This window comes from Arsukibacterium sp. (assembly GCF_036735525.1).
Classification (GTDB): domain Bacteria; phylum Pseudomonadota; class Gammaproteobacteria; order Enterobacterales; family Alteromonadaceae; genus Alishewanella.
The window spans coordinates 1-57671 of the sequence record NZ_DAINOE010000006.1 but is presented as its reverse complement, the minus strand read 5'-3'; the positions used below and the strand labels follow the sequence as shown (position 1 = coordinate 57671).

Below are 57671 nucleotides of genomic sequence, written 5' to 3'. Positions count from 1 at the left end.
AAAACTGGTCAGCGGCATTTGTACTTCGTAGCCCACTCCGGCCACTTCCAGCAGTAAATCCGGCGCTTGCTTTTCCAGCAAAACCCCGCGTAATCGTCCAATCATAGCGTCTGCTTATATAAGAGGGTTGGCATCAGCGTAAGCGGCCACGCACGGTTTTGCGTGCCTGACCGACCAGGCTGATTAAACTTTGTTGAGTATGCCCATGACACAGAGCGACTGCAAGCGCATCGGCCGCATCAGCCTGGGGGGTGGCGGGTAGTTTCAGCAGGGTACGTACCATATGCTGCACCTGTGCTTTGTCTGCCGCACCACTGCCTACCACGGCTTGTTTTACTTGCCGGGCTGAATATTCAAACACTTCAAGCCCGGCATGTTTAGCCGCAACTATAGCAGCACCTCTGGCCTGACCCAGTTTTAATGCAGAATCGGCGTTGCGTGCCATAAAGACCTGCTCGATGGCAAATATCGTTGGCTGGGTTTGGCTGATAATTTCTGTCACACCATTAAAGATATCCAGTAAACGCTCAGGCAGTAAATCTGTGGTACTAAGGCGGATACAGCCACTGGCCACATACTGAAAGCTCATGCCTACCTGTCGCACCACACCATATCCGGTTAACCGGCTACCGGGGTCAATCCCCAGAATAACATTCACAGTTAAGCGTGCTCAGCCATCAGCTCATCACTGATCTCGGCATTGTGATAAACATTTTGCACGTCGTCAGAATCTTCCAACTGATCCAGTAGCTTAAAAAACGCCGTTACATGATCGGCATCCACGACGGCCCGTGTTGATGGGACTAAAGTCACTTCACTGCTATCCGGCGTGAAACCTGCGCCGGTAAGGGCATCTTTTATGTCGTTAATGCTATCAGCGCTGGTCAGCACTTCAATACTGCCATCCTGCTCAATGACAATATCTTCGGCCCCGGCCTCCAGGGCGGCTTCCATTAAGGCGTCTTCATCCACTCCTGGTGCATACATCATTACACCACGGCGGCTGAACAGATAAGCCACAGAGCCAGAAGTGCCCAGACTACCGCCATGCTTAGTGAATGCATGGCGCACATCTGCCACGGTGCGTTTGTGGTTATCAGTCATGGTCTCCACTATCACGGCTACGCCATTAGGGCCATACCCTTCATAGACCAACTCTTCGTAGTTTTCGCCCTCATTAGCACCGGCACCACGCTTAATAGCACGGTCTATGGTATCGCGCGTCATATTTTCGGACAGCGCTTTATCTACCGCTAACCGTAAACGTGGATTAATGCTGACATCCGGATTCTGACGGGCGGCAACCGTCAGCTCACGGATAATTTTGGTGAAGATTTTACTTTTTTTCGCATCCTGACGGGCTTTGCGATGCTTCATGTTCGCCCATTTACTATGGCCGGCCATCAGTGACTCCTTTGTTGTGGCAGCCAGCAGCTGCCACAGTATTGCTTATTGTACTTTCGCGTTAACACTAATACCCAGCTCCGCCAGTTGTGCCGGATTAGCTTCTCCCGGTGCATCAGTCAACGGACAAGCGGCTGTAGCGGTTTTAGGGAATGCCATCACATCACGGATTGAGGTAGCACCGGTCATTAACATCACTAACCGATCCAGGCCAAAGGCCAAACCGGCATGCGGTGGAGCACCATATTTTAATGCTTCAAGCAAAAATCCAAACTTTTCAGCAGCTTCTTCATCACTGATACCCAGAAGCGTAAACACCTTAGCCTGCAGCTGACTATTGTGAATACGCACCGATCCACCGCCTAACTCAGTACCATTTAATACCATGTCATAGGCATTTGATAATAAAGTACCCAGTTCAAGTTCATTATTTGCCGTAGCTAAGAAGGTCTCTGGATCTAACGGTGAAGTAAAAGGGTGATGCACAGCGGCATAACTGCCATCGTCGGTTTCTTCAAACATCGGGAAGTCAACTACCCACAGCGGTTTCCAACCAGCTTGAGTGATCGCTAAATCCTCGCCCAGTTTTAAGCGCAGAGCACCCATGGCTTCGCACACGACTTTATAGCTGTCAGCACCAAAAAAGATCAAATCGCCGTTACTGGCTTCAGTACGGGCAATAATGGCCGTAATGATATCTGGCGTTAAAAACTTGGCTACTGGTGATTGCACACCCTCAGCACCGGCAGTCACATCATTTACTTTCATCCAGGCTAAGCCTTTAGCGCCATAAATGCCAACAAAGCTGGTGTAAGTGTCAATATCTTTACGTGATACTTTGTCCGCTGCACCCGGTACTTTCAGCGCCACTACGCGACCTTTAGCATCGTTGGCCGGGCCGGAGAATACTTTAAATTCAACGTCTTTCAGTAAATCCGCTACATCAACAAACTGCATGGGGTTACGTAAATCCGGCTTGTCTGAGCCATATAAACGCATCGCTTCAAAATATGGCATCCTCGGCATTTGCCCAAGGTCCACACCCAGTAATGTTTTAAACAGCTGTTGCACCATCTGTTCAGTGACTGCCATCACCTGCTCAGCGGTCATAAAAGAGGTTTCAATATCAATCTGGGTAAACTCAGGCTGACGATCGGCCCGCAAGTCTTCATCGCGAAAGCATTTTACAATTTGGTAATAGCGATCCAAGCCCGACATCATCAGCAGTTGTTTAAATAACTGTGGTGATTGCGGCAGTGCAAAAAACTGGCCTTTATGCGTTCGGCTGGGCACCAGATAATCACGGGCGCCTTCCGGGGTCGCCTTGGTCAGAATAGGCGTTTCTATATCTAAAAAGCCGTTTGAGTCCATGAAATTACGGACAAAACTGGTGACTTTCGCCCGAAACTTTAACCGATCACTCATCAGCGGCCGGCGTAAATCAAGGTAGCGGTATTTTAAACGCTGCTCTTCACTGTTTTCATGATTAAAATCCAGTGGCGTCGGGGCAGATTTATTCAGAATGTGTAAGGATGATGCATAAACCTCTACTTCGCCAGTAGCCATGTCTGCATTAACTTGCGACGCTGGCCGTGCCCGCACCTCGCCACTTAGCTGTACACAGTATTCATTACGCAAGGTATAAGCAATATCGAATAATTCTGATAAATCAGGATCACAGACAACTTGCACCAGGCCTTCCCGGTCACGTAAATCAAGAAATATTAACCCGCCGAGATCGCGACGACGATTGACCCAACCACACAACGAGACCTGTTGCCCTACCTGAGCGCTGCTTAATAAACCACAATAATGGCTACGCATTAAACCTTTCCTCTACCTTGCTGCTTAGCAGTACTGAAATAACGGCTGATTATATAGGAAAGAGTACTAAAGTCACTGCCCAGACATTAAAACTGCTGCTGATTAAAGCAGTAATGATTTTTACCTCGCTGTTTCGCCTGATACATCAGCAGATCTGCCTGACGCATCAAGCTGGCGGCATCAGTGCCATCCTGTGGATAAACCGCAATACCCATACTGGCGCCTAATGTCACTGTGCCGACCGACAGCTGAATAGGTTGCTTTAATTGTGTCAGAATTTTTTCTGCTACTATGGCCGCGTCATCCGCATTTAATAGTGAAGTCAGTAATACTACAAACTCATCGCCACCAAAACGTGCAGCGGTATCACTTTTACGAATACAGTGCCTGAGCACCGCTGCCACTCTGAGCAGCAACTCATCACCAGCATCATGTCCGTACTCATCATTAACCTGCTTAAAGCCATCTAAATCAATAAAGACTAACGCCATAATTTCATTGTGCCGGCTATGCTGCAGCAAGGCTTGCTCTAAGCGCTCTCGCAACAAGCTACGATTAGGTAAGGAGGTTAAATCATCATGGGTCGCCATTTGCCGCATTTTATGCTCTGCCGCTCGACGCAACGCCACCTCACGGCGTAGAAACACATTCCAAATCACAAACAGGCTAATTAGCAACAAGGCCACTGCCGATACCTGCCAGATCAATTGCTGTACCCGGGCACTATTCATACCCTGAGTAATTTCAATATTAAACCAGCGTTGGTTAAGTTGCTGCCGCTCTTGCTGGCCTATAGTTTGTAACCCCTTATTTAAAATGGACACCAGCGGCTCATAATCATTACGCACCGCCACTAAAGAAGGGTAATCCGGTAAATCCTCCAGTAATTGAATTCGAAAATTGACCGATGACGCTTGTCGCATTAATCGACTGGCGGATTCCACAGAGTCAATAACATAATCTACTTCTTGGTCTTGCAATAAGCGCAAGCCATCTGATACATCCTTAATCTGAATTAACGGGCTATCGGGCAACAACAAGGGTAAATCATTGGCAAGTTGGTAATCACTTAATATCGCTAATCGCTTCCCTTTAAGCTGAGCAGCACGACTCATGACCTCATTTTGTAAAAGCCCTATGGCTGCCCACTGCACCGTCCAAAAGACTTCGGTGAAGCTTGCAAATTGCAGCCTGTCCTGCAAAGGTGTCACGTTAGCGACCATGTCCAATTTTCGCTCAGCAATATGCTGCCAGATAAGATCCAGGTTATCATAAGGCACTAATTGAAATTTAATCCCCAAACGTTCAGATAAAAGCTGCAGAATGTCACTGGTCAAACCCACCGCATTGCCTTGCTCATCCAAAAACTCCATCGGTGGCCAATTGGTCATTACCCCGACACGAAAGGGTTCGTTATCACGCAGCCAGTGTTGTTGCTCTATGGTCAAATTAATCAGTTTTGTGGCTTGGCTGAAATAACGTTGCTCAGCCTGACTAATCCAATACTCTTCCACCGCAGCCAAAGTTTCAGGCGAAATTTGTTCAAAGCCCTGCGTAATCTTTTCGGCCAGTTCATCATCATCAGGGTGCACTAACACATATAAAGGAGAACGAATACGGCTGCTATTCAGTGCCTGAAAATGATCATAAAGATCTCGTTGTTTAAGCCGCTCCGGCACCACTACTTCAGAACCATAAAAACCGTCTACTTCACCGGCAAACAGCGCTTTTAAAATTTCATCCAAAGTATGAAAACTAACAAAGTTAATGTCAGGATACTGCTGCTCTAATTGCTGACGATAACCGGCAGTAAAATATAAGGCGACTTTCTTACCCTTAAGCTCAGATATGTGTTGCAGCTGTTGTTCTCTTGGGTAATAGAGCACTGAGCTAATGCTGTAAATAGGATAAGCTTGTTTGAAAATAAGATGAGGTTGTGCCGGTACCCCAATGTGAGCATCTAAACGACGCTTGCCCAGATTATCCAGACTATTAATCGAAGTATCAGGTACAAACGCAATTTTCACACCGGTAGTGTCAGACCAAAGCCGCCATAAATCCACCAGCAAGCCTTGCGCTTCTCCCTGCTGTGATACTTGCATATATGGCTGGTTTCCTACCGATAAGCCAAGTAGCAGAGTGCCATCTTCGGTCTCCATACCTAACCATTTCCGCTCTAAAGTATCGATCACTGAGCGCGGGAGTGCCTCAACAGCCTGTTGTAAGGCCACAAAAATGTCCGATGTTTCCTCTACCGCGAAGACCAACTCAATCCGTTGTAATGGCATTTTTTTATAAAGCGGAAATTGCCTCGACAATGCCTGGTAATGCTCATATCGTGGCGGCAACCGGTCCAGCCCGGCAAAAAGTCGTAACTGCCCCTGTAATGCGGCATCGAACATCTGAGTGACTGTTGGGTAAGAACGCAAAACCAGGTGAGGCAGTAACCGTTGCAAAGTATCAACATGACTGGAATCGGCAACTACGCCCACAAGATAGGGTTGCAATGCATCTAAAGTGCCAATATGTGGCATGTCTCGATGTACATAAATATTACTGTAAATAGTAATGTGAGTATCGGCTAGCTGATAACGTTGTTCACGTTCTTCGGTGCGGGCCATGCCACCATGAACATGAACCAGTTGCTGATCCAGCAGTTGCAGCGTGTCTGGCCAGTCTGCGGCATAAAATTGCACTTCTATCTGTTGTAGCTCAGCGATTTCGCGCCAATAGTCTACCAGCAAGCCATCCAGTTGCCCTTGCTCATTAACAAACATATAAGGAAAGGTATCATTACTTAATACCACCCGCAAAGGATTAGGTAATGCGCTACCGGCCCATATCGGCATGGCCAGAAAAATGCCCAGCAGAAAAATGAAAATGCGTTTAATCATCTCTTTATACAAATGTCAGGCCAACCTTAGTTTTACGCTGCGATTGGCAGTTGGTCAAGCGGCTGACCGCATTACTGCGCGATAAAATAAACACCAACCAGATTGTCGGCAACGACCATAGCATGTTCGCCTTGCCAATTTTAAGGTAAACTGCCGCTTTTACGCGGGTGAAGCTGATAGAGATGATGCAAAAAGATGTGATTTACGCCGAGCCACTGGCACATATTGAAGATTTTCGGTTTGACGAACAGGTAGCCGATGTTTTCGCCGATATGATTCAGCGCTCAGTGCCAGGTTATCAAACCATAGTGCAGACTATTGGCAAACTGGCAGCACGCTACCAGCAAGCCGATAGCCATTATTATGATTTAGGCTGCTCTTTAGGCGCAGCGACCCTGGCCATGCGGCGTAATATCAACAGCTCTGGTGCCCGCATTATTGCGGTTGATAATAGCCAGGCCATGGTAGAACGCTGTGAACGGCATTTGCAGGCGTTTCGTTCAGAGGTGCCGGTGGAGGTAAAACTGGCAGATATACGCCAGCTTGAGATCAGCAATGCCGCCATGGTTGTGATTAATTTTACCCTGCAGTTTTTACCCAAAACTGACCGGGATGCGTTAATTGCCAATATTTATCGTGGCATGAAACCGGGTGGCATTTTGGTGCTATCTGAAAAGATTTTAACCTCTGAGCCAGAGACCCATGATTTGCTGATTACCCTGCATCACGACTTTAAGCGTGCCAATGGCTACAGCGAATTGGAAATCAGCCAAAAACGTAGTGCGCTGGAAAAAGTCATGCTGCCAGATACTTTGCAGGAGCAACAACAGCGTTTACAGCAGTCAGGTTTTGTAAAACAGACGGTCTGGTTCCAGTGCTTTAATTTCTGCTCGCTGGTGGCAATAAAGTAACGGCAACAATCAACGCGAGTGCAAATGTTAACATTTGCCTGGAACTGAGTCTTAATGAGAGTAACATGAAACAAGCCCTGCTCGACTTTAATGCCTTTTATAGCCAACTGGCACAAAACCGCCTGCAAAGCTGGCTTGAAACCTTACCCGCGCAACTGGCCAGTTGGTCTCGTGATGCTTTGCATGGCGACTTTGCCGCCTGGCAAAAAGTGCTGAATCATTTGCCGCAGTGCCACAGTAACTATGTCGAATTACGGCAGGCTGTGCAATTCGGACAAGCGCAGGACATTAGCCAGGGTCAGGCTGAGCGGATCCGTTTTTTACTGCAACAACTGAAACCCTGGCGTAAAGGCCCCTTTTCTATTTATGGTATCGACATTGACACCGAATGGCGCTCAGATTGGAAGTGGCAACGTGTACTGCCCCATATCAGCCCACTGCAGCACCGTTATGTACTGGACGTCGGCTGTGGTAGCGGTTATCACCTGTGGCGCATGCGTGGCGAAGGAGCCGATTTTGTGGTGGGCATTGACCCTTCACAATTATTTTATGCGCAATTTCAAGCTATTAAACATTTTAATCCAGACCCAAATGTCAACCTTATTCCATTGGGTATCGATGATTTACCAGCCCTTAAGCAGTTTGATACGGTGTTTTCAATGGGAGTACTTTATCATCGCCGCTCGCCCATAGATTTTTTACAGCAGTTAAAACAACAATTACGCCCTGGTGGTGAATTAGTGTTGGAAACCCTGGTCATAGAGGGTGACGAACACACTGTTCTGGTGCCGGGCGAGCGCTATGCCAAAATGCGTAATGTCTGGTTTATTCCCAGCTGTGCCGCCTTATGTCACTGGTTAACTCGGCTGGGTTTTATTGATGTGAAGGTCGTCGATTTAAATAGCACTTCAATATTGGAGCAACGTGCTACTGACTGGATGGAAAATGAAAGTTTAATTGATTTTCTTGACCCAAATGATCATAGTAAAACTATCGAAGGTTATCCGGCACCGCTCAGGGCGGTACTGCTAGCCAGGTTACCAGATTGAGGTTTCAAGCACGCTTATGCCATACCGCCCTAAATCAACCCTCGAGCAATGGCGTATTCTGCAAGCGGTAGTAGATGCCGGCGGCTATGCCCAGGCAGCTGACATGCTTAATAAAAGTCAGTCATCGTTAAATCATGCAGTAGCTAAGTTACAGTCTCAGCTTGGGGTGGAGCTGTTAGAAGTCATTGGACGCAAGGCACAACTCACCCCCGCCGGCGAAGTCATGTTGCGCCGCTCGCGTATCCTGACCCAGCAAATTGAAGATTTAGAATTGCTAGCTGATAACATTGACCGTGGCTGGGAGCCGGAAATTCGTATAGCGGTTGAGTTAGCCTACCCTAAACATTTTTTATATCAGGCGCTACAGCAATTTTATCCGATTAGCCGTGGCAGCAGGGTGCAGATTATTGATACTGTGCTCACCGGTACTACAGAAATTATTCAGCATAAAAAAGCGGACCTGGTGATTTGTGGTCTTATCCCCAAGGGCTATTTAGCGGAACCTTTGTGCGTAACCCGCTTTGTGCCGGTCGTTGGTAGCCAACACCCATTGGCTCAGCAACAGCCACTGGATGCCAATGTGCTTAGCCAGCATTTGCAAATTGTGATCCGGGATACCGCACAAAAACCTCAGGAAAATATTGGCTGGTTACGGGCAGAGCAACGCTGGACCGTAGATAATTTTTACGAAGCTATTGAAATCTTACAGCTAGGCCTGGGATTTTGCTGGTTACCAGACTTTACGGTGCAACAAGGCTTACAACAAGGTAGCCTGGTACAGTTACCGCTAAGCCAAAGCAGTGAGAAATTGGTACCAATGGCGTTACTTACCCCCCAGGAAGACGCTCTGGGCCCCGGCAGCCGCCAGTTACGGCAGCTGCTGTTGCAGGCGCATAATATAAAAAAGGATTAATATGCAACAGCAAGAGTTAGTTGAGTTAATGCAAGCCGCTGCTGCAGATGCAGTAAGCTACAGTGCCGAGCAGTTTGAACATCAACTCGATTTTAGCCTGGGTAGCCTGGCGCTGGTCGATGATATTCTATCAAAATTACACCAGCAGCAGCTGAGCAACGCCTTTTCTACCGAGATGCTGTTTACGCTGAGTAATATTTTTGGGGCTTATCTGGGGCAGATTTTTATACAACAGATTGGTGGCCACTGGCACAATAACCAGCTGGAACAAGCCGCCCCCTACGTTGCGGTTCAGCTTGCAGACAAGGAATTTCCTTTTGCTTCAGTCTGTTATCATAAACTCACCCAGGATAACAACATCAGTGTGCAACAGTACCTGCAACTAGCAAAAGCAAATGCTATGCAGTAATGCTTTTGTCGGCGCAGTTATACAGGTAAAATGCCGGCCATTCTAGCCAACCCTTAGCCATTCGAGGACAGCCGTGAGCGAGCAAAAAACATCATTAAGTTACAAAGACGCCGGAGTAGATATAGACGCAGGTAATGCCCTGGTCGAACGTATTAAAGGTGCAGTGAAGCGCACCCGCCGTCCTGAAGTTATGGGTGGCCTCGGTGGTTTTGGTGCCTTGTGCCAAATTCCGGCGGGTTATAAAGAGCCGGTGTTGGTGTCAGGTACTGATGGTGTCGGTACTAAGTTACGTTTAGCGATGGACTTGAAACGGCATGATGGCGTCGGTATTGACCTGGTAGCGATGTGTGTCAACGATCTAGTGGTGCAAGGTGCTGAGCCCTTGTTCTTCCTTGATTATTACGCCACCGGCAAATTGGATTTAGATACCGCCTCTGCGGTAGTAGCGGGTATTGCTGAGGGCTGTGTGCAATCAGGTTGTTCGCTGGTTGGCGGTGAAACGGCTGAAATGCCAGGCATGTACCATGGTGATGATTATGATATCGCCGGTTTTTGTGTTGGCGTGGTCGAAAAAGCCGATATTATTGATGGCAGTAAAGTCGCCGCTGGCGATCAACTCATTGCCCTGGCGTCATCTGGCCCGCATTCCAATGGCTTTTCGTTAATTCGCAAAGTACTGGAAGTCAGTAAACAGTCTGCCGACAGCCTGCTTGAAGGTAAATCGCTAGCCGATCATCTGTTAGAACCAACCCGTATTTACGTAAAGAACCTACTTGAGCTTATTAAGCAACAGCCGGTGCATGCCCTGTGTCATATTACAGGTGGTGGCTTTTGGGAAAATATCCCACGGGTATTACCTGCCAAAACAAAAGCGGTCATCGATGGCCACAGTTGGCAGTGGCCAGCGGTTTTTAACTGGTTACAGCAGCAAGGTAATATCAGCCGTCACGAAATGTACCGTACCTTTAACTGTGGCGTTGGCATGATCGTAGTGGTGCCGGCAGCACAGCTGACTGCTGCGCTTAGCATGCTACAGCAAGCGGGTGAAACCGCCTGGCATTTGGGTGAAATCCAAAGTGCTGCTGACGATGAACAACAGGTTATTATTAACGAGTAACGAGGCGGCATGAAATCTATAGTTGTACTGATTTCGGGCAATGGCAGTAATTTACAGGCGATACTTGATGCTTGTGGCAGTGGTTTTATTCCTGGCCAGGTCAGTGCTGTTATCTCCAATAAAGCCAACGTCTACGGTTTAGAGCGGGCCCGGCAAGCTGCCGTGCCCGCTGTAGTGTTAAGCCATAAAGACTTTGCCAGCCGTGACGCTTATGACATGGCGCTAATCCGGCAAATTGAGAAATTCTCACCTGATCTGGTGGTGCTTGCCGGCTTTATGCGGATCTTATCGCCTGGCTTTGTTGCACATTATTCCGGAAAATTATTGAACATTCATCCTTCTTTGCTGCCGAAGTACCAAGGATTACATACTCACCAGCGCGCAATTGACGCCGGTGACAGCGTACATGGCTGCAGCGTACACTTTGTCACTGAGCAATTAGATGGTGGCCCGGTGATACTGCAGGCCAAGGTACCGGTATTTCCCGACGATGATGCCAGCAGTGTGGCTGAACGGGTGCATGAGCAAGAACATCAGATTTACCCTCTAGTGGTACGGTGGTTTTGCCAGCAACGTTTACAGCAGCGTGCAGATCAGGCATGGTTAGATAATCAGTTACTACCACAGCAGGGTTATGCCAATGATGAAGATGCCAATGATGAGCATGAAATGGCGCAGTAAAGCGTCATTTTTTTTCAGTATCTGCCTGTGCAGTGCCGCCTTTCTCAGCAGCACTACCTTGCAGGCAGCAACCGAACCCAGTCTTCAGTTAACCCCCTTTGAAGCTCAATATATTGTTTATCGCGGTGGTAAAAAACACGGTGAAGCCAAACGTTATTTAACAGAGCAAGATGGCGTTTATGAGCTGGGCTATAGCAGTAATATCAGCTGGCTTGTTTTTCGAGACAGGCGCAGTGAGGTATCGCGTTTTTTGCTAGAAAAACAACATGTTAAACCATTATCTTATCTCATGACCCGCAGCGGTACCGGTTCAAGCCGTCATTACGAACTGCATTTAAATCAGCAGCAACAGCAACTCTTTGTCGGCAAAGAGCAACGACTGAAAGCCGACAGTTGGCAGCCACAATGGCTGGATCCGTTAAGCTTTCATCAGCAACTGGCACTGGACGTGAAAGCGGGTAAAACCGAGTTTTCTTACGAAGTGCTTAATCGTAACGGCAACAGTAAAACCTACTATTACCGCGTGGTTACAGAAGAGCCTTTAGCCCTGCCCTATGGCACTATCCGCGCGATTCGCGTTGCCCGGGTGGATGACGATCCGAAAAAGCAAGTACTGGCCTGGCTGGCTCCCGAGCTGGACTTCATGCTGGTTCGCATCTGGCACGGCGAAGATAACGTCGAGCAATTTGATGTACAGTTACATAAACTGACACTCTCTGAGGCTGTGCTTCAAACGTTATCTGCTGAGAGAAACCATTCAGACGATAGGCTCGCCGTAGCGAAATAACTGACTTTCTCCGGGCAACATCCGGTGCCACTGCTCGTTATTAGTTAAGGGTTCAGTGGCAATAATAGTCACCACATCATTAGGTGTGGTTTCCCGGCTAAAATCGATATCCACATCAACATCCGACAAACGCGCCATGCCAAAAGGGGCGCGACGGGTGATCCAATGCAGCTTGGTGGTGCAATAGGTGAGCAGGTACTCACCATCTGTCAGTAGCATATTAAAAACGCCTAGCTGCTGCAGCTTAGGGACCAGCTTTTGAATAAAACGAAAAGCAGCCTTCGGCCCTGGTGAACGCTGACCAAAACGCTGCTCCAGCTCACCCAGTAAATAACAAAAAGCCCGCTCACTATCGGTGGTGCCCACAGGCAAAAAGCGCCCCAGCTTAAGCTGTTTGTAATCGGTTAGCTGGCCATTGTGCGCATAAGTCCAGTAACGGCCCCACAGTTCCCGGGTAAACGGGTGGGTATTTTCCAGGCCAACCCGGCCACGGTTGGCCTGGCGCACATGGGCAATCACCGCGGTACTTTTAATCGGACAATCTGACACCAAGCGGGCTATTTCAGATTGATGGCTTGGCAGCGCATCTTTAAAAGTACAAACCCCTTTTTTTTCATAAAACGCCACTCCCCAGCCATCTTTATGTGGCCCGGTGCGACCGCCCCGCTCTTTTAACCCTTTAAAACTAAAACAAATATCTGTTGGCACATTAGCTGACATACCCAGTAATTCACACATCCGGAATCCTTCATTTTTGGCCGGTGACTCACTAAAACCACGCATTGCTTAGCAAACACTGAGCCAGAGGGCTATCTTTATACGTAAATATAAAGTGTAAATAACTTACATTTGCAGCGTTCCATTACTAACTCTCAAGACTAGTGCCTGCAACTTAAGTTGACAATCAGTTTGTTAGCCTAAGGTGATAAGTACTTGCAACTTTATCTAAAGCACTCTAAGCTTGGAGATTAGTGGTCAGACCTCTATCCAGGAGATTATAATGAATCTGTTTTATTTTTTTGTCGTGCTACTGCTGATGGTAAGTGTTTTATCTTACTATCGTGCCAGCCTAACAATGTTTACCATTGCTATTGCCGCTTTGCTGGTAGTGGGTACCTTAACTGCAACAACCGGTGTAATTAGCTGGGTTATTTTTCTGCTGCTGGCCCTGCCGCTGAATATTGCGGTCATTCGCCAACGTTACCTGACCAAGCCATTACTGGGCATATACCGCAAAATCATGCCGGAAATGTCTACCACCGAAAAAGAAGCTATTGATGCCGGCACTACCTGGTGGGAAGCAGATTTATTCCGCGGTAACCCAGACTGGCATAAAATGCACAATTTCCCTAAGCCGCGGTTAAGTGCAGAAGAGCAAGCCTTTTTAGATGGCCCGGTAGAAGAGCTGTTGGCCATGGTTGACGACTGGCACAGCACCCACGAGCGCTCAGACTTAGCACCAGAAGTGTATGAATATCTGAAAGCTAATGGCTTTTTTGCCATGATCATCAAAAAAGAATTTGGTGGCCTGGAGTTTTCTGCTTTTGCCCAATCTTGTGTGCTGCAAAAGCTGACCAGTAAAAGCATGATGTTATCCAGTATCGTTGGCGTGCCTAACTCTTTAGGCCCGGGCGAATTGTTACAGCACTATGGTACGGAGCAACAACAACAATATTATTTACCCCGTCTGGCCAAAGGTATTGATGTGCCATGTTTTGCCTTAACCAGCCCGGAAGCCGGCTCTGACGCCGGTGCTATTCCAGACTTTGGTATTGTCTGTAAAGGCGATTGGCAAGGTAAAGAAGTCTTAGGCATGCGCCTGACCTGGGACAAACGCTATATTACGCTGGCACCTATTGCTACGGTATTGGGCTTGGCGTTTAAACTGCAGGATCCGGATAAGCTGCTGGGTGATAAAGAAGATTTAGGTATTACTTGTGCGCTGATCCCAGCCAATACGCCTGGCGTGAAAATTGGGCGCCGTCATTTCCCGCTGAATGTGCCATTCCAGAATGGACCAACTCAGGGTAAAGATATTTTTGTACCCCTGGATTATATTATTGGTGGCCCGGCTATGGCGGGTCAGGGCTGGCGTATGTTGATGGAATGCCTGTCAATTGGCCGCGCTATTACTCTGCCATCAAACAGCACAGGTGGTATTAAGGCCGCCGCTATGGCGACCGGCGCTTATTCACGGATTCGTCGCCAATTTAAATTACCAATAGGTAAAATGGAAGGCGTAGAAGAAGCCATGGCACGTATTGGTGGTTATGCCTATATGGCAGATGCTTCTACTACTATGTCAGTAGGTGCCATCGATTTAGGCGAAAAACCGTCTGTTATCTCTGCTATTACCAAATACCATATGACCGAGCGCATGCGCACGGCCATTAATGATGCCATGGACATTCATGGCGGTAAGGGTATTTGTATGGGCCCAAATAACTATCTGGCGCGTGGCTATCAGGGCGCACCTGTGGCCATTACCGTTGAAGGTGCCAATATTCTGACCCGTAATATGATTATCTATGGTCAGGGTGCTATTCGTTGCCATCCCTACGTACTCGCTGAACTGCAGGCAGCACAGTTAACTGATCAAGGAGCGGCTGTTACTGCCTTTGATAAAGCCTTGTTTGGTCATATTGGCTTTGCCATCAGTAATTTCTTCCGTACCTTTTGGTTATCGTTAAGCGGTGGTGTCTTTAGTCACAGCCCTTATCAGGATGAAACAGCTAAATACTACAAGCAAATGAACCGGTTTAGTGCAGCCATGGCATTGATGTCTGATGTGGCTATGGGCACCCTTGGCGGTGATTTAAAACGCCGTGAACGTATCTCTGCCCGACTGGGTGATATCTTAAGCATGCTGTATTTAACTTCAGCAGTGCTCAAACGTTATCAGGATGAAGGCCGTCAGGTGCAGGATTTACCTTTTGTACAATGGTGCTGTGAAGATAACCTGGCCAAAGCGCAATTAGCGCTGGATGAGTTGTTTAATAACTTCCCTAACCGTCTGGTTGGTGTGTTATTAAAGCGCGTGGTATTTCCGTGGGGTCGTACCTTGCGCAAACCTGCCGACATACTGGATCATCAGGTTGCACGCATTATGCAAACGCCCTGTGAAGCCCGTAACCGACTGGCGCATCACCTGTATATGACGGTTGAGCCAGGCAATCAGTTGGGCTTAATGGAGCAGGCGTTGACCGATGTGCTGGCCGCTGAGCCTCTGTTTGATAAAGTGGCAAAGGCTGCCAATAAACGCTTACCTTTCTATCGCTTAGCAGAAGTGGCGGCCTTAGGTTTAGCGTTGGGTGTGATTACCCAAGCCGAAGCCGACAAGCTGATAGTGGCAGAAAAAGGCCGGTTATTCGCGATTAACGTAGATGACTTCGAGCCAAATTATCTGGCGGCAGATAAAACCTTAAGCCAGCAACCTAATGGCGCTGATGCGTTAAAGCAAGAACAAGCGCAAACCAAAGCCGCTTAAGTATTTAGGTCTGTTAAAAAAAAACCTGCCAGCTGGCAGGTTTTTTATTAGGGTAAACTTAACTTATAAGCTTAGTTAAAACTATTTAAAAATTAACCACCAGAGGCTCAGAGCATTGCGCCGTTGCATCTAAACACAGGCGATAGGTTGCGCTGCTGGCTGCGGCATCTTTAAAATGGTCATTATAGCGCCCCGGCCGGCTTAAACTGGCGACCGGTGTATCGTTACGATATAAAGTGAGTGCTTGCTCTGCATCACTACTCCAGCGCAATTGCACCAGGGTAGCACCTGAGCGGCCACGATTAACCCTAATCATTTGCAGCTCAATAACTACCGGTGGGAAAACCGGCGCTAACTGCAACGAAATCACTAAAGGATCGTGATCAGAAGAGCGGAACGGATCGGCATTATAAAAGCTTGCCGGTTTTGGCAGATTGCCAGCACCCGGTAAATTGCCCTCAGTGTAGTTAAAGGCAGGGATTTCATCAGCATTGATGTGCCAGGCTTTAGCTTCGACAAACTGAGCAAGCATTGAAGGAGACGCTATAGCATGATCTAAACTGCCCGCCTCGCCCATAAAGGTGTAGCTATAATGATTACTGCTGCCACCATTAGTTGCCGTTGCCAGGTTAACATAACCCGCCTCAGCTAAAATGCGCATCGGATCTTCCATGGCATAGGCATTAAAATCACCCAGCACCAGATAATCCGTGTCGGCCACAGCGGTCGGATCTGTATCTAACCAACGCGTTAGCGCCGAGGCTGCGCGGCTGCGCCATTGATTCCAACAGCCCTGACCATCACCCTGATCGGCATCCGGGATGTTACCGCTTGGACAAGAGGCCTTAGCTCTTAAGTGCACCCCTACTGCAGTGAAAATGGCATTTTGCGCAGTACGGAAGCTTTGCGCTAATGCCGGACGCTGGCGTGAAGTATCAAAATCAGGGTCAACACTATCGTCTAATACCGCATACACCCCTTCCGGCGATACCTGGTTAGCACGATAAATAAAAGCGGGTTTTATGGCATCAGTGCCGATAAAGCCGGTACGGATAAAAGCCCAGTCAGCGTCTGTTGATTGCTGATTTAACCGATCCACCAATAAGGTTAAGGTGGCATCATCAGCATCATTCTCAATTTCTATTAACGCATATACCGCAGCATCAATGGCCAGAATAGCTGAGGTGATTTTAGCCAGTTGCCGTTCCAGCTCAGAGCTACTGGTGGCACCGCGACAACTCAGCGCATTGGGCCCACAAACATTGCCGCTTTGCTGCAAAGTAACAAACAGGTTTTCCACGTTATAGGTGGCCACACGTAAATTACCCGAAGCTAAATCTGACTGTGCTGTGCGCGGATTCGCGGCGCTGATAAAACGCGGCTCTTCCAACTTGCGCAAGCGGTAAGCGGCAAAACCATACGACATAATACCGTTGAAACCGGCTTGTAACAGGCTGCCATTGCGTATGGGGTTAACCGCCGATAACGGATTAATCGCATCTTCACCATTGATAAAGGGCAAACGGTTCGTGCCGGTACGGGCATTATCAATAATTAAGCGATTACGGCTGTTTTCTGCCATTACTGCGGCCACGTCCGGACCAGGTGATACCACCTGAGTAGGCACCATTAAGCGGCCATTTGACACGGTAAACTCACCAAAACGCACCGCATTAAACACATCGCTCACGGTGTAATCAGCCGCTGTGCTCACCCACATGCCTTCTAAAGCTTCAAGCTCAGCAAAGCTATGGACAGGCAAGCTGACCGCAACTGGCGTTACGGCTGAGGCATAACCACTGCCGCACACTGCCACATCAGTAAGATTAGTTAACTGGGTTTCTTCAAAGTACTCAGCAACAGTACCGGCTACCCGCACCAGATCGCCCTGTTGTACTGTGACGCCAAAGCCATTGTCGTAGACAAAAATGCCTTCAGAGTTGTGTGGATTAGCATCGGTATTAGCTTGCATTTCCTGCAGGTAAAAACCACCCAGACCGCCATCAGTAGTTTGCTGGAAACTGGCCGTGACCACAGCTTCTAATTGCACATAAGCGCCCTGTAACGGACTTTGGAAACCACTACCCTGCACAGTGTGAATACGATCGACCGGATTACCACAAGCAAAATCTGCCACCGTGGTATTGGCCAGGGCCGTCAGCTGAATATTCGCCAGACGCCAGGTGCTGCAATTGCCTTCCTCAAACGCATAGCGAAACGCAATATAGGCCACACCACTTTGCTGGGCTAATTGCTCAAAATCAGCGAAACGCACCGGCACATTGTTGGTGCTAAAGTCAGCGGTGGTGATAGTGGTCAGTAGTTGCCAGTCAGCCGTGTTAAAGTTGTCAGCCGCATTAGCTACCGTGGAGTAGTACACTTCCAGGCCATTTGTGCCGCCAAAACCACGGGCAATATCAAAAGATAGACGCTCGTCAGCTTGTGCATCCAAATTAAAGGCCGGAGAAATTAACCAGCTGTCATTTGGCCGGCAACTGCCTGAGACAAAACCGCTAAAGCTGATATTACCAAAGGAGCCATTCCAGTCCCAGCGCTCGCTGCCACTAACACTGACTTCACGCCAGCCGGCATTAAAAGGATTAGTGGTAAAGTCACGCTCGTAAACGGTGATGCGACCGACATCAGCCAACACACTGCCACTGACTAGAATATTGTCAAAGCGGTTATTACCGGTGGCATTAGCCGCGCCATCCAGGGTGATTTTAAAATACACTTCGGCCTGATCATTGAGCTCAGTGATGGCCGATAAATCAAATTGGCGTAAGCTCATCGCCAAAGCGCCACTGTTAGTGTCGTTAACAATAAACTGATAATTCTCGCCATCAACCGACCAGGACAAAGTACGGCTATTAAAGCCAGTGGCCGTGGCCTGCTGTGCCCAGCTGATGTTTAAATCAGTAAAGCCTGTGCTGTCGACCTTTATAACAATACTGGCGCCATTATTACTCAGGCCATTTCCGCCCTGAATCGCTAAGGAGCCACCGGCCGCAAAGCCACTCAGAGCATTAATACTGCTACCAGCAAAGGCTTGCAGGTACTGGTAGCTGCCATTGGCGACCTGCGTCTGATCAAAGTCAGACAGGCTTAATTGCCCCAGGCCGACATCCGCCGTTTGCGGGAAAGACGCCGGGTTAAATGCCCCGCCACCCGGTAAAGAATTGCTGTTTTGTGCCCAATAGGCAATAGGTTGTTGTGCCCAGACTGTTAGCGTGGCTAACAGCAACATCAGGCTTAATATCGTTTTCATTGTGATATTCCATGGTTAAGGTTCAGGCGCTAATCACTGCAGCGCCACTGTTATTGTTATGTCCACTATTGTTATATTCGCTCGCCCTTTTACAGGGGTTATCACTATAGGCCGCATTTATGGCAATTTCATTAACCTTTAACTGCAAATGCCTTTTATTTTTATAAACATAATCGTCCGATAATTTTACAGCCATCGTCAATATGAACTTCTGGACATCTAAAGCGCTAAATAGTACTTTGCACCACGCCCCTTTTCAGGTTTACTGGTAAGCGTTAAGGTAAACCACTACTTTGGAGTATTTATGTTTAAGGTTAATCAGTATTTTGATGGCAAGGTTGCTTCTATTGCCTTTGCTGGTGAGGCATTGCCGGCGACTGTAGGCGTCATGGCGCCGGGAGACTATGAGTTTGGCACCAGCCAGCATGAAGTGATGACGGTAATAAGCGGCGCCTTAACCGTATTGCTGCCCGGGGCAACAGACTGGCAAACCTTTAGCAGCGGCCAGCATTTTAACATTGCAGCCAATGAAACTTTTCAGCTTAAAGTAAAGCAAGATACCGCTTATCTCTGTACTTATCGCTAAACGCCGCTGCATAATAGCCGCCATTTACACCTTGCCTGACAAGCATTAAGGGGCCGGTATGCGCGGGATCAGAAGTACGGCAAAACAACCAGAGCCGCAAAAACGACCTGATGCAATGGGACTTGGCCAAAGCGTACGTACGCTCTGGCCTTATCTGATGGCTTTTAAAGGCCGGGTGTTGCTGGCAGTTCTTGCGCTACTGGCGGCAAAGGGCGCCAGCTTGCTGATGCCCTGGGCCTTAAAAGAAATTATTGATGCGGTAGATGGTAATTTGCACAGCCTGCTATTGGTGCCTGTCGCTTTATTGCTGTTATACGGCAGCCTGCGTTTTGCCTCTGTGCTGTTTGGTGAAATTCGTGATGCGCTGTTTGGCCGGGTAACCGAGCATGCAATGCGTCAGATTGGCCTTAAGGTATTTCAGCACCTGCACAGTTTAGAGCTGGCTTTTCATCTGGATCGGCAAACGGGTGGCATCAGCCGCGACATCGAGCGCGGCAGCAATGGCCTGAGTTTTCTGATGCGCTTTTTGATGTTTAATATTGTGCCCACCCTGTTTGAAATTCTGGCAGTCGCGCTGATTTTCAGCTGGTTGTTCTCACCACTTTATGCCGTTATTACGCTGTTTGCCGTAGCGGTTTATATCTTTTTCACTGTGTATGTTACCGAGTGGCGTAATGCTTTTATTCGGGAAGCCAATCAGGCGGATAACACCACTAACAGCCGGGCTGTCGACAGCCTGTTGAATTATGAAACCGTTAAATACTTTAATAATGAACAATATGAAGCCGACACCTACGATGGTTTCTTAGCCAAGTGGGAACGGGCGCGCCTGAAAAACCGTTTAAGCCTGCTGGCACTAAACTCAGGCCAGGCGTTATTGATTGCCATGGCGATTACTGCCTTAATGTGGCTGGCAGCGGCTCAGGTCGTCAACGGCGAGCTGAGTATCGGTGAGCTGGTGATGATTAATGCTTATATGATCCAACTCTTTTTGCCATTAAATTTTTTAGGCTTTGTTTATCGCGAAATCCGCCGGGCACTAACCGATTTAGAAAACATGCTGGGCTTACTGACCCGCCAGCCGCAGATCCGCGATAGTCACAGCGCAAAGCCACTGCAGTTGCAACAGGCTAAAGTCAGCTTTAAGCAAGTGAGTTTTGGCTACCAACCCCAACGCCCTATTCTTGATGCGCTCAGTTTTGAGGTGCCACCTGGCTGTAAAGTGGCCATAGTCGGCGCCAGCGGTGCCGGTAAAAGTACTATAGCCCGGCTACTATACCGCTTTTATGAGAGCCAAAGCGGCAGTATTGAGATTGATGGCCAGGATATCAGGCAGGTCACCCTACAGAGCCTGCGTCAGGTTATCGCCATAGTGCCGCAGGATACGGTGCTGTTTAATAGCAGTATTATCGACAATATTGCCTATGGCCGCCCGGGTGCCAGCGCAACAGAAATTGAGCAAGCGATTGATATGGCGCAGCTGCGAGCCTTTATAAACAGCTTGCCGGATGGCGCTAATACCCTGGTGGGTGAGCGCGGTTTAAAAGTATCAGGGGGTGAGAAACAACGCATCGCTATCGCCCGCGCTATGCTAAAGGGCTCGCCCATTCTGGTATTTGATGAAGCCACCTCAGCGCTGGATTCCACCTCAGAGCAAGCTATATTAAAGGCCATTGCTCAGGTGAGCCGTAATCATACCAGTCTGGTGATTGCTCACCGGCTATCTACCATTACCGATGCCGATAACATTATTGTGCTTAAACAGGGCAAGCTGGCTGAGCAAGGCACCCATCAGCAATTATTGCAACAACAAGGCGAATACGCCCGTATGTGGCAATTACAACAAGAACAGCAACAAGAGCAGCAAAAACAGCAATAAACCAGACAAATCAGGCACAACTTGCGTTACATCAAGTGCACCCCCGGTAAAAACGGCTATGCTGTTATGACAAGCTGATTAAGGGGGTGTTATGCCAATACAACAACTCAAGCATCAATTACTGGAAAAAAAGGCGTTGCTCGAACGCCAAATGGCGGCCATTCATCGTGATTTTGCGCAAGGCCGTGATGCCGACTCAGCCGAGCAAGCTGTTGAGCGCGAGAATGAACAAGTGCTCAATAGCCTGGAGCAGCATGCTGCAACTGAGCTGGCACAAATAAGCGTGGCCTTGCAACGCATGGAAGCCGGTACTTACCAGCAATGCCAGCAATGCGGTGAAGACATTGCCATCGCCCGCTTAGCCGCCATCCCTTTTACCAACTTGTGTATTCGCTGCGCCAGCTAAGCGGCCGACGCAGCCGGTTTTATTCTAAACAACAGTGCATAAAACACCGGTACCGCTATCAGCGTCAAAATAGTGGCAAACGCCAGTCCGGCCATGATAGTAACCGCCATGCTGTTGAAAAAGGCATCCCACAACAGTGGCGCCATACCCAGAATAGTAGTCAGCGCCGCTAACAATACCGGCCGCATCCGGCTGGTACTGGCCTGAACTATTGCCTGCAGTTTGTCAGTGCTTTGCCTTAATTGCAGCTCAATTTCATCTACCAGCACTATGGCATTTTTTATCAGCATCCCCGATAAGCTTAAAAAGCCCAGCAAGGCGGTAAAACCGAAAGGTAAACCCGAAAGCAATAAGCCGGCGGTCACACCGCAAATAGACATAGGGACAATAAGCCAAATCACTAACGGCTGCTTTAAGGCACCGAACAGTAAAATACTGATCACCAGCATCACAATAAAACTCAGTGGTAATTGCGCGGCCAGCGAGGCCTGGGCTTCAGCGGCACTTTCATACTCGCCGCCAAAACTCAGCTGATAGCCGGTCGGCAAGGCCAGTGCCTCTAAATGTGGCCGTACACGTTTTAATGCCTGATCGGCGGTAAAGCCCACCGCCGGCTCCGCTTCCACTGTTAAGGTTCTTTGCCGATCCAGCCGTTGTATTTTTGCTTCTTCGGTTTGGGTAACCAGGCCATTAATCACCTGGGTAATGGGTATATAGGTATTGTCACTGGCACTCCAGATCATCCGATCATGCAAGCGGTCAATATCAAAACGCTCGCTGGCAGGCGGCCTGACCACTATCGGGATTTGCTTGTCGTGTTCGCGAAACACGCCACTGCGCACCCCACTACTGGCAAACTCCAGCGTTTGCGCCAGTTCAGTGCGGTTGATGCCTGCCACCCTGGCCCGCTCTTCGTTAAAATCGGGCACTATCACCAACTCGCGCTGCCGCCAGTTCTGACGTAAATCGGTAATAGCTGCATCAGCACGCATCAGTTCGGTGACTTGCTGGCCCAGTAGACGCAGTACAGTTTCATCCGCGCCAGACACCCGAATTTGTAACTTGGCACCACTGCCCGGGCCAAACATCAATTGCTGGGTATAAATTTCTGCCTGCGGCAACATCGGTGGCAGTTCAGCACGCAGCCGCTGCATCAAGGGTACGATTTGTTCGCGCTGCTCAGTGCGGATAATCAACTGGCCATAGGCGGCATTTTGCTGCTCGGGCGCATAGGTCAGCATAAAACGGCTGGCCCCTGCACCAATAAAGCTGCTCACCGATACCACTTCGTCTTGCGCTAACACCAGTTGTTCAATTTTAGCGATATCACGGGCAGTGGCACGAATATCCGAGCCCTGAGGCAACAGATAATTCAAATAAAATATCGGTGTGTTAGAGGCGGGGAAAAACACCTGCTTCACCTGGGTAAAGCCCAGCACACTGGCGGCTGTCAGCACGACTAACCCAGTTACCGTTAAGGCTCTGTGGCGCAGCGCCAGCTGCAACAGGCCAGCATAGCGCTGATACAGCACCCCGGCGTAAGGGTCGGCATCGCTGCTGCTGTGGCTGATTTTAAATAAGTAATGCGCAAACAAGGGTGTAACCGAAATCGCCAGCACCCAACTTAACAGTAAGGATATCGCCATCACCGCAAACAACGAGAATAAAAACTCACCGGTACTGTCGGGTGATAAGCCTATGCCGGCAAAGGCCATAATGCCAATCACAGTGGCACCCAACAGCGGAACTTGCGTGCGCCCGGCCGCTTCGGCCGCAGCCTTGCGCGATGACATGCCACGCTGCATATTGATCAGCATGGTTTCGGCCACCACTATGGCATTGTCTACCAGCATACCCATGGCGATGATTAACGCGCCAAGCGAAATACGCTCCATTTCAATTTGCCACAACCGCATAAAAAATACGGTACCCAGCACCGTCAGTAACAAGGTGCCGCCCACCACCAGGCCAACCCGCCAGCCCATGGTCAGACACAGCACTGCTATAACAATAGCCACCGACAGCAACAGATTAATAATAAAGGCGTTAATCGCCGTTTCTACCACCAGGTGTTGCTGATAGATCGGATGCAGGGTCACGCCCAAAGGAATGCGGCCGGCCAGACTGGCCAGATGCGCATCGACCGCTTTACCGACATCAACGATATTGGCGTCACTCAAGCCAGCGATGGCCAGGGTAAAGGCCGCCTGACCGTTATAGCGGATCAGTTGAGAGGGCACCTCTACTTCATCGCGGCTGACGCTGGCCACATCGTAAATACTCAGTTGCTCGGTCGAACCCGGTTTACCAATACGCAGGTTTTCAATGGCGCTGATTGAATCGAGCCCAGGTTTGCTTAGCAAGCGGACACGTTTGTCGCCCACCTGCACCGAGCCGGCCGAGGCTACCGCATTTTCGGTTTGCAGTGTATTAATCACTAACTGCAGCGGCAAGCCAATACCGAGTAGGCGCTCATGCGAAATTTCAACGCTGATTTGCTCTTGCGGCTCACCCGCCGTTTGCACCTTGGCTACCCCTGGTACCGTCAGCATTTCGCGCCGTAAAAAGGTTGCCAGCTCGCGGATGTCTCTGTCACTAAAGCCCTCGGTAGTGATAGCATAAAAAATACCGAACACATCGCCGAAATCGTCGTTAACCAGCGGTGTCATCACGCCACTGGGCAGACGCATACTGGCATCATTGACCTTGCGCCTGAGCTCGTCCCAGATCTGTGGCATCTGTTTACCGTCGTACTTATCCTGAATTTGCACCCGGATCTCTGACTTGCCGGGCATAGACTTGGAGGTAATGCGCTTTAACTGCGATAACTGCTGAATAGCAGATTCCAGCAACTCGGTGACTTCTTCTTCGACCTCCAGCGCTGTGGCGCCCGGATACTGGGTAATAATAATAGCTTCTTTCAGGGTAAAGGCCGGATCTTCCAACCGGCCAATGGTCAGCAGTGCCCAAAGCCCGCCTAACAAACACAGCATGATCAGTAACCAGCTGTTGACCTGCTTGTCTATCGCATAACTGGCAATGCGCATACTTAGTCTCCTTTTACGTCCAGCGGGTTAATACGCACTGAAGGGCCGGACTTGCTGGCCTGGCGTCAACTGATATATCCCGGCAGACACCACCTGATCGCCCTGTAGCAAACCACTTAGGATCTCAATCTGCTGCTCACGAATGCTGCCCACCTGCACCGCTACCCGCTGCACTGTCTGCGTTGTTGCATCATAGCGCCAGACAAAAAATTGCTCGGGTGTTGCCGTATCCAGTGCCGATACCGGGATCAATACAGTCCCCGTTGTGGCCAGCTTTTCTGTCACTACCTGAACTGTCATGCCAGGCAATAAATTCACCTGCTCCAGCCTTGGCATAGCAAAAGACACCTGATAGGTTTGGGTGAGTGGATCCACTTCAGTGGCATGTTCCCGATACGCCAGCGGATAGCGCTCTGTATCCTGCCCGGCTAAACGCACATACACCAGATAATCGCGGGTATCACGTACCTGACGCATAATTTGCTCAGGCACATTAATATGCACCCGCAGCTCAGTGATATCCTGCACCCGTAGTAAGGGGGTGCCAGCGGCGACAGTGGCATATCGCTCTACCAGCCGGCGAGTCACTAAGGCATCAAATGGCGCTGTCAGCTGGGTGTAGTTCACATTGCGCCGGGCGTTTTCCAACGACACCCGGGCAATTTCATAGTTGGTCAGCAATTGATCATAGGCCGAGGGCGTCAAAATGCCTTGCTCACGCAGCGGTTTACCGCGTTCCAGATCGCGACTGGCCTGCGCCAGCTGCACTTCGGCCTGCTGTACAGCCAGTTGATAATCTGCCGGATCCAGACTGGCCAGCAACTCACCGGCCGGAACTATAGCCCCTTGCTGCACCGGTAATTCGGTCACGCGGCCACCGACCTGAAACGCCAGGTCAACAGTACTGACCGCATCAATACGCCCGACAAAATGCCGGCTACTGGCATGCTCATCATCATGAATACTGTATAGTTTCACTGTAGCGATCAGACTCTGTGCCGGAGCCGGGGCCTCAGAGCAGCCACTTAAACCAAACCAAAGGCCCAGCAGGCCCAACATTACTCTTTTTTGCGGTGTCATGCTTGCAGCTCCCGTGCCTGTTGTACTAATTGTTGTTCCAGTTGCTCACGCTCTTGCTCGGTAAAAGGCGAAATATGTAACAGATCATGAAACAACAGCGCTTCACTGGCTAAAAAAAGCAACAAGGCTGACGAGGGGGCGGCACTCCCCGCTATCGTCTGTTGCTGTGACGACTGTGCCATGATCTGTTGTAATAACGCCTGGTTGTGCTGTTGCACCGGTTTTAACAAGGCCGGCTGCTCGGCGGCGGCCGCCAGAATCGCCATAGCAGTATTGCCGGCGATTTTACGACTAAAAGATGCCCGGGTTTGCAGTAAAGCGGCCAGCAAAGACGGTTCATCAGCGCTTAACTGCTGGCGATGGCATTCGGCATCGTCCAGCAAATGCTGCACCATAGCGGCAATCAGCGCATCTTTACTGGGAAAATGATAAATCAGCCCGCCTTTGCTGACCCCGGCCGCTTTGGCTACCGCATCCAGCGTCACTTTACCGGCACCGCTTGCTGCTGCTACCCGTAACGCCGCCTGAATGATCTGCAAGGCGGTGATCTGTGCCTTTTTACCCAAGTGATACTCCTGCTGCGCTGTAAAAACCGACTGGTTGGTACAGTAATTATATAACGCATGGCTAAAAGTGCAATTCTTGCTGCTAAAATTGACTATATTATCGCTAAAGTCACCAGAGTGCAGGGTGCCATATATTTTTTCACTATAATATTCATTAACTTAAAGATTGGCACTCTTTTGGCATAGCATAGGCTGAACACTGCCAAACCAGCGCTGCAGTGATAATTTAACTTAACAAGGAACACAGTATGAGCGTGTTGCGTCTGATCTTTAATATCTTCTGGTTTATTCTCGGTGGCTTTATCATGGGTCTGCTGTGGTGGCTGGTAGGGTTAGTGTGTTTTATCAGTATTATCGGCATTCCGTTTGGCCGCGCTTGCTTTGTGATTGGTGAGCTGGCGTTCTGGCCCTTTGGTCAGGACATCATTAACCGGCGTTACCTGCAAAACCATGACGACATCGGCACCGGCGGTCTGGGAACCCTGGGCAATATTGTCTGGTTTATCTTTTTTGGCTTTTGGCTGGCTCTCGGTCATCTGATGCATGCTCTGATCTGTATGATCACTATTATTGGCATCCCCTTTGGTTTACAGCACTTAAAACTGGCTGGCCTCAGTGTGGCCCCCATAGGTAAGACCGTGGTTGCCAAAGGCCGCTTTGCTTAAGCCTTGTTATGCCATTTAGGGCGGATACTGCCAGCAAAAAGACTAAGTAAAGCGGAATCGCCCCTTGATTTCACAGTGAAATTAGCGCAACGTTAACAGGTGGCCAGACAAGCTTTATTAACTATTCTGTACTGGCATGCAACAACTATCAGCCAGGGAGCCGTACAGGAGTATGTTTCTATGCGATTAGGGTGGGTTTTCAGTTTTAGTCTGCTAGGTCTGTTGGCCTTGATGAGCAGTAACAATGCAGTTGCTAATACTGCAGAGGCATTGCAACAGCTTAAAAACGGTCAGGCGATGTTGTTGATGCGACATTCGTTGGCACCCGGCAGCGGTGAGCCCCGAAATTTTGAGCTGCACCTGTGCCCGAACCAGCGCAATTTAAGCCGCAGCGGCCAGCAACAAGCCGAGCAGTGGGGCCAGTATTTGCGCAGCCATGGCATTAACCGCGCCACTATCTATAGCAGCCAGTATTGCCGGGCATTAGACACCGGCCGCCTGATGAATCTGGGTGAAGTACAACGCCTGCCCGCGCTGAATAATGTCCGCTTAAATCCCGAGAATACCAAAGCGCAAACTGCAGAGTTACGCCGTTTTCTTCAGCAACTGCCTTTAACAGAGCAACCGCTTATCCTGGTAAGTCATCAGGTGAATATTACTGATTTTGCCGGCGGTTTTTTGCGTGAGAACGAAGGCTATATTATTGCGCTGCCGCTTCAGGATAAACCGCGGATCCTGGCGAGAATTTCGCCATGACCCGGACCTATAATCATAATTAAACATTAATAGCCGCAGGGACCCACTATGTTTAACTCCTTCCTACTGGCGCTCTGCGCCTTATTTGCTTTGAGCCAAATTGCCCAGGCCAGTGACAGCACCCGCTTATTACGACAGCCTGATGTATCACAAGATCACCTGGTATTTGTGTATGGTGGCAATTTATGGTTAACCGACCGCCAGGGGCAGCAGCCACGGCAACTGACCAGCCACCTGGCCAGTGAGTTCGCGCCACGCTTTTCACCCGATGGCCAGTGGATAGCCTTTTCAGCCAGCTATGACAACAATACCGATGTCTATGTGATGCCGGTCAGTGGCGGTACCGCCACCCGCTTAACCTGGCATCCGGCTGCCGACATTGTTAATGGCTGGAGTGCGGATGGCACTAAGGTACTGTTTGCTTCTAACCGCGAAGTTGCCAATAGCCGTAGCAATCAGTTGTTCCAGGTGCCATTAACCGGCGGTTTTGAGCAAAAAGTAATGGAAGCCGTGGCCTTTGAAGGCCGCTGGTCTGCCGATGGTAAAAAACTGGCCTACCGACCAAACAATATGGCCTACAGTGGAAGCAGTGGCTGGCGATTACATCGGGGTGGCAGCACGCCGCCGGTGTGGATCATTGATATCGAGCAGCAACAGCTGGAAAAAATACCCCATCCCAATGCCAATGAATTTAATCCGTTTTGGCTCGGTGAGCAGGTGTATTTTTTATCTGATCGCGACGATGTAGCGGTCAATTTATATCGTTATCAGCAACAGAATGTGCAACAACTGACCTTTTTAACCGACTGGGATATTAAAAGTGCCAGTGGTTATGGCAATACTGTGGTGTATGAAGCCGGTGGTTACCTGTATGAGCTGGATCTGACTAACCAGCAGAGCCGTCGTATTAACGTGCAGATTAACACGCAATCGGCTCAGCGCCGGCCACAATGGAAAGACGCCAGCAAAACCCTGACCTCAGCCCGTTTATCCACTACCGGGCAAAGGGTGCTGCTCAGTGCCCGCGGTGATATTTTTACCGTACCGGTAACAGACGGCTCTACCCGTAACCTGACGCAAAGCTCAGGCGTGCGTGAGTTTGATGCGCTGTGGAGCCATGACGGTAAAAAAATTGCCTACCTGTCAGATGAGGGCAATAAACACCAGCTGGTGGTCATTAATCAGGATGGCAGTGGCCGCCCGGAAGTGATAGCACTTGGCGAAAAAGGCTATTTTAATTTATTGGCCTGGTCACCGGACAATCAGTTGCTGGTATACCAGGACAACCACCTGAATTTATACAGCTATGATTTCAGACGCAAGCGCAGCCTGCAGCTTGATCAATCACAGCGGCGACACAGCGTGAGGGTGTCGTTTTCAGCCGATAGTCGTTACCTGGCTTACACTGTGGTAGGCAGCAATTACTTCAGCCAGATTAAGCTGTACGATTTTGTCACCCTGCGCAACGAGTTACTAACTGATGGCATGAGCCATGCTGATCATCCGGCTTTTAGTCAGGACTATCTGTATTTTACCGCCTCGGTCAATACCGGCCCCTCACAAGTAGGTTTAGACTTATCCACCCGCGAACGCCCCATTCGCCACGGTATCTATGCCATGGTGCTGGCGGCCAAAGGCAAGTCGCCCTTATTGCCAAAAACCGGTGATGAAGTTATCAATAAAGCAGAGGAGCCGAAAAAAGAGCTGGATAACAAAGGCAAAGCCGTCAGAATTGATCTGGCCGGCATCAGTGATCGCATTGTTGGCTTACCTCTGCCTGAGCGTAATTACAGCCAGCTCAGTGTTGCCAGTGACGGCGCGCTGCTTTATCTGGAATGGCCACAAAGTGGAGCCAGTAACGAACCGCCAAATGGTCAGGCGCAGCGAGCCAGCCTGCAGCGTTTTGATGCAAAAGAGCGAAAAAGTGAAGTTATTGCCAAAGAGCTGGACGATTACCACTTAAGCCCAGATGGCAAAAAGCTGTTACTCATTAGCCGGCCCAACCGGCTGCAGATTGCCGATGCCAGCGCTAAACCTGAGCCTAAAGCCATAGACTTGTCAGCTGTGAGTAGTTTTGTGCAGCCGCAACAAGAATGGCAGCAAATCTTTAATGACGCCTGGCGCATGCAGCAAGAATATTTTTACGATGCCAATATGCATGGAATCGATTGGCAAGGCGTCTATGACAAATACCGGCCGATGCTTAAATATGTGCAGCGGCGTGAAGATTTAAACGAGGTGTTGGTGGAGATGATTGCCGAACTGCAGGTTGGTCACAACCGCATTGGCGGTGGCGATGTGCATCAGGAAAGCAGTACTAATGTCGGTTTACTTGGTGTCGATCTGGTACTGAACAATCAGCATTATCAGATAAGCCGGGTATATCAGGGCGATCGCTGGAGCCCGTTTTTAAAAGCACCGCTGGCAGTGCCAGGCGCCAGCGCTAAGGCAGGCGATCTCATTTTAGCCATTAATGGTGTTGAGCTGACCGCCCGTCAGAATATTTATCAGTTATTGGATAATACGGTAGGTAAGCAAGTACAGCTGACTCTGGCTGATGATGCCAGAGGCCGCAACCGCCGCACCATTACCGTTGAACCCATTGCCAATGACAGTCAGTTGCGGTTATGGCATTGGGTCGAGCAAAACCGGCAGTTAGTTAACGAGCAAACTGGGGGTAAGGTGGCCTATGTCTATCTGCCCAATACCGCTGATGGTGGCTTTTACTTCTTTAACCGCATGTTCTTTGCGCAGGTTGACCGCCAGGCATTGATTATTGACGAGCGCAAAAATGGCGGCGGCCAGGCCGCCAACTATATTACTGAAATTCTCGGCCGGCCTTTCCTGTCAGGCTGGAAAGACCGCACTGGCCTGGGCTTTACCACGCCAGGTGGCGGTATTTATGGCCCTAAAACCATGTTAATTGACCAGGATGCCGGCTCAGGTGGCGATTTCCTGCCCTGGTCTTTCATGCGACTGGGCTTAGGTAAAACCATTGGCACCCGCACCTGGGGCGGTTTAATCGGTATTTCGGCCAATCCGCCGATGATAGATGGCGGCTTCCACGTGGTGCCGTTTTTCCGCTTTTACACGCCGGATGGCGAATGGCGGGTAGAAAACGAAGGGGTAGCGCCGGATATTGAAGTGGAATTAGACCCAATAGCGGTCAATAACGGCATAGATGTGCAGCTGGAGCGCGCCATTGAGCACACCTTAGGCGAGCTAAAAGCCAACCCACCGCCAGATCATAGCCAGGCGCCGGCGATGCCAACCAAGCTTGGGTTGTAACAATACAACCTCAGCTTTAGCAGATAAATAAGCCGCTGGATTAAAGCGGCTTATTTTTTGGTTGTGATAGATTGAGCTGATCAGGTTTTGATACGGGTCACCATTGAGCAGTCATCTAATCACTCTGCCTTACCCTAAAGCGCTGTTCTCCGATAACAACATCATGCCAGCGCGATGGCACAAGCTCAATTTCCCCGGCGAGGATCGCCTGACGAATCTTTTCAGCATTATCCTGATCGGTTCGAAAGCTGCCGACATAGGATGATTTCCATTGCTTGTCTTCATGAAAAAACAGTTTCATCTCAATGTAGCCATCACGATCGACAAGCCAGAGGTACTCCAGCTGACCATCCTGATCCAGATCCAGTGCCTGTATGAAATAGTGCTGAGTCTGCTGCATGCGCCAATGGGACTTGGTTTCCTGTTCATAAATCGCTGTCAGCAATTCATCTGGCGTGTTATCGGTTAATAGCGTAATGGCGGCAATAAACTCGTCGCGGCTGGAGCTGGGTAAGTCATTGACTCTATCGGCATACAAGGCGTTAATTCTTAACAGCAAGTTCGGATGGGATTCACCATATTGCGCCTTGAGATTTTGCAATCCTTGGTAACCCGAAGCTGCAAGGTGATGGCGAAAATAGCGAATATCAAAGTCGTCAACGCTAACTTTGTTATCTGCCAGCCGTTGCAATTGATTTTCCACCACCATTTTTCTGAAGTCCAGCAAGGGTGAATTGACGAGTAGCATTGCAGCCAGAACGACCAGGCCAATGGCAACATTGGTGTGGCTTAATTGGTGCGTCCAGCGATCCCGGTATTTAACAATGCCCCACAAGTAACCGAGCGGAAATAGTGCCAGCAAAAACCAGATCAAATAGGCCCAGTAACGACTGAGGCTCCAACCATATTGATCAATTCGCAGACTCAATCCATAAAAGCTTATCAGGCTGTAGATAGGAAGCAGTGCAACACCGATATAGATAAAACGGTGTAGCCATACCGGGTAAGGTCTGTTGTCTGCGTCATTCTGATAGACCGCATTGACAAAAAACAGCATCAGCGCCTGCATCCATAAAATCAGACTACTGCTACCACTCTGCCACAGCGGCTCAAGTCCAGTAAAAGGCAGAGCGCCGAGAAATAGCAGCGAAACCAGTGATAATGCCACCAGTAGAAATTTCATTAAAGCTTGTTGCAGCCGCGCTATGGTATCGATAATGCGGCTAAGATTGCGAAAAATGATTATTCCAAAGCCATTTGCCAGCGCGATGGCTGGATAATAAAACCAGCGCTGCTGAAACAGCTCGTTGAAGAAGTCGATACCAATGGACTTAAACAAGGCCCCCCACAGCACCAGCCCCAACCAAAAGCTGCCGGCAAATAACAGCGCCAACGACAACGTGAGGAAGTTACGCCAGGACCAGAGAAACAAAGCACTATAGGTGAAGCGCTCACCACTGGCCCACAGCTGGCTGTACATCAAGCCTTTAAAGGTAGCAATGGCCATGGTTAGCACAAAGCTGAACAACAGCGCATTAAAGCGAATGTGTTCAAGCGGCGTGACCTGATGGCCGACGTAGAAGCCCAGCAGCGCGCTAAGCAGCGCAAAAGGCAGGGTGAGTTTTACCATGGCGAGAACGTTGTTTTTATCCAGCCCCAGCAGCAGCATGCTAGGCCAAATAAAAGCCACACTATAAAAAGCAAACAACCACGATGGCTGATTGTGTGGCCAGTAATGAAGTTCGATGGCCTGGTGCAAATACAGCAAAGCCAGCCCCTGCAACAGCGCAACGAGCACCATTAAACTGGCCGGTAATTGGCTGGGTGTATCCTGTTGTTCCTTTTGCATAGCGATGGCAACCCTTTGATATTTTTTTCGTTTGCGCACTAAAATAACTGATCCTGTCAACCAAAGCACGGTGTAAAGGTTAAATTAAATGCTTTGGATAAGGCCCCGCTAAGTCACTCTGTCACAGACCTACATAGGCAGAACTGTGTGAGAGTATCAGTAGATCACACCGCCTCCTGAGACACTGCACGGTTTAAATTTCGCTCGGCCGGGACGTCACTCAGGTACTGAACAAACTCCACTTCAAAGCCGGCCGGATCGATAAAGTAAACATTTTCACGAAACGGTTCCTGTGCACCGGGCGCATCCACCGCAAATCCAGCCTGTGCCAAGCGCTCTATCAGCGCCGCCAGGTTGGTGGTGACAAAGGCAAAGTGTGCCAAACCAACGCTGTGGCCTGTTAGGTCCCGGTTGGCCCCCTCACCATGGTCGCTAAATACCAGGTAATGGTAATCATCACCAAAATGCAGCCAGTTACAGGGCTTGCCATACCATTCGCCATGACCTTGGTCCCTTACCCGCCAGTGCGGAAAAGCGGCATGATAAAAGGGTAAAACCTCAGCAATATCTGCGACCACTAAATTGACATGTTCTAAGTACATATAACCTCTCCTTGCATTAAGTGAGCTGACAGGTTAAAACCTCAACAAAGGTTGAGGTAAAGCCTTTTTTGCCAGACATCGAAAAAAATCAGGAGCAACAGATGACCGAGCCGATTTGGAGTGTTGGTGTCGTCGCTAAACGCTGTGGTATTAATGTCAGTACTCTGCATTTTTACGAGCAGCAAGGGTTGATCCGCAGTTGGCGCAACGCGGGCAATCAGCGCCGCTATAAACCCGAGGTACTCAGGCGCATTGCAGTAATTAAGGCGGCGCAAAAAGTTGGAATCAGCCTGGATGAGATTAAGCAGGCATTCTTATCCCTGCCGGATAACCGCACGCCAACAGTGGCCGATTGGCAACAGCTGTCAACACACTGGCAAGGTCTGCTGGATGGCCGTATTGCCTACCTGCAATCGTTGCGCGATAACCTGACCGGCTGCATTGGCTGTGGCTGCCTTAGTATGAGCAAATGCCCGCTGTATAATCCGGATGATATGTTGGCGGCTAAAGGCAACGGCGCGGTGATTCTGGAGCAGGCAGAGCAAAAGGCGCTTAGCGGGCTGTAGTGCCCAGAAAAAACGCCACTATAACGGAAGTCAGCACCCCCATAATGGCAGCGCCAACGACACTTTGCAGCATATAATTGTTCAGGTTGAGATAAGCTGCCGCCTCTGTTGTGGTCATCAACTGTTGCGCCACTACATGGGCTTGCAGATTGTTGGAAAATTCGGTCAAATATTTTGCATAACATATTGTTCTTAATAGACTGGACGCTGAATAACTCGACCATTTTCCTCACTTCTACAGCCGCAATTTCCACCGGATTGCCAGCACTGTTATTGGCCTCCATTTTGCTGTTTTCGAAGTTCCGCACCCGTAGCAACACTTTTTGTTTGCTATATAAGGGGTTAGACCAACGAAGCCAGATTAGTTATTTCAACGTAGTTACTCGTCTATTTTATATCAAGCCACAGCACCTAAATGTCAGATTTCTTTGCAAAAAGCAGTTTAGACAACAATTGAAAATTAGTAACTACTTGTATGTTAATTAAATTTAATTTACGGCTTAAAACTTGCTTAGTTTTTGACCAGCCTCACATCGCCGTTAAAAAGTAAGCCTTTACCTGTTGTTGTCTGGTAGCTGTTGGCATAAGTACCTCACCTTTTAATAAGGAATAACTATGTCCACCACACTAAAACTGCTTACCCTGCCTTTATTAGTCTTGTTTTTGTTTGCCCAATTTGCCGAAGCGGCGCTTACCAGAACTAGTGGCAGAGGCGATTTAAGCCTTAATTTCTCAGAGGCTTTTTATTATGTTGATAACCAATATCTAAACGAGGCCGGTATTATAGAGTCTGCTTTTGACGTGGACTTTTTTGGCAGCCCGAAAGCAGACAACAGTATTTTGCGGATTATAGGAGGGGGAGGCAGAGGCTTAGGCGCAGTACCTAATGACTGTATTAAAGGCTACGATCAAAGCCATGTAGATGATTTAGAACAAGACATTGATTATTGGCGAACCGAATTAAGTTATGACCGGATTACCGAAGCGCAATTTGATGCTGAGGTGGCGGCGTTAGAATTAGCAGTATACGGCGAACCCTGTGTTTGGGAATTTGCTCAGGGTGATGCGCTTTCGATGTTTGGTTTTTTCAGCCTGTATTTTGACACGCCCAATGTGCTTTACGACGTAAATTGGTTAATTAATGGCTTGTCACTCGCCGGTGAAATTAATACTACAGGAGATGTGCTCACCCCAGATGGCATCATTAATAAAGGTTGGGTGACCTTAAATACTCCGCCACTTTCTATCTTGGCACCGGGTGATTATTTAGTATCGGTGAGTGTCGGCTTGTCTGCAAGCATGGGCAAGTTTTTTTGGACCAGTAGTGAGCCAGGTAACTTAGTAGAATTTCGGGAAAGATGTATTACTAAAGAAAACCCGAGTTTTGACCCGGAAGATGATGACAGTCAAGAGTTCATTGATGTCTGTGGCTATGACAGTGTTAGCCGGAGTACTGATTTAGTGGTTGATGCCCGCACCATGTTCTATTCAGATCAGGAGATATTACGTATTTTGCCCGCAACTACAGGTCCGGATATTACCCCTGTTAACGCACCCGCCTCTATTGCACTACTGTTATTCGGTTTAGTCGCATTGGTAATAAGACGGCAGCGAGTAGTAGCAAACTAACACCCTGCGAAACTCCATAATTCATGCTGTAGGTAACGGTAGAAATAGAAAGAGGCTACTGCCTCTTTTTATTTAGTGCTTTTATTTATTCGGAAACTCTTCGGCAAACAGCGTTAGTACTTCTGCTTTTTGCCGGGCCAAATCCTCGTCCAGAAACTGCAGTAACTGTTGAAATTCCGTATTATCTATCAGGCTTGCCAGTAACGGATCATGTTTAGTCCAATATTCGCGCCATCCGCTATCAATCGCCTTTTTTAATGCCTTAACTGCATCTATTGGCTGGCCTTGTAACGCGTTGATACGTGCAGCCAAATAGTAAAGCTCAAAATAAGTTACCTTAGAAGCCAAGTCCCCCTGTAAAGCTTTGCACTGATTAATCAAACTATGCGCAATCTCCTGATGGCCAAGCTGTAATTGCGCCCAGGCGATTTCAATCGCTGGCGAACAGTGCGGCATAGCAAATAAATCAGAAGTATTTAAGTGATTTGAATTCTCAATAAAAAGAGTCACCGCTTGCGGTTTATCACCAAACATTGAGTAATACCAGCCAGCCTCAAATTGCACCCAGTAATCGTCTGGACTCGCTGCTACACTAAATGCTAAATGGTCAAATAGTGCCACAAAGTTTTGCTCCTGGACGAAGAATGTCGGCTGATACAACGCAACCGTACTTTTCAAATTCGGGTCCTTTTCCAACTGTTTCACAATGCTGGCTAAACCGAGATTCAATAACTGGCCAATCAGTTTGAGGGCCAGCCTTTGATCGTCTGGTGATACTTGGCTCGCTAACTTAGCCTCACGGATGGTGCCAACAAGATTTCCTTGGCTAAAATAAAGATCCGCCAAACCCTGATATGAAAAAGTCGACTCAGGATAATCTATTTTTATTTGCTGAAATATCGCTTCAGCTTCGTTAAAGCGGCCAAATTTGGTTAGGGTCATTCCTAAGTTATAACTGCTAGTCAGAAATAACGGGTCCAGCTCGTGTGCTTTCTGTAGCGCTAACAACGACTCATCAAAGCGCTGCAATGAATTTAACGCCAGAAATTTCCACATATAAGCAATGGCGAGACTGGGATTAAGCTCTATAGCGTTATCATAGTGATTAATGGCCTGTTCAAATTCATTCAATACGAAAGCAATCACGCCTTTAACCGCGTGAGCCTCAGCATTTTCCGGTTGGCGCGACATGGCATTATCAATATTTTGCTGCGCTAAGCTGGTCGCTATATCCGTTTTAATAACACCAAAACCGCCCGGCGTTTCTGCCAACAATACCAGGGTGTCAGCCAGCCCAACATAGCCTCTGGCATATTCAGGATCTAACGCCAGCGCTTGCTCAAATAGCAGACGGGCTTGTTGCATCGCTTCGGTGGTTTGTTTGCGGTATTGCTCGCGGCCTTTTAAGTACAGCACATAGGCATCGGCGTTGCGGGTACTGTCCAGCGTGAGCAGACTACCGCCTTCAGCGTATTTATCTTGTAACAGGTTAACCACAGAACGGCCAATATCCTGTTCTATATCAAATGCATCCGTTACATTGCGGGCATAATTATTACTCCACAAAGTACTGCCGCTGTTTACATCCACTAATTCCACCCGCACATTAAGCCGGTTTTCACTGGCCTGCACACTACCGGTTAGTACCGTTGCCACCTGTAACCGTTGGCCGATTTGCTGTGCGGATAAGCCCTGCTCGCTTAAAAACTGGCTGGAGCGTGACGCCGACACTTTAAAATTGCCGGCACTGCCAAGTAAGCTGGTGATTTCTTCTGCTAAGCCCAGTGCTAAATAGCTCTGATTTTGCGCCGGGCTGATATCTGTAAAGGGCAAAACGGCGATGCTGCTGGCAATGCTTCTGGCTATGAGCGCTTCGGCTTCGGCCTGCTGTGTCGCCAGCCACTGTTGCTTAATCGAACCGTAATAGGCAACACCCAGATAGCCAGATAACAGCAGCACTAAGGCTAGGCCAGCCCATTGCTTAATGCCGGGTGTCACAGTGGACGTTTCTTGCTCGTTCAGGCTGGCGGTAGCCTTAACACCACTGAGGCTAAACTCGAAATACCAGGCAAGATAAATGACGATAGGCAGGCCACAGAGCATCAACACCAACAGCCCAGAGCCCAGCAAGGGGTGCAGGCTTAGGGTATTGCTAAGTACAGCAATAACTTGCAGTAGTAACCAGCTTAGACCCAGATAAACCAGTATCGATTTAAAAACCGAGCGGCGTTGTAACTCGCTAACAAAATGTTTCAAATTTATGCAGGACTTTAGCGGTATCGAATATAAAAAGCATAGTCGACGAATGCATTATATTCCATAGCACTGCGTGTTGCCCAAGTGCGCTAACTGCCTTTGGTTTCGGGGGTTACTGCCATAGTTGCCGGCGTTGCGGTGCCATCCCTGTGTTGCTCATTAAGGTCTTGCTGATTAACGTCTTGCTGTTTAACGTTTAAACGCCCGGCTTTGCGCAGCGCCTCATGCAGCAGGTATTCTATCTGGCCGTTTACACTTCTGAATTCATCATCTGCCCAGCGCTGCAGGGCGCTGAGCATTTTGTCGTCCAGCCGTAAGGCAAAGGCTTTTTTTGCCACAGACGCCTCTACTAATACAGGCTGCCGGCATTGAGTACCGGCTGCACATGATGATCACCGCACAATACCACCAGCAAGTTCCCCACCATGGCCGCTTTGCGCTCGTCGTCCAGCTCAACAATGTTGCGCTCGGATAAACTTTCCAGCGCCGATTCCACCATGCCCACCGCCCCTTCCACAATTTGCTTGCGGGCAGCCACTATGGCCGCGGCTTGCTGGCGTTGCAGCATGGCACTGGCGATTTCCGGGGCATAGGCCAGATGGCTGATGCGCGCTTCTAATACCTGCACCCCGGCTTTATTTAACCGTGCCTGAATTTCACTTTTTAACAGCTCGGTGACTTCATCGGTGCTGCTGCGCAGACTAATGGCCTCGTCGTTGCCGGCATCATAAGCGTAGCTGGAGGCTAAATGCCGGATCGCCGATTCACTTTGAATACTGACAAAGTTCTCGTAGTTATCCACTTCAAACACTGCTTCAGCACTGTCGACCACCTTCCACACCACCACAGCCGCAATTTCGACCGGATTGCCGGCACTGTCATTAACCTTCATTTTACTGCTTTCAAAGTTCCGCACCCGCAATGACACTTTCTGCTTGCTGTATAACGGGTTAGACCAGCGCAGGCCATTGTTTAAGTCGGTGCCGACATAACGGCCAAATAACTGCAGCACGGCCGACTGGTTCGGCTGCACCATATAAAACCCAAACCAGCAGACAAAAACCACCACAGCCGCGATTAAAAAAAGTGCTTTAAGAAAGCCCGGTATAATCGCCACCGCCGCCAGCATCAATAACTGCAGTAACAACAGTACCGCTACCATGCCAAAGCCGCCTTTGCTGTTAATCATTCGTTCCTGCAACATAGCCTTCCCTCAATATGATATCAATTTAATATCACTTTAATTCAAATTAACCAAAAAGCAAGCGACCTAACTGATGTTTATTTTTTATGCATGCAGCGTCTAAGCAGCCTGGTAACTGTTATGCTAGCGCACACTCTAGCACATAGGATTGTGTTATGTTGCTCGCCCTGCTGTCATTGCTATCTGGCTTGATACTCTTAGTATGGAGTGCCGATCGTTTTGTAGATGGCGCCTCGGCTAGCGCCCGTTTTGCCGGCATGCCGCCGCTGCTGATTGGGATGCTGGTAGTGGGTTTTGGCACCTCTGCCCCGGAAATGGTGGTGTCGGCCATGGCCGCCGCCGACGGTAACCCGGCACTGGCGCTGGGTAATGCCTATGGCTCCAACATCACCAACATAGCGCTGATCATTGGTCTGGTTGCCCTGCTCAGCCCGATTAAGGTTAATTCGCAGGTCCTGAAGCAAGAATTACCCATTTTATTGGCCATTACCTTGTTTGCCGGCTGGCAACTGTTTGATCATCAGTTAAGCCGGTTTGACGCCTGGTGCTTGTTGGCGGTGTTTGCCACCCTCATGGCCTGGTCAGTGTGGCAAAGCAGGCGTAACCCGCAAGATAAGCTGGCAGCAGAGATGAGCTTAGCACTAAGCAACAACAGCATGACCTTAAAACAAGCCCTTGGCTGGCTGGTACTGGGGTTATTGTTGCTGATTATTGCCTCCAGGATGCTAGTGTATGGTGCGGTATTCATCGCCCAAAGCCTGGGGGTCAGTGATCTGGTGATAGGATTAACTGTAGTTGCTATTGGCACCTCACTACCTGAATTGGCGTCATCGCTAATGGCCATCAAAAAAGGCGAGCACGACATTGCCTTGGGTAACATTATTGGTTCAAACCTGTTTAATACCCTGGCGGTAGTGGGAATAGCTGCGTTAATCCAACCAATGGCAGTAGACCCGCTGCTGCTAAGCCGTGACTGGACGCTGATGTTTGGCCTGACGCTGGCGCTGTTAGTCATGGGCATAGGCATCAAAAAAACCGGCCGTATCAACCGATTGGAAGCAGCATTATTATTGACGATCTTTGTCGGCTATACCGGCTATTTAATTAGCACGTCTTTTTAATACTGACCGCCAAGGCAAGACATTAATAAGGCTGCGGATGCTGCTGTAAAAACTGTGCGACATCATCCAGTATGGCGGTGGTTAACGGCCGTGAAAAGGCCGCAATATTTTGCTGTAACTGCGCCAGACTGGTCGCGCCAATAATAGTGGCACTAACACCATCGACCTGATCAACCCAGGCTAAGGCCAGTTCGGCGGCACTGTAACCATGCGCCGCCGCCAGTGCCGTAAAGGCAGCTATCGCCGGCTCTGACTCTGGAGTGTCACGGAACAGCCCATTGCGCTGCAGCATGCTCCAGCGTGAGCCAGCAGGTCTGGCGCCCCCCAGGTATTTGCCGGTTAAGGCCCCACCGGCCAGTGGTGACCAGGGCAAATAAGCGATATTTTCATGCACACACTGCTCAATCAGATAGGGCCAGTCTTTGGTATGCAGGGGGCCGAATTCATTTTGAATTGACACCATGCGCGGCAGACCATGCTGCTCACTTAGCTTTAAATACTGGCTGATCCCCCAGGGCGTTTCATTCGACAAGCCACAGTAGCGAATTTTACCGGCCTGTACGCAGTGTTGTAGCGCTTGCAATAAGCCGTGCATTTGCTCCGTCTGCTGCTGCGCATCGACCTCAGTAAAGCTGATGCGCCCCGGTTTATGCCGGCCGAAATGCGGTGACACCCGATTCGGCCAGTGTAGTTGATAGACATCGATATAATCGGTTTGTAAGCGTTGTAAGGAGCCGTCTACCGCCTCAATTAAAGTTTGCGGCGTCATCTCGCCACCCTGCCGGACATGCGCCAGGCCGCTACCGGCCATTTTTGTCGCCAGTACTATGTTATTTCGCTGCTGAGTTCGGGCTAACCAGTCACCTATAATGCGCTCGGTGGCGCCATAAGTATCGGCAGTGGGCGGTATCGCATACATTTCAGCGGTATCAACAAAATTCACACCCTGCGCCAGCGCATAATTCAGCTGTTCATCGGCATCCGCCTGATTGTTCTGACAACCCCAGGTCATGCTGCCTAAACAGACTCTCGACACTGACAAACGGCTGCTGCCTAAGGTTACATATTGCATAAATTGAGTTTTATCCTGTTTAGAGCATGGAAGAGTCTCAGCAGATATCTGAGCATGTTCTGAGTTAGTCTGTGGCCACTGCAGTGCCAGACTGCTGCAGCCATGTCTGCACCAGAGGATGCCAGAGCACGCTGTTTGCTATTGGTGTGCCGGGCGGTAACTGCCGATTATGCAGGCGCACCAACTGCCGCTCTGCCAGTGCCAGCCTAGCCAGATCATCGGCATAATACTCGGCCAGCATCTGTTGCATAGCGCCACTGTGCAACAATCGCAGCAGGCCCTGCTCTATGGCTGTAGCAAGCTTAACATTTTCTGTACTGACAAAAAAATAATTTGCGGTGGGGTAATATAGCAACCAGCTCGTTTCAATCACCAGCTCGCGTGGCGCCATTAAGCGCGCCTCCTCGCCAATTTCAATGACGTTTCTGGCAAAACCGTCAATGCGCTTTTGCTCCAGCAGGTTAAATAAACCCAGGTAGCTGGCAGTGCGCATCACACTAAAACCATTTTGTTCTAAAATATCGGCATCCACCCAATCATGGCCCTGGCCAATCAACATACGCCGCAATAAACCATCGGCCAGCCGCTCATTAAAGCGGGCTTGTTGCTCACGGTGAATAAGCATGACTCTGGCGCCTTCCAGCCCCATAAAAATCGGCACCCGCATTGGCAGCAAATCCTGCTCACGCTCCACCGAGGTCATGCTCCATACCACATCAATATACTGATTTTCAGCCAGTAGCTTTAATGCCCGGTTTTGTTTTAATGCACTGGCTGTTTCAACCAACGGATAGTGGCCGTCGCTGGCCGCCAGTGCCGCCTGTAACAACGCCAACGGATAGTCTGAGCGCTTATCCTCCACCAGCCCCTGGCTTGCATAGCGCACTGGCTCAGGCGCAGCCAGCAGCTGAGCCAGCAGCACTAATCCTAATAAACAGCTATTCATTAACCTGCCTCTGTAACCGGGGTGTAACAAAGTATGTTTGCCACTACAAGCAGTTAACACTAGTTTGACTGCATTACGCAAGCCCCCTGTGCGGCGCAGGTAACATGTTAAGCGGCGGCGGCTACCCTAACAACAGCCAAACTAAAGGTGATCGTTGCTCAGTGCTGTATTTAGATCTTAAACTTTCAGCCTCTTTACTTGGTTAAATGGTTAACCGCTGCTAGGCTTGAGCAAGTTAGCTTTAAGCCGCTAAATTGTATCGCTTTAATAAAAAATGTCAGCGGCTAGCCTTAGCAGAGTCAGGGAGACATCATTGAAAGTGCTCATGCGTTTTTTATCAGAGTTACGGCGGCGCAAAGTCATTCAAACTTTTATTCCTTTTCTGGGTATTATTTGGCTGCTGCTGCAAGTTATCTCTGTGGTCACTCCGCTGTTAAATCTCAGCCCCTTTGTCGCCACCAGCCTGACTATTTTCTTGTTTGCCTGTTTCCCCATCGTCTTTTATTTGTCCTGGTATTTTGATATTACGACGCAGGGCATTAAAGTCACACAAGTAGATGATGCAGATGAACCCAAACAGCTGGGTTGGCAATGGTGGTTAGGTTTAGCTGTGATAATCATTGGCTCTTTTATGCTGGCTCTGCACTATTTTAATCATGCCCGCACCGACTTTGCTAAACGTAGCGAAGGACTGCTGAACACCGTTAAAGCCAGTTCAATCGCCGTGCTGCCCTTTTTGGATCAAAGCCCCAACAACGATCAGCAATACCTGGCACTGGGCATTACTGAAGAATTGGCAACTATGCTGGGGCAGGTTAGCGGCCTGCAAGTGGCCTCTGCCAGTGCCGGCTTTGTGCTTTCACAGCAGAATGTCTTTCCGATAGATATTGCCAAACGCTTACAAGTAGAAACCTTACTCAGTGGCAGTGTATATAGTAGCGGCAACCGCTTGCGCTTAAGAGTAGAGTTAATAAATGCTGCTAATGGCAGGACCCTATGGTCTGAAAGCTATACCCGCGAACTGACTGAGATATCGGCTATTAAAACTGAGATAGCGCGAACTGTGGTTAATCTGTTGCAAAACCGCTACCTGCCGCCAGGTGGCCTTAGCAACCAGAGCGCGACGTCCAGTAGTGACGCTTACCTGATATACCTGCGCGGCCTTGAGCAATACCGGCTGCACACAGCCGAATCCCTTAAGACAGCACGCCGCTTATTTGAACAAGCGATCGTCATAGATCCAGACTATGCCATGGCTTATGTTGCCCTGGCCGACACTATTATTTTGTTGGCTGAAGGCAGAGCCAGCTTTGGCGTGCTAAAAGCGGATATCGCCGCCAGACTGGCCGAACAACATCTGGCCAAAGCCTTAGTACTGGCTCCTGAACTGGCCGAGGCTCATGCCGTGCGTGGACTAGTGCTGTACTATCTAAACGACGATAACGATACGGCATTGCAGGCGTTAAACAAAGCCCTCAGCCTAAACCCTAATTTAGCTCAAGCCCATTTATGGCGTTTTGCCACCTTAGAGCGACTTGGCCGCAGCCAGGACGCCTGGTTAGCAATACAACAGGCACATCGGCTGGACCCTGTCTCCATTGCCCACCAATACAATCTGGCTTTTAAACTGGCTAAACGTGGCGAGCGCGCCGCCGCTACCCAGCAATACCAGCAGCTTATTGCAGACTTTCCGGCGTCGCCAATGGGATACATTGGTATGGCTAACCTGGACAATAGCAGCGACAACTCTGCTTATCCAATGCTCAATGATACCGGGGCTGATATTTATATCAATAACCTTGAGCCGCAGCTGCTGCAAAATATTAAAGCACTGGGCTGGCAGGGTCATTAAGTACTGAATAAGGCTTAGCTTAAAGCGCTTTGGCACTATCGCTTTTATTCCATTGCCGTTTGGGCGCTGGGTTGTTTAAGCCATTGCCGCACTAACGGATGCCAAAGCAGGGTGTTGCCAAGGGGAGTGTCGGGGGGAAGCAATCGGTTGTGCAGGCGAACCAGCTGACGTTGCTCTAACGCTAATGCCGCTAAGTCTTCAGCGTAATAGTCTGCCAACATTTGCTGCATGGCGCCACTTTGTAACATCCGCATTAAGCCCTGCTCAATGGCCCGGCCTAGCTTAGCATTGTCTTTACTAACAAAATAATAATTTGCCGTCGGATAATACAGTAACCAAGCTTTTTCAATAACAATATTGCGCTTTGCAACGTCGCGGGCTTCAGCACTCACTTCAATAACGTTTCTGGCAAACCCATCTATACGCTGCTGCTCCAGCACATTAAACAGCACCGGATAACTGGCACTGCGCATCACAGTAAAACCGTTTTCCTCTAAAATATCAGCATCGACCCAATCATGCCCCTGCCCAATCAGCAAGCGCCGCAATAAACCATCCGCCAGGCGCTCTGTAAATCGGCTTTGTTGCTGCTGATGGATAAGCATAACCCTGGCGCCTTCGAGCCCCATAAAAATCGGCACCCGAATAGGCATTAAATCCTGCTCGCGCTCGACTGAGGTCATACTCCAGACCACATCGATATGTTGGTTTTCTGCCAGCAGCTTTAAGGCTCGGCTTTGTTTTAACGAGTCAGCCGATTTAACCAACTGGTACTGGCCATCGCTGGCCTGCAAAGCTGCCTGCAACAGCGCTAAGGGAAAGTCGGAACGTTTATCTTCGGCCAGATCAGTACCGGTATAACGCACCTGCTCTGGCGTGGCCACTAGCTGAAGCATCAGTACTAATCCTAAAAAACACGTATTCATCAGCCGGCCTCTGTAACCAGTTTGTAGCAATACCTTGCATACCACCACAAGCAGTTAACACTACTTTGCCTGTTCGACGCAAGTGCGCAGTAAGCAATCAGGTACTTCATACGCGACTAATGACATTATAGCGCTCTGCTTGGTATACCGATAAACCGGTTCACACCCTGGCGGGCTTTGAGCAATGGCGGCAACATCATTTACCGTAGCGGATCTCAACTTGTTGTTGCAACGCCGGGTTAGCCAGTTGCAAGGTGACTTCCTGATCCAGAATGATCTTGCCATCCAGCTTAACTCCGGCAGCGATAGTCAGCGTTGGCGGCGTGGATGTATCGCGGCCAAACCAGCTTTTACGTTTTTGCTTCGCTTTAAACACTATATCACCGCCGATATGGCTGTCGCCGGTTAGGCTAATATTGCCATTTAAGGTACTGATAGCACCCTTTACCTGGCTGTTATCGACGTTAATAGCACCATTAACGGTACTGATATTGCCACCGATGTCGCTATGCTCACTCAGGCTAATACTGCCATTCACAGTACTCAGCCCACGCGCGACCTGTAAATGAGACTCGCCGCGAATACTGCCGTTGACTGTCTCAGCCTGCTCAATACTGACCTGTTGTGCCAGCGTGATACTGCCATTAACGGTAGTCAGTTTGCCGGTCCGGCTCTGTTGTTGCAGACGAATGCTGCCATTGACATTGGAAATATCACCACTGTGACTATTGGCGGCAACCGAAGTATTACCCACGACTTTACTAATATCGGCAGGCCCGGCCACGGCCGGCACGGCACTGACTGTCAGTAAAGCTGCTACCAATGCTGCCGCTATAGGGGTGCTGGAAAATAATCTCATGTTAAGGCTCCTTTTATTGTTAAGTGATGTCCATATCGGAAAAGCAAAAAACCGGCCAAAATTTAACTAACTGAAATATATAAATAAAATAAATTACGGCTGTTCGTAGTTCATTATTTTAACTAACAATCGGTCAAAAACCGTAATCTTTTGTAATTACTCAAACGGCTAGGCGTTGGCTATTACAAAATCCACAGCCGCACAAATCGCCGTCACTTGCGCCTCAATACACTGCTCAGCGTTGGTGTGCTGGCTATCTGGGTACACTTCAGTGGTAGTGACATAGCGCGCCTTAGTCATACCGCCACATAAACCCAGCGCCTTTTTCGGGTAATTGACCACGCCAGGTTGGGCTAAGGTTTCACCGATCAGTTGCCCCTGCTCATCAGCAGGCGCGATGTGTGTTACCTTAGCCACCGCCTTAATAATCGCCTGCTGAAAAGCCGGCTGCGGGTTTGCGCTATCACCCACCAGATAAAAACCATCCGGAATATTCCAGTTAGTATTTACCGTGCCATCGCGGGCGGCTTTGGCCGGGCGAAACTCGCTGTTATCTGAGTCGGTGGTTTCATGTAAATCAATGTGCAGTAATACCTCTGGGGCTGCTTTGGCAATAAATTGCATCAGCAATGCCGATTCCTGCGCCGGACTATTGGCCACAAAAGCGCGGTTAGGATCCACCGCCAGCGGTGTCCAGCGGTTAATAGTTTCATAGCCCCAGGGGCTGATACAGGGCGCCACCAGCACATTGACCTGCCCGGCATACTGCGCTGCCTTACTGCTAATAAAGCGCAAGGCGCCATGCACACCACTGCTTTCATAACCATGCACACCGCCGGTGATTAACACTGTTGGCCGATCTGCTTGCCACTGCTGGCTTAACACGGCAAACAGCGGATAACAGCCCGCGCCAAATATGCGGTAATCGAGCTCGCCATATTGCTGTAATTTAAGCGCTGCCGGCAGTTGTTGCAGCGCAGGTAATACTTCTTTGGCATAGTGCCGTTGTATACGCTGCTCACTGAGCCAGAGCGCTTTTTCATCGACGCCCCAGGCTTGGCCCTGGGTGCCGATCGGATAAAGGTGATGTACTGTCATTGCTTATTTCCTATATAGCTCACGCATTTGAGACAAAGTGACAGCCTTATTGCTGACCCCAGGCCGCAGGCGGCAGTTCTGCCAGTGGCTGGCTTAAATCAAAATCAATACGCCAGCTCCAGTTATCGCGGCGCACTGTGCCATAGGTGTAACGTACGCCGGGTTCAACTTCTACCCGCCAGCCACGAAAATAGCCGCTTTGTTCAGTCCGCTCTGTCGATTGAAATAACTGGCTGGTGGCCGTGCCTGGCCCCACAGAAAAGCCGCCATACATAGTGGTGCTATCCGGCAGGCCATCCGCTTTGCGATGATCGTGCCTAAGCTCCAACTGCTCATCATGCAGCGTAAAAATCCAGGTGCGGGATCTATCCCAGTCCTGGCTCTGCTCCAGTTCAATATGAAAGGCCAGTTTTAATTGCGTAGCAGTGCAGTGGCGCACATGGACTATTAATTGCTCAGTGCCGGTGAGCATGTCATCTCCGGGTGGCTCCAGTGTCAGGCTGCCGGCAAATGCCTGACCACAATGGCTTGCCAGTTGCTTAAAAAAAGCCTGATGTGGCGATGGCGCCTGTGCTGTGGCAGCAACGGGCACCGCTGCAGTAAGGGTGCCCGTATACACTGCCGCCAGGAGCGACGTTATTGGCAATAATCGCCTGATGATTTGCATAGTTGGTACCTTAACTTGATTGCTTAGCTTGCGTAGCACTATAACAGAAGGCAAAGCCTGAATTAACCAGCCTCTGCCAGTATTCGCAGCAATCAAAATGGAATGTGCAATTGCACATTACCGCCGCCAAATTGCAATTGATGTAATTTAATACTGGGGTTTAGTACCAGTCTGGCACCGGTTTTTTCTGATAACAACAGCGTCAGATTTGGGCTTATTTTCGCCAATAGGCCGCTATCGTTCAGGGCAGTGTCACTAAATACCGGTAGTTCATGCCGCGCTTTAGCATAGCCAAGGTATAGCACCGGACCTAAGCTTAAGCGGTTAGTAAATTGCCAGTGCATACCAGCAAAGGCATAGAGCTCACGCCGGTAGGCAGAGTGCTCTGCCCCCATAGCAAAGCGGCTATCGCGTTCATTTAAACTAAGCGCATGCAGGCCATACCAAAACTGTGCCTGACTGTCCCCACTGGCACCATTGGCACCAGTGGCACCATGGGCAAAGTGCTGCCACTGCGCAGTTAGTTCAAAATAATGCCGTTGCCGCGTTGAATCATCAGCGTTATGCAGTAAATTTTGCTGCAGCCGCTGACTATACCGGCCATGGCCTTGCAAGGTAAATTGCAAAGCACTGTTAAGCTGCCAGTTCCAGCCCAGCCCCGCACTGTATTGCTTAGCACGCAGACGTTGCTCAGACTCAGCGACCACAAACTCAGTGTTAAAATTAATATTGCTAAAACCATAGAACTGATGCTGCGCCAATTGCCAGCCACCGGCCAGATACCAGGTAACGGGAGCCGTTTCATAACGGTTGTCGGTGTAGGTTTTGCTGTTATAAAACGCATCGGTCAATATCAACGCTGAGCTCAGCCAGCTGCCATTAGCAAAGTACTGTTTTAGTTCAAATTGCAATTCCAACTGATCTTTAGCTCCCGTGACATCGCCCCACAGGCTGTATTCGGTATCGGTTTTTTCACTGTAATAGCCGGCGCCGATAAGCTGGCGATCATAACGGCCATCCAGATCTTCATTACGGCTGACTCTGACGCCGGCAAAGCCCGGCATATCAAAGGCTATTTTTTTCTGAAACATCGAATGCACATAAAACTCGCGACTGCGGGTACTGCCGCCGCTGCCATACCAGCCATCCTGTTGCCATAAGGGGGTGAACGATTGCAGGGGTGAGGGGCTAAAACTCAAACGCTGTAAAAAGCTTTCCAGATTAAAATCAAATTCACGCTCATCAAATTGTGCCAGCCGAAAAGGTTCAGGCCCATGCCAACCTAGCGCCGCTTTTAACGGCAGCGAGAATGATAACAATAAGGGTATAGCACAAACACTGAAAAATCTTAGCGTCGGCTGAATGGCGTACTCTGGCATAACTCGTCCTGAACAAAATAGTCACGGCTAAAGCCTATCACAGGCTCACAGCAAGCGCATTATTGTGTCGAAAAAGCAGCATCTTCTAAATAATAGAATAAACCTGCCGGTATTATCCGATATCCGTAGCGACTGAATTTAGCTAGAGTGAGCCTATCTTAATCCAGTGCGCGTCACTGGCATAACGGTTTAAGGAGTCTGCAATGGGTTTATTAGTAAAAGGCAACTGGCAGGATAAATGGTACGACACCGACAGCACTGACGGTGAATTTAAGCGTGAAAACGCACAGCTGCGTAACTGGATCACGGCAGATGGTGCCGCCGGACCTAGCGGCAAGGCGGGCTTTAAAGCCGAAGCGGGCCGCTACCATTTATATGTATCGCTGGCTTGCCCCTGGGCTCACCGCACCTTAATTTTTTTACAGTTAAAACAGCTTACCGACTACATCAGCGTGTCCGTGGTTAGCCCCGATATGCTTGAAAACGGCTGGGAATTTGCTAAGGACAATCATAGCAGTGGCGATCATTTATTTAATTCTCGCTACCTACATCAGCTATATACCCGACATCAGGCCGACTACAGTGGTCGCGTGACGGTGCCTTTGCTCTGGGATAAGCAGCAACACTGTATTGTCAGTAATGAATCGGCCGATATTATCCGCATGTTTAACACCGCGTTTAACCATCTCACCGGCAACACGGCAGATTACTACCCCAGCACATTACAAACAGACATCGATGAGATTAACGAATTGGTGTACCACAATATTAATAATGGCGTTTACCTCTGTGGTTTTGCCACCAGCCAGAGCGCCTATGAAAAAGCCTACCAACACTTATTTAGTGCACTGAGTAAAGTAGAAGCCCTGCTGGCGAAACAACGGTATTTAACCGGTGAACACCTGACTGAAGCAGACTGGCGCTTATTTACCACCCTTATTCGCTTTGATGCGGTGTATCACGGCCACTTTAAGTGCAACAAGCAACGACTGGAAGACTACCCCAACCTGGCAGGCTTTACCCGCGAGCTATACCAGTGGCCGGGTGTCGCAGACACAGTAGATTTTTACCATATCAAGCGCCATTATTATTTTAGCCATACCATGATTAACCCCAGCCAGGTGGTGCCTAAAGGCCCTGACATCGATTATTTAAGGCCACACTTGCGCGCAGCAGGCTAAGCCGTTTCCAGCCCCAGCTGTTGCAAATGCTGCTGCAGCTGTGGGTAAAACTGCAAGAAACACTGCTCTAATTGGGCATAACGTGGGCTAATTTCGTCGATAATGCCACTAAATTGATTACTAAAACGCACTCTTTGCGCAATATGGTCTAACGCCAACCCCAGCATGGGTAACTGCTGATAACTGGTAAACCAATCTTGCTGGCAGACGCGCAGCATGGTTTTTCGCATTGCATTTGGCATTAAAGGTGCCGCCTCAGTCAGTTCCGCATACAATTGCGCTTTGTAATGCTCAAAAGGTTGCGGATAAAACTGCTGCCAGTGATGAATTAAAAAGTGATCAAATAACACATCCATGGCCACCGCAGCAAAGCGACGTCGCTGCGGGCTAAACAGCACTTTTTGGCTAACGATCAGCGGGTGAGTGTCGGTGTAACGATCTGTTGCTCTATGATTGTGCAGGCCGGACTTTATTGCCGGGTGCAAGGCATCGACACAAACCCCTTTACAAAAATCGCCCAATAAATTTCCCACCAGCGAGTGCTGATTAGGCTGTGCTAAGGCCGCATGGGCAAGATAATTCATTGATTACCCCAGCGGGCAATAACCTTAATCAGGCGTATTTTTACAAACATTTCGTTTGGGCTGGCTTAGTTGGGTATGTTAAATGTTCTGCACGCCATTGTTTGATAGCTTGATTCAGCCTTGGCATAAAATCCGGATATTTAGCGACAAAATTTTTATCAAGATAAATGCCGAATGGCTGTTGTTGTTGCATCAGCAATCGGTATCGGGGCTGCTGATGTTGTTGCTGGCTTATTAATAATTCAGCGGTATCCTGGGGCATCATCACTGCATCCACCCGATGATGATCGAGCAACGCAAAAAGGCCGCGAATATCCTGTGTGCCTGACAGCGTTTGATAGCCCTGCTGTTGCAACCAGCGGTAAATATTGCTGTTGGTTTGCGCCGCGATACGGGCTTGCTGTTTAAATGCCGCGGTGGCCGGATCAAGATCAGCGCGATCGCACAGCCAAACCCAGCTCCATACTGTGGTTAATACCGGCTCAGAAAATACCGCCAGCTGATTACGCTCTGCACTTTCGCTGGCCAGAAAAAAACCATCAATGCTATCTTGCTGTAAATCATTCAGCGCCCGGCCAAAATTCGGCACCAACCTGATAGTATAAGGGTGCTCTAACTCTGCCATCAATGCAATAAAAGCTTCATATGCTTCGCCCTGATAGCCGCCTTCGGCATAATAAGAAAACGGTGGATAATCGGCCATCGCCATGCGCAAAGGGGAAGCCTGGCTTGCAACAAGACAAAAACTGGATAGCAAAAGTAAGGGCCCAAACAGCATGGCTTGAGATACTCTCATCAATTCTCCAGAGGTAAATGTATACTTTGTAGCGACTAATAATACAAGCTTAGCAGAAAAAGCTTGCTGCCCCATACCAATTAGTTATTGATTAACATATCCATCCTAATCACAAATAGCGATTAAGACGATAGCTTTTACTGTCTTTCTTTCGCCATACTTCAGGTCTATAGTCATTAGCAAGTTCGATAAGTAGCTACATTTTTTCTACTTATTTTTCTCTGACCATTTAATACTGGAGTGACTAATGAATAATGAATAATGAAAACAATAATGCTGCTGGAAAGTGTCCCTTTATGCATGGCGCCAACACTAAAGCAGGCGGCTGTTCCAAAAATCTGGACTGGTGGCCTAATCAGCTTAACTTGAAAATCCTGCACCAGAACGATAAAAAATCCAACCCTCTGGGAGAAGACTTCGACTATGCCAGCGCCTTTAAGCAGTTAGATCTGGCCGAAGTTAAACGTGATCTCACCCATATCATGACCGATTCACAAGATTGGTGGCCAGCCGATTATGGCCATTATGGCCCCTTTATGATCCGTATGGCTTGGCACGCCGCAGGCACTTATCGCACGGCAGATGGTCGCGGCGGTGCAGGCACCGGTAATCAGCGTTTTGCTCCGTTAAATAGCTGGCCTGATAACGGCAACCTGGATAAAGCCCGCCGCTTATTGTGGCCGGTAAAGCAAAAATACGGTAACAAACTGTCCTGGGCCGATTTATTTATCTTAGCCGGCAATGTGGCGCTGGAATCTATGGGCTTTAAAACCTTTGGTTTTGGTGGCGGCCGCGTCGATATCTGGGAGTCGGAAGAAGATATCTACTGGGGTGCAGAAACCGAATGGCTGGGTAATAAACGTTACAGTGGTGAACGCGACTTGGCCAACCCGTTAGCGGCAGTACAAATGGGCCTGATCTATGTTAACCCGGAAGGTCCGGATGGCAACCCAGATCCCCTGGGCTCTGGCCGTGATGTGCGCGAAACCTTTGCCCGCATGGCGATGAACGACTACGAAACTGTGGCCTTAACTGCCGGTGGCCATACCTTTGGTAAGGCACATGGGGCCGGTGATGCCGCCAATGTTGGCCCTGAGCCAGAAGCCGCCCCCATTGAAGAAATGGGTTTTGGTTGGAAAAACAGCTTTAAGTCTGGCAAGGGCAGTGACACCATTACCAGTGGTATTGAAGGTGCCTGGACGCCAACTCCGACGCAATGGGATAACAGCTACTTCGATGTGTTATTCGGTTATGACTGGGAACTGGTGAAAAGCCCGGCCGGCGCGCATCAATGGGCAGCGAAAAACCTCGCCGAGAAAGATCATGCGCCAGATGCAGAAAACGCCGCGAAACGCGTGGGTATTATGATGACCACCGCCGATATGTCGATGCGCGAAGATCCGGCTTATCGGACAATTTCTGAGCATTTTCACAAGAACCCTGACGAGTTTGCTGACGCCTTTGCCCGCGCCTGGTTTAAACTAACGCACAGAGACATGGGCCCTAAAGCCCGTTACCTGGGCCCGGAAGTGCCGGCAGAAGATTTGATTTGGTAAGACCCGCTGCCAGCCGTTGATTATGATCTCGTGGATAATGCCGATATTGCGCAGTTAAAACAGCACATTTTAGCCAGTGGGCTAACTGTATCTGAACTGGTATATACCGCCTGGTCATCAGCATCGACCTTCCGCGGCTCTGACTTCCGTGGCGGCGCTAATGGTGCGCGCATCCGCTTAGCGCCGCAAAAAGACTGGCAGGTTAATCAGCCGGAGCAACTGCAAAAAGTCCTCTCGGTGCTTGGCAACATCCAGCAAAGCTTTAACAGCGCACAAAGCGGTAATAAAAAGGTGTCGCTGGCCGATATCATAGTACTGGCCGGTGCTGCAGCTATTGAGCAGGCGGCGCGCAACGCCGGGTTAAACATCACTGTGCCTTTTATTGCCGGGCGCACCGATGCCACGGCAGAGCAAACCGATGCCGAGTCTTTTGAAGTATTAGAGCCGATGGCTGATGGCTTTCGCAATTTCAGCAAACAGCGCTTTACGGTATCTGCCGAAGAATTGTTGCTGGATAAAGCGCAACTGTTAACGCTAACCGCGCCAGAAATGACCGTGCTAATTGGGGGCTTACGGGTACTCAATGCCAACTACCAGCATAGTGCACAGGGCGTGTTAACTCACACCCCAGGCAGCCTGACCAACGATTTCTTTGTCAATTTGTTGGATATGAATACCCAGTGGCAACCCACTAGCGCTGAAGCCAAGCAGTTCACCGGTCGTGACCGCAAAACCGGTAACATTAAGTGGAGCGCCAGCCGGGTCGATTTAGTGTTTGGCTCTAACTCGCAGTTACGCGCTTTAGCAGAGGTGTATGCCGCCAGCGATGCACAGCAAAAGTTTGTCAGCGACTTTGTCAGCGCCTGGAACAAAGTGATGAATGCTGACCGCTTTGATCTGAAGTAACACCGACAACAGCGTAATCAGTGTCATTAATACCACGGCCGCTATTGCGGCCGTTTTTATTAGTAAAATACCTTATTCAGGATTAAAAACATTTTTCAGGATTAAATTTCATATTCAAGCTTAAATATTTCGGGCCAGGGATAGGCGGCCAATTGCTGACAAAACCATTGTAACGCCTTACCTTGCTGCTGCTTATGCCAGGCCAGGTACAATTTAGCTGGCTCGCGCGGAATTAAATGGCGTTTAGCAATCAACTCGCCTCGTGCCAATTGCTGTTGCACCAGATGGCGCGGTAAAAACCCTACCCCCAATCCCTGTTTTTGTGCGGTAATTTTTTGTGCCAGATTAGCCACTATCACTTTTTGCCGGCTATCAAACAGACCGCTGGACAGTTTTTGACTGTCAATAGCGGTATCGGCCACCACTATCGCGGTTTCCTGCTGCACATCGTCCAGCGTAATGACTTTGTCCAGCGCGGCCAGCCGGTGATGTGGTGATACCGCAAACACAAATTCAACTTCACCCATTAACTGAAAGTGATAAGGTCCCTTATGTAAACTGGCGGGCACGCCAATAGCCAGATCGGCCTGGCCTGTATTCAGTGCTTCCCATCCTCCCGCCATCACTTCTTCTCGTAGTTGCAGCTGTGTCAGTTTACCCAACTGCAAAAACTGGCTGATTAACTGAAATACCGGCTCAGCAGGCACCACGCTATCCAATGCCAGCGTCAGAGTGCTCTCCCAGCCGCTATCCAGTTGTTGCACTGCCTTTTGTAACTGATCAGCCGCTTTTAATAACTCTCGCCCTTGTTGTAATAACAACTGACCAGCCGGTGTGAGCCGGGCTTTTTGTTTGCTGCGGTCAAACAGGCTTACGCCCAGGCTCTGCTCTAATTGCGCCATGGTATAGCTCAACGCCGAAGGCACCTTATACAAGGCATCAGCTGCGGCGGCGAAGCTGCCTTTACGCTCAATCGCATCGAGGGCTCGTAGCGCCTCCAGGTTAAGTAACGACTGCATCAGGTTCTCCTTATGTCATTCATCCGCTGACAGCCCAAGCGATAAGTCTATACTAAGTTCAAAATTTTTGAACAGCTGATGCAAAAAGCTCCGCTATTAACTTTTAATCTATAGCGTTATCTTAGCGTCATCGACAGGTTGTTTGCGGTCGAAACCCCAACCAACATTTAAATTTACTTAAAATATTTTGAAAGGTGACATTATGAAAAAGCTTATACATACTCTGACACACAGCACAGCAGGCTGGTCTGCACTGGTTTTACGGGTTCCAGTTGGTATTATTTTTGCGGCTCATGGTGCGCAAAAACTTTTTGGCTGGTTTGGTGGTTATGGCCTGAGCGGCACTGCCGGCTGGATGGATAGCATCGGTTTATCTCCGGGTTTACTGATGGCATTGTTAGCAGGCGCAGCTGAGTTTTTTGGCGGTCTGGCGCTGATTATCGGCTTGCTCACCCGCCCGGCAGCAGCGGCACTGGCCGTCGCCATGCTGGTGGCAATAATAGCAGTACATTTGCCTTATGGCTTATTTATCAGTAACAACGGTTATGAATTTGGCTTAGCCTTACTGGCTGCCAGTGTCTCACTGTTGTTCAGTGGTGCTGGCAACGCCTCCGTAGACCGGCTGGTAGCCGCGAAACTGAACTGATTAACCCCACTATGCACCTTAACCTCATGTTGCTGCAGGCAAGCCTGCAGCTTCAGCTTTTACTTTAGGAGATACCATGCTAACCCTTCGTAACGCTGATGCGCGCGGACAAGCTGATTTTGGCTGGCTAAAAAGCCGCCATAGTTTTTCATTTGGCCGTTATTACGATGCTAAACATATGGGATTTTCGGCCTTAAGGGTCATCAACGATGACTGGGTAGCAGCTGGCGCAGGCTTTGATACCCATGGCCACCGTGATATGGAAATCATTACCCTGGTACTGCAAGGCGCAATTGTCCATCAGGACTCTGCCGGCAATCAAAAAGTATTGCCTGCCGGCGAGTTTCAGCTGATGAGCGCGGGTAGCGGTATTTATCACTCAGAATTTAATGCCAGCGCAAGTGAGCCACTCCGCTTTTTACAGATCTGGATCCAGCCAGAGAGCTTCGGCGGTAAGCCTGGCTATCAGCAGCAGGCATTTGCGCAAACTCAGGGTTTAACCTTAATCGCATCACCGGATGGCCGTGACCACAGTATGCAACTTAAGCAGCAAGCCCTGCTGTACCGGCTGGCCCTGGCAGCTGGCCAACCCTTAAGCTATGCGCTGACCGGTAAAAACCTGTATCTGCATCTGATAAGCGGGCAACTGCAACTAGAGGGCGTAACACTGCAAGCCGGTGATGCGGTAATGCTGAGCCAGCAGGCGCTGCTACAGCTGACCGCCAACGAAGAAGTCGATGCGTTAGTGTTTGATTTACCCTAGGCTTTACTGGGGTGTCTCTGCCGTTAAAAATTGCAGCTCGGCCAGTTGCCGGTACAGTGGGCAGCTTTGCATCAACTCGCTGTGTTTACCACTGGCAATCAACTGGCCTTTATCCAGCACCAGGATCCGGTCTGCATGCATGACGGTGCTTAAACGGTGGGCAATGATTAAGGTAGTTTTGCCCTGCATTAAATGCTGCAGCGCTTGTTTAACATAGTGCTCGCTGGCCGCATCTAAGGCACTGGTGGCTTCATCCAGCAATAGTATTGGCCGATCGGCCAGAATAGCCCTGGCAATGGCCAGCCGCTGCTTTTGCCCGCCAGATAAACGGATACCGCGCTCACCAAGCTGACTATGATAGCCCTCGGCTAACTGTTGAATAAACTCATCTGCTTCTGCCGCTTTACAGGCGGCGATGACCTGCTGCTCACTCGCCTCTGGCCGGCCGTAGCGCACATTTTCCAGCACACTGCTGGCAAAAATAACGGCCTCTTGTGGCACCAGCGCAAATTGCGCCCGCAGCAGCGCAGGCTCAAGCTGACTGATATCTACGCCATCCAGTAAAATCTGCCCTGTTGGCAAATTATAAAAGCGCTGCAACAGTTGAAATATCGTGGTTTTACCGGCACCACTTGGGCCAACCAGCGCTACCCGCTCACCGGCAGCAATGGACACATTAAGTGCCTGTAACGCCGCTTGAGTGGGCTGGCTGGGATAATAAAAGCTGACGTTATTAAATTGTAAGGCACCACTGACCGGCTGAGCTAAGGATAAAGCCGGCTGTGGCGCAATAATGTCCAGCGGCATGGAGGACAATTCCATTAAGCGCTCTGTCGCACCCAGCGCCCGCTGAATTTCGCCAATCACCTCGCTAATGGTGGCTACGGCTCCCGCTACCAGCACCGCATAAAATAAAAACGCCGTCAGTTCACCGGCGCTAATACGTTGAGCCAGCACATCAAGCGCACCGACCCAGCCTACTAAGGTCACAGCACTGATGCTGAGTAGCATCACTAAACCAATTAACAGTGCCCGGTAAAAGATCCGCTGTTTGGCTGCGCCCATCACTTGCTCTATTTTCGCCGCAAACTGCTGTTGACTTTGCGCCTCATGACCATAGGCCTGCACAGTGTGAATTTCGTGCAGGTTTTCATCAACATGGGCGCCGATATCCGCC

General features: G+C 49.4%; 48 protein-coding genes and 1 pseudogene (1 of these 49 running past the window's edge). 22 read left to right on the top strand and 27 right to left on the bottom strand.

What is annotated here, in order from left to right; genetic code table 11:
- From ruvA to V7D78_RS02360, 5 genes are all read right to left on the bottom strand, one after another.
- A protein-coding gene (gene ruvA / locus V7D78_RS02380) for a Holliday junction branch migration protein RuvA (protein ID WP_333606825.1) crosses the window boundary here: on the bottom strand, positions 1-105 show its beginning. Its footprint begins 516 nt before the window's first position; the window shows 105 of its 621 coding nt (coding positions 1-105); it begins with the start codon at positions 103-105; the stop codon falls past the left edge of the window.
- 28 nt (positions 106-133) lie between these two features.
- A complete protein-coding gene (ruvC, locus tag V7D78_RS02375) occupies positions 134-658 on the bottom strand; it encodes a crossover junction endodeoxyribonuclease RuvC (protein WP_333606824.1) in 525 nt (174 codons plus the stop codon).
- A 2-nt stretch (positions 659-660) separates the two neighbouring features.
- Positions 661-1404, bottom strand: coding sequence for a YebC/PmpR family DNA-binding transcriptional regulator (locus V7D78_RS02370; RefSeq protein ID WP_333606823.1), 744 nt, complete (start codon positions 1402-1404; stop codon positions 661-663).
- Between the two features lie 45 nt (positions 1405-1449).
- The gene (gene aspS / locus V7D78_RS02365) at positions 1450-3228 is read right to left on the bottom strand and encodes an aspartate--tRNA ligase (protein ID WP_333606822.1); all 1779 of its coding nucleotides are present in this window, start codon (positions 3226-3228) and stop codon (positions 1450-1452) included.
- Between the two features lie 86 nt (positions 3229-3314).
- Positions 3315-6122 carry a diguanylate cyclase domain-containing protein gene (locus V7D78_RS02360; protein WP_333606821.1) on the bottom strand — a complete coding sequence of 936 codons (2808 nt, stop codon included), beginning with the start codon at positions 6120-6122 and terminating at the stop codon, positions 3315-3317.
- A 182-nt stretch (positions 6123-6304) separates the two neighbouring features.
- Between V7D78_RS02360 and cmoA the strand changes: the two genes are divergently transcribed.
- The 7 genes from cmoA (at position 6305) to V7D78_RS02325 (ending at position 11989) form a co-directional block, all read left to right on the top strand.
- Complete coding sequence (gene cmoA / locus V7D78_RS02355) at positions 6305-7033, top strand: carboxy-S-adenosyl-L-methionine synthase CmoA (protein ID WP_333606820.1); 729 nt, start codon at positions 6305-6307, stop codon at positions 7031-7033.
- Positions 7034-7098: 65 nt separating this feature from the next.
- On the top strand, positions 7099-8082 hold the full coding sequence (gene cmoB, locus V7D78_RS02350; RefSeq protein ID WP_333606819.1) for a tRNA 5-methoxyuridine(34)/uridine 5-oxyacetic acid(34) synthase CmoB: 984 nt from the start codon (positions 7099-7101) through the stop codon (positions 8080-8082).
- Between the two features lie 16 nt (positions 8083-8098).
- Positions 8099-8995: a LysR family transcriptional regulator gene (locus V7D78_RS02345; protein ID WP_333606818.1), complete on the top strand. Its 897-nt coding sequence runs from the start codon at positions 8099-8101 to the stop codon at positions 8993-8995.
- A 1-nt stretch (position 8996) separates the two neighbouring features.
- On the top strand, positions 8997-9404 hold the full coding sequence (locus V7D78_RS02340) for a hypothetical protein (RefSeq protein WP_333606817.1): 408 nt from the start codon (positions 8997-8999) through the stop codon (positions 9402-9404).
- A 73-nt stretch (positions 9405-9477) separates the two neighbouring features.
- Positions 9478-10521, top strand: a complete 1044-nt coding sequence (gene purM / locus V7D78_RS02335) for a phosphoribosylformylglycinamidine cyclo-ligase (protein ID WP_333606816.1) — start codon at positions 9478-9480, stop codon at positions 10519-10521.
- A gap of 9 nt (positions 10522-10530) precedes the next feature.
- On the top strand, positions 10531-11202 hold the full coding sequence (gene purN, locus V7D78_RS02330; RefSeq protein ID WP_333606815.1) for a phosphoribosylglycinamide formyltransferase: 672 nt from the start codon (positions 10531-10533) through the stop codon (positions 11200-11202).
- Positions 11162-11989, top strand: a complete 828-nt coding sequence (locus tag V7D78_RS02325; RefSeq protein WP_333606814.1) for a DUF3108 domain-containing protein — start codon at positions 11162-11164, stop codon at positions 11987-11989. Before purN ends, V7D78_RS02325 begins: the two co-directional genes overlap by 41 nt.
- On the opposite strand, the gene V7D78_RS02320 is transcribed toward V7D78_RS02325, so the two are convergent.
- Positions 11960-12727 (bottom strand): class II glutamine amidotransferase, encoded by a 768-nt coding sequence (locus V7D78_RS02320; protein WP_333606813.1) that lies wholly within the window; start codon positions 12725-12727, stop codon positions 11960-11962. The genes V7D78_RS02325 and V7D78_RS02320 overlap by 30 nt on opposite strands.
- A gap of 262 nt (positions 12728-12989) precedes the next feature.
- Between V7D78_RS02320 and fadE the strand changes: the two genes are divergently transcribed.
- On the top strand, positions 12990-15476 hold the full coding sequence (gene fadE / locus V7D78_RS02315; RefSeq protein WP_333606812.1) for an acyl-CoA dehydrogenase FadE: 2487 nt from the start codon (positions 12990-12992) through the stop codon (positions 15474-15476).
- Between the two features lie 85 nt (positions 15477-15561).
- Here the strand turns inward: fadE and V7D78_RS02310 are convergent, their stop codons facing one another.
- Positions 15562-18744, bottom strand: a complete 3183-nt coding sequence (locus V7D78_RS02310; protein WP_333606811.1) for an ExeM/NucH family extracellular endonuclease — start codon at positions 18742-18744, stop codon at positions 15562-15564.
- A gap of 304 nt (positions 18745-19048) precedes the next feature.
- Between V7D78_RS02310 and ppnP the strand changes: the two genes are divergently transcribed.
- From ppnP to V7D78_RS02295, 3 genes are all read left to right on the top strand, one after another.
- Positions 19049-19330 (top strand): pyrimidine/purine nucleoside phosphorylase, encoded by a 282-nt coding sequence (ppnP, locus tag V7D78_RS02305; RefSeq protein ID WP_333606810.1) that lies wholly within the window; start codon positions 19049-19051, stop codon positions 19328-19330.
- Positions 19331-19388: 58 nt separating this feature from the next.
- Positions 19389-21209, top strand: coding sequence for an ABCB family ABC transporter ATP-binding protein/permease (locus tag V7D78_RS02300; protein ID WP_442886491.1), 1821 nt, complete (start codon positions 19389-19391; stop codon positions 21207-21209).
- A 91-nt stretch (positions 21210-21300) separates the two neighbouring features.
- A complete protein-coding gene (locus V7D78_RS02295) occupies positions 21301-21615 on the top strand; it encodes a TraR/DksA family transcriptional regulator (protein ID WP_333606809.1) in 315 nt (104 codons plus the stop codon).
- On the opposite strand, the gene V7D78_RS02290 is transcribed toward V7D78_RS02295, so the two are convergent.
- The 3 genes from V7D78_RS02290 to V7D78_RS02280 are packed head-to-tail and all read right to left on the bottom strand — an operon-like array spanning position 21612 to position 26308.
- Positions 21612-24662 carry an efflux RND transporter permease subunit gene (locus tag V7D78_RS02290; RefSeq protein WP_333606808.1) on the bottom strand — a complete coding sequence of 1017 codons (3051 nt, stop codon included), beginning with the start codon at positions 24660-24662 and terminating at the stop codon, positions 21612-21614. The two genes, V7D78_RS02295 and V7D78_RS02290, sit on opposite strands and share 4 nt — an antisense overlap.
- A 27-nt stretch (positions 24663-24689) precedes the next feature.
- Positions 24690-25742, bottom strand: a complete 1053-nt coding sequence (locus tag V7D78_RS02285; RefSeq protein WP_333606807.1) for an efflux RND transporter periplasmic adaptor subunit — start codon at positions 25740-25742, stop codon at positions 24690-24692.
- On the bottom strand, positions 25739-26308 hold the full coding sequence (locus V7D78_RS02280) for a TetR/AcrR family transcriptional regulator (RefSeq protein WP_333606806.1): 570 nt from the start codon (positions 26306-26308) through the stop codon (positions 25739-25741). Before V7D78_RS02280 ends, V7D78_RS02285 begins: the two co-directional genes overlap by 4 nt.
- 248 nt (positions 26309-26556) lie before the next feature.
- Between V7D78_RS02280 and V7D78_RS02275 the strand changes: the two genes are divergently transcribed.
- The 3 genes from V7D78_RS02275 (at position 26557) to V7D78_RS02265 (ending at position 31017) form a co-directional block, all read left to right on the top strand.
- Positions 26557-26973, top strand: coding sequence for a YccF domain-containing protein (locus tag V7D78_RS02275; protein ID WP_333606805.1), 417 nt, complete (start codon positions 26557-26559; stop codon positions 26971-26973).
- 180 nt (positions 26974-27153) lie between these two features.
- Complete coding sequence (locus V7D78_RS02270; protein WP_333606804.1) at positions 27154-27729, top strand: histidine phosphatase family protein; 576 nt, start codon at positions 27154-27156, stop codon at positions 27727-27729.
- Positions 27730-27777: 48 nt separating this feature from the next.
- Positions 27778-31017, top strand: coding sequence for a S41 family peptidase (locus tag V7D78_RS02265; protein WP_333606803.1), 3240 nt, complete (start codon positions 27778-27780; stop codon positions 31015-31017).
- A gap of 115 nt (positions 31018-31132) precedes the next feature.
- On the opposite strand, the gene V7D78_RS02260 is transcribed toward V7D78_RS02265, so the two are convergent.
- Entirely contained in the window at positions 31133-32866 is a 1734-nt protein-coding gene (locus V7D78_RS02260; protein WP_333606802.1) for a DUF4153 domain-containing protein, read from the bottom strand.
- Between the two features lie 164 nt (positions 32867-33030).
- A complete protein-coding gene (locus V7D78_RS02255) occupies positions 33031-33468 on the bottom strand; it encodes a VOC family protein (RefSeq protein WP_333606801.1) in 438 nt (145 codons plus the stop codon).
- Positions 33469-33569: 101 nt separating this feature from the next.
- On the opposite strand from V7D78_RS02255, the gene soxR reads away from it, so the two are divergent.
- On the top strand, positions 33570-34034 hold the full coding sequence (soxR, locus tag V7D78_RS02250) for a redox-sensitive transcriptional activator SoxR (protein WP_333606800.1): 465 nt from the start codon (positions 33570-33572) through the stop codon (positions 34032-34034).
- Here soxR and V7D78_RS02245 read toward each other — a convergent pair.
- Positions 34021-34203 (bottom strand): hypothetical protein, encoded by a 183-nt coding sequence (locus V7D78_RS02245; RefSeq protein WP_333606799.1) that lies wholly within the window; start codon positions 34201-34203, stop codon positions 34021-34023. The two genes, soxR and V7D78_RS02245, sit on opposite strands and share 14 nt — an antisense overlap.
- Positions 34204-34649: 446 nt before the next feature.
- Between V7D78_RS02245 and V7D78_RS02240 the strand changes: the two genes are divergently transcribed.
- Positions 34650-35663 carry a hypothetical protein gene (locus V7D78_RS02240; protein WP_333606798.1) on the top strand — a complete coding sequence of 338 codons (1014 nt, stop codon included), beginning with the start codon at positions 34650-34652 and terminating at the stop codon, positions 35661-35663.
- Between the two features lie 81 nt (positions 35664-35744).
- Here V7D78_RS02240 and V7D78_RS02235 read toward each other — a convergent pair whose 3' ends face one another.
- The 3 genes from V7D78_RS02235 to V7D78_RS02225 all read right to left on the bottom strand — a co-directional run bounded on the left by V7D78_RS02235 (position 35745) and on the right by V7D78_RS02225 (position 39123).
- Entirely contained in the window at positions 35745-37919 is a 2175-nt protein-coding gene (locus V7D78_RS02235; protein ID WP_333606797.1) for a tetratricopeptide repeat protein, read from the bottom strand.
- An 89-nt stretch (positions 37920-38008) separates the two neighbouring features.
- Positions 38009-38257: an Arc family DNA-binding protein gene (locus tag V7D78_RS02230; RefSeq protein WP_333606796.1), complete on the bottom strand. Its 249-nt coding sequence runs from the start codon at positions 38255-38257 to the stop codon at positions 38009-38011.
- An 11-nt stretch (positions 38258-38268) separates the two neighbouring features.
- The gene (locus tag V7D78_RS02225; RefSeq protein ID WP_333606795.1) at positions 38269-39123 is read right to left on the bottom strand and encodes an SPFH domain-containing protein; all 855 of its coding nucleotides are present in this window, start codon (positions 39121-39123) and stop codon (positions 38269-38271) included.
- Positions 39124-39278: 155 nt separating this feature from the next.
- On the opposite strand from V7D78_RS02225, the gene V7D78_RS02220 reads away from it, so the two are divergent.
- Positions 39279-40244 (top strand): calcium/sodium antiporter, encoded by a 966-nt coding sequence (locus tag V7D78_RS02220; protein ID WP_333606794.1) that lies wholly within the window; start codon positions 39279-39281, stop codon positions 40242-40244.
- 22 nt (positions 40245-40266) lie between these two features.
- Here the strand turns inward: V7D78_RS02220 and V7D78_RS02215 are convergent, their stop codons facing one another.
- Together V7D78_RS02215 and V7D78_RS02210 are read right to left on the bottom strand one after the other, a co-directional pair.
- On the bottom strand, positions 40267-41316 hold the full coding sequence (locus V7D78_RS02215) for an aldo/keto reductase (protein WP_333606793.1): 1050 nt from the start codon (positions 41314-41316) through the stop codon (positions 40267-40269).
- 64 nt (positions 41317-41380) lie between these two features.
- Positions 41381-42262: a hypothetical protein gene (locus V7D78_RS02210; RefSeq protein ID WP_333606792.1), complete on the bottom strand. Its 882-nt coding sequence runs from the start codon at positions 42260-42262 to the stop codon at positions 41381-41383.
- Between the two features lie 313 nt (positions 42263-42575).
- Between V7D78_RS02210 and V7D78_RS02205 the strand changes: the two genes are divergently transcribed.
- On the top strand, positions 42576-44114 hold the full coding sequence (locus tag V7D78_RS02205; protein WP_333606791.1) for a hypothetical protein: 1539 nt from the start codon (positions 42576-42578) through the stop codon (positions 44112-44114).
- Between the two features lie 44 nt (positions 44115-44158).
- Here the strand turns inward: V7D78_RS02205 and V7D78_RS02200 are convergent, their stop codons facing one another.
- From V7D78_RS02200 to V7D78_RS02180, 5 genes are all read right to left on the bottom strand, one after another.
- Positions 44159-45010, bottom strand: a complete 852-nt coding sequence (locus V7D78_RS02200) for a hypothetical protein (protein ID WP_333606790.1) — start codon at positions 45008-45010, stop codon at positions 44159-44161.
- Between the two features lie 226 nt (positions 45011-45236).
- The gene (locus tag V7D78_RS02195; protein WP_333606789.1) at positions 45237-45899 is read right to left on the bottom strand and encodes a hypothetical protein; all 663 of its coding nucleotides are present in this window, start codon (positions 45897-45899) and stop codon (positions 45237-45239) included.
- A gap of 168 nt (positions 45900-46067) precedes the next feature.
- On the bottom strand, positions 46068-46997 hold the full coding sequence (locus V7D78_RS02190; protein WP_333606788.1) for a M14 family metallopeptidase: 930 nt from the start codon (positions 46995-46997) through the stop codon (positions 46068-46070).
- A 46-nt stretch (positions 46998-47043) separates the two neighbouring features.
- Positions 47044-47664, bottom strand: a complete 621-nt coding sequence (locus V7D78_RS02185) for a hypothetical protein (protein WP_333606787.1) — start codon at positions 47662-47664, stop codon at positions 47044-47046.
- 92 nt (positions 47665-47756) lie between these two features.
- Positions 47757-49043, bottom strand: coding sequence for a hypothetical protein (locus tag V7D78_RS02180; protein WP_333606786.1), 1287 nt, complete (start codon positions 49041-49043; stop codon positions 47757-47759).
- Between the two features lie 203 nt (positions 49044-49246).
- Between V7D78_RS02180 and V7D78_RS02175 the strand changes: the two genes are divergently transcribed.
- Positions 49247-50224: a glutathione S-transferase family protein gene (locus tag V7D78_RS02175; RefSeq protein WP_333606785.1), complete on the top strand. Its 978-nt coding sequence runs from the start codon at positions 49247-49249 to the stop codon at positions 50222-50224.
- Here the strand turns inward: V7D78_RS02175 and V7D78_RS02170 are convergent.
- Together V7D78_RS02170 and V7D78_RS02165 are read right to left on the bottom strand one after the other, a co-directional pair.
- Positions 50221-50808 (bottom strand): acyl carrier protein phosphodiesterase, encoded by a 588-nt coding sequence (locus tag V7D78_RS02170; protein ID WP_333606784.1) that lies wholly within the window; start codon positions 50806-50808, stop codon positions 50221-50223. The genes V7D78_RS02175 and V7D78_RS02170 overlap by 4 nt on opposite strands.
- A 40-nt stretch (positions 50809-50848) precedes the next feature.
- Positions 50849-51604 carry a substrate-binding periplasmic protein gene (locus V7D78_RS02165; RefSeq protein WP_333606783.1) on the bottom strand — a complete coding sequence of 252 codons (756 nt, stop codon included), beginning with the start codon at positions 51602-51604 and terminating at the stop codon, positions 50849-50851.
- Between the two features lie 254 nt (positions 51605-51858).
- Here V7D78_RS02165 and katG point away from each other — a divergent pair.
- Positions 51859-54066: pseudogene (gene katG / locus V7D78_RS02160) on the top strand (catalase/peroxidase HPI).
- A gap of 101 nt (positions 54067-54167) precedes the next feature.
- Here the strand turns inward: katG and V7D78_RS02155 are convergent.
- Positions 54168-55085: a LysR family transcriptional regulator gene (locus V7D78_RS02155; protein WP_333606782.1), complete on the bottom strand. Its 918-nt coding sequence runs from the start codon at positions 55083-55085 to the stop codon at positions 54168-54170.
- Positions 55086-55287: 202 nt separating this feature from the next.
- On the opposite strand from V7D78_RS02155, the gene V7D78_RS02150 reads away from it, so the two are divergent.
- A complete protein-coding gene (locus tag V7D78_RS02150) occupies positions 55288-55731 on the top strand; it encodes a DoxX family protein (protein WP_333606781.1) in 444 nt (147 codons plus the stop codon).
- Between the two features lie 76 nt (positions 55732-55807).
- Complete coding sequence (locus V7D78_RS02145) at positions 55808-56494, top strand: pirin family protein (protein WP_333606780.1); 687 nt, start codon at positions 55808-55810, stop codon at positions 56492-56494.
- A 3-nt stretch (positions 56495-56497) separates the two neighbouring features.
- Here V7D78_RS02145 and V7D78_RS02140 read toward each other — a convergent pair.
- On the bottom strand, positions 56498-57671 hold a 1174-nt coding region (locus tag V7D78_RS02140), incomplete at its 5' end, for an ATP-binding cassette domain-containing protein (RefSeq protein WP_333606779.1).

Bases quoted from the DNA above. Each gene is read 5' to 3' on its own strand.
- V7D78_RS02370 (WP_333606823.1), bottom strand. From the start codon at position 1,404: ATGGCCGGCCATAGTAAATGGGCGAACATGAAGCATCGCAAAGCCCGT.
- aspS (WP_333606822.1), bottom strand. From the start codon at position 3,228: ATGCGTAGCCATTATTGTGGTTTATTAAGCAGCGCTCAGGTAGGGCAA.
- V7D78_RS02360 (WP_333606821.1), bottom strand. From the start codon at position 6,122: ATGATTAAACGCATTTTCATTTTTCTGCTGGGCATTTTTCTGGCCATG.
- cmoA (WP_333606820.1), top strand. From the start codon at position 6,305: ATGATGCAAAAAGATGTGATTTACGCCGAGCCACTGGCACATATTGAA.
- cmoB (WP_333606819.1), top strand. From the start codon at position 7,099: ATGAAACAAGCCCTGCTCGACTTTAATGCCTTTTATAGCCAACTGGCA.
- V7D78_RS02345 (WP_333606818.1), top strand. From the start codon at position 8,099: ATGCCATACCGCCCTAAATCAACCCTCGAGCAATGGCGTATTCTGCAA.
- V7D78_RS02340 (WP_333606817.1), top strand. From the start codon at position 8,997: ATGCAACAGCAAGAGTTAGTTGAGTTAATGCAAGCCGCTGCTGCAGAT.
- purN (WP_333606815.1), top strand. From the start codon at position 10,531: ATGAAATCTATAGTTGTACTGATTTCGGGCAATGGCAGTAATTTACAG.
- V7D78_RS02325 (WP_333606814.1), top strand. From the start codon at position 11,162: ATGATGAAGATGCCAATGATGAGCATGAAATGGCGCAGTAAAGCGTCA.
- V7D78_RS02320 (WP_333606813.1), bottom strand. From the start codon at position 12,727: ATGTGTGAATTACTGGGTATGTCAGCTAATGTGCCAACAGATATTTGT.
- fadE (WP_333606812.1), top strand. From the start codon at position 12,990: ATGAATCTGTTTTATTTTTTTGTCGTGCTACTGCTGATGGTAAGTGTT.
- V7D78_RS02310 (WP_333606811.1), bottom strand. From the start codon at position 18,744: ATGAAAACGATATTAAGCCTGATGTTGCTGTTAGCCACGCTAACAGTC.
- ppnP (WP_333606810.1), top strand. From the start codon at position 19,049: ATGTTTAAGGTTAATCAGTATTTTGATGGCAAGGTTGCTTCTATTGCC.
- V7D78_RS02300 (WP_442886491.1), top strand. From the start codon at position 19,389: ATGCGCGGGATCAGAAGTACGGCAAAACAACCAGAGCCGCAAAAACGA.
- V7D78_RS02295 (WP_333606809.1), top strand. From the start codon at position 21,301: ATGCCAATACAACAACTCAAGCATCAATTACTGGAAAAAAAGGCGTTG.
- V7D78_RS02290 (WP_333606808.1), bottom strand. From the start codon at position 24,662: ATGCGCATTGCCAGTTATGCGATAGACAAGCAGGTCAACAGCTGGTTA.
- V7D78_RS02285 (WP_333606807.1), bottom strand. From the start codon at position 25,742: ATGACACCGCAAAAAAGAGTAATGTTGGGCCTGCTGGGCCTTTGGTTT.
- V7D78_RS02275 (WP_333606805.1), top strand. From the start codon at position 26,557: ATGAGCGTGTTGCGTCTGATCTTTAATATCTTCTGGTTTATTCTCGGT.
- V7D78_RS02270 (WP_333606804.1), top strand. From the start codon at position 27,154: ATGCGATTAGGGTGGGTTTTCAGTTTTAGTCTGCTAGGTCTGTTGGCC.
- V7D78_RS02265 (WP_333606803.1), top strand. From the start codon at position 27,778: ATGTTTAACTCCTTCCTACTGGCGCTCTGCGCCTTATTTGCTTTGAGC.
- V7D78_RS02260 (WP_333606802.1), bottom strand. From the start codon at position 32,866: ATGCAAAAGGAACAACAGGATACACCCAGCCAATTACCGGCCAGTTTA.
- V7D78_RS02255 (WP_333606801.1), bottom strand. From the start codon at position 33,468: ATGTACTTAGAACATGTCAATTTAGTGGTCGCAGATATTGCTGAGGTT.
- soxR (WP_333606800.1), top strand. From the start codon at position 33,570: ATGACCGAGCCGATTTGGAGTGTTGGTGTCGTCGCTAAACGCTGTGGT.
- V7D78_RS02240 (WP_333606798.1), top strand. From the start codon at position 34,650: ATGTCCACCACACTAAAACTGCTTACCCTGCCTTTATTAGTCTTGTTT.
- V7D78_RS02225 (WP_333606795.1), bottom strand. From the start codon at position 39,123: ATGTTGCAGGAACGAATGATTAACAGCAAAGGCGGCTTTGGCATGGTA.
- V7D78_RS02220 (WP_333606794.1), top strand. From the start codon at position 39,279: ATGTTGCTCGCCCTGCTGTCATTGCTATCTGGCTTGATACTCTTAGTA.
- V7D78_RS02215 (WP_333606793.1), bottom strand. From the start codon at position 41,316: ATGCAATATGTAACCTTAGGCAGCAGCCGTTTGTCAGTGTCGAGAGTC.
- V7D78_RS02210 (WP_333606792.1), bottom strand. From the start codon at position 42,262: ATGAATAGCTGTTTATTAGGATTAGTGCTGCTGGCTCAGCTGCTGGCT.
- V7D78_RS02200 (WP_333606790.1), bottom strand. From the start codon at position 45,010: ATGCTTCAGCTAGTGGCCACGCCAGAGCAGGTGCGTTATACCGGTACT.
- V7D78_RS02195 (WP_333606789.1), bottom strand. From the start codon at position 45,899: ATGAGATTATTTTCCAGCACCCCTATAGCGGCAGCATTGGTAGCAGCT.
- V7D78_RS02190 (WP_333606788.1), bottom strand. From the start codon at position 46,997: ATGACAGTACATCACCTTTATCCGATCGGCACCCAGGGCCAAGCCTGG.
- V7D78_RS02185 (WP_333606787.1), bottom strand. From the start codon at position 47,664: ATGCAAATCATCAGGCGATTATTGCCAATAACGTCGCTCCTGGCGGCA.
- V7D78_RS02180 (WP_333606786.1), bottom strand. From the start codon at position 49,043: ATGCCAGAGTACGCCATTCAGCCGACGCTAAGATTTTTCAGTGTTTGT.
- V7D78_RS02175 (WP_333606785.1), top strand. From the start codon at position 49,247: ATGGGTTTATTAGTAAAAGGCAACTGGCAGGATAAATGGTACGACACC.
- V7D78_RS02170 (WP_333606784.1), bottom strand. From the start codon at position 50,808: ATGAATTATCTTGCCCATGCGGCCTTAGCACAGCCTAATCAGCACTCG.
- V7D78_RS02165 (WP_333606783.1), bottom strand. From the start codon at position 51,604: ATGAGAGTATCTCAAGCCATGCTGTTTGGGCCCTTACTTTTGCTATCC.
- V7D78_RS02155 (WP_333606782.1), bottom strand. From the start codon at position 55,085: ATGCAGTCGTTACTTAACCTGGAGGCGCTACGAGCCCTCGATGCGATT.
- V7D78_RS02150 (WP_333606781.1), top strand. From the start codon at position 55,288: ATGAAAAAGCTTATACATACTCTGACACACAGCACAGCAGGCTGGTCT.
- V7D78_RS02145 (WP_333606780.1), top strand. From the start codon at position 55,808: ATGCTAACCCTTCGTAACGCTGATGCGCGCGGACAAGCTGATTTTGGC.